Annotated in this window: 59 protein-coding genes and 1 tRNA gene (2 of these 60 cut by a window edge); 23 read left to right on the top strand and 37 right to left on the bottom strand. The window is 68.2% G+C overall.

The genetic code is table 11. The annotated features are described in order from the left end of the window. The 7 genes from V7Z82_RS02715 to V7Z82_RS02685 all read right to left on the bottom strand — a co-directional run. Window positions 1–1,210: the 5' portion of a YifB family Mg chelatase-like AAA ATPase gene (locus tag V7Z82_RS02715; RefSeq protein ID WP_334147748.1), read on the bottom strand. Its footprint begins 8 nt before the window's first position; the window shows 1,210 of its 1,218 coding nt (coding positions 1–1,210); it begins with the start codon at window positions 1,208–1,210; its stop codon lies beyond the left edge, outside the window. Then, on the bottom strand, window positions 1,207–1,569 hold the full coding sequence (locus tag V7Z82_RS02710) for a YraN family protein (protein WP_334147746.1): 363 nt from the start codon (window positions 1,567–1,569) through the stop codon (window positions 1,207–1,209). The genes V7Z82_RS02715 and V7Z82_RS02710 overlap by 4 nt, the downstream gene beginning before the upstream one ends. Before the next feature lie 130 nt (window positions 1,570–1,699). Beyond that, a complete protein-coding gene (locus tag V7Z82_RS02705) occupies window positions 1,700–2,026 on the bottom strand; it encodes a DUF2469 family protein (protein WP_045280377.1) in 327 nt (108 codons plus the stop codon). Between the two features lie 60 nt (window positions 2,027–2,086). Further along, complete coding sequence (locus V7Z82_RS02700) at window positions 2,087–2,746, bottom strand: ribonuclease HII (protein ID WP_334147744.1); 660 nt, start codon at window positions 2,744–2,746, stop codon at window positions 2,087–2,089. Continuing rightward, window positions 2,743–3,471 (bottom strand): signal peptidase I, encoded by a 729-nt coding sequence (gene lepB / locus V7Z82_RS02695; protein ID WP_334147741.1) that lies wholly within the window; start codon window positions 3,469–3,471, stop codon window positions 2,743–2,745. Before lepB ends, V7Z82_RS02700 begins: the two co-directional genes overlap by 4 nt. A 118-nt stretch (window positions 3,472–3,589) precedes the next feature. After that, entirely contained in the window at window positions 3,590–3,937 is a 348-nt protein-coding gene (gene rplS / locus V7Z82_RS02690) for a 50S ribosomal protein L19 (RefSeq protein ID WP_334147739.1), read from the bottom strand. A 172-nt stretch (window positions 3,938–4,109) separates the two neighbouring features. After that, window positions 4,110–4,598 (bottom strand): MFS transporter permease, encoded by a 489-nt coding sequence (locus tag V7Z82_RS02685; RefSeq protein WP_334147737.1) that lies wholly within the window; start codon window positions 4,596–4,598, stop codon window positions 4,110–4,112. A gap of 109 nt (window positions 4,599–4,707) precedes the next feature. Here V7Z82_RS02685 and map point away from each other — a divergent pair, with 109 nt between their 5' ends. After that, a complete protein-coding gene (gene map, locus V7Z82_RS02680) occupies window positions 4,708–5,490 on the top strand; it encodes a type I methionyl aminopeptidase (protein WP_334147735.1) in 783 nt (260 codons plus the stop codon). Window positions 5,491–5,526: 36 nt separating this feature from the next. Here map and V7Z82_RS02675 read toward each other — a convergent pair whose 3' ends face one another. Continuing rightward, window positions 5,527–6,264: a class I SAM-dependent methyltransferase gene (locus V7Z82_RS02675; protein WP_334147733.1), complete on the bottom strand. Its 738-nt coding sequence runs from the start codon at window positions 6,262–6,264 to the stop codon at window positions 5,527–5,529. Between the two features lie 63 nt (window positions 6,265–6,327). Here V7Z82_RS02675 and V7Z82_RS02670 point away from each other — a divergent pair, with 63 nt between their 5' ends. Next, window positions 6,328–6,921 carry a histidine phosphatase family protein gene (locus V7Z82_RS02670; protein ID WP_334147731.1) on the top strand — a complete coding sequence of 198 codons (594 nt, stop codon included), beginning with the start codon at window positions 6,328–6,330 and terminating at the stop codon, window positions 6,919–6,921. Window positions 6,922–6,981: 60 nt separating this feature from the next. Here the strand turns inward: V7Z82_RS02670 and trmD are convergent, their stop codons facing one another. The 4 genes from trmD to rpsP are packed head-to-tail and all read right to left on the bottom strand — an operon-like array spanning window position 6,982 to window position 8,970. Next, window positions 6,982–7,680 carry a tRNA (guanosine(37)-N1)-methyltransferase TrmD gene (gene trmD / locus V7Z82_RS02665; protein WP_334147729.1) on the bottom strand — a complete coding sequence of 233 codons (699 nt, stop codon included), beginning with the start codon at window positions 7,678–7,680 and terminating at the stop codon, window positions 6,982–6,984. A 19-nt stretch (window positions 7,681–7,699) separates the two neighbouring features. After that, on the bottom strand, window positions 7,700–8,299 hold the full coding sequence (gene rimM / locus V7Z82_RS02660; protein ID WP_334147727.1) for a ribosome maturation factor RimM: 600 nt from the start codon (window positions 8,297–8,299) through the stop codon (window positions 7,700–7,702). A gap of 2 nt (window positions 8,300–8,301) precedes the next feature. Beyond that, entirely contained in the window at window positions 8,302–8,532 is a 231-nt protein-coding gene (locus tag V7Z82_RS02655; protein WP_045280385.1) for an RNA-binding protein, read from the bottom strand. A gap of 6 nt (window positions 8,533–8,538) precedes the next feature. Continuing rightward, complete coding sequence (gene rpsP, locus V7Z82_RS02650) at window positions 8,539–8,970, bottom strand: 30S ribosomal protein S16 (RefSeq protein WP_045280386.1); 432 nt, start codon at window positions 8,968–8,970, stop codon at window positions 8,539–8,541. A gap of 206 nt (window positions 8,971–9,176) precedes the next feature. On the opposite strand from rpsP, the gene V7Z82_RS02645 reads away from it, so the two are divergent. Further along, window positions 9,177–10,328, top strand: a complete 1,152-nt coding sequence (locus tag V7Z82_RS02645; protein WP_334147724.1) for a glutamate--cysteine ligase — start codon at window positions 9,177–9,179, stop codon at window positions 10,326–10,328. Window positions 10,329–10,404: 76 nt separating this feature from the next. On the opposite strand, the gene V7Z82_RS02640 is transcribed toward V7Z82_RS02645, so the two are convergent. Continuing rightward, window positions 10,405–11,376, bottom strand: a complete 972-nt coding sequence (locus tag V7Z82_RS02640) for a sugar-binding transcriptional regulator (RefSeq protein WP_334147722.1) — start codon at window positions 11,374–11,376, stop codon at window positions 10,405–10,407. A 101-nt stretch (window positions 11,377–11,477) separates the two neighbouring features. On the opposite strand from V7Z82_RS02640, the gene V7Z82_RS02635 reads away from it, so the two are divergent. From V7Z82_RS02635 to glpK, 3 genes are all read left to right on the top strand, one after another. Continuing rightward, entirely contained in the window at window positions 11,478–13,187 is a 1,710-nt protein-coding gene (locus tag V7Z82_RS02635; protein ID WP_334147721.1) for a glycerol-3-phosphate dehydrogenase/oxidase, read from the top strand. Window positions 13,188–13,279: 92 nt separating this feature from the next. Continuing rightward, complete coding sequence (locus V7Z82_RS02630) at window positions 13,280–14,032, top strand: MIP/aquaporin family protein (RefSeq protein ID WP_334147719.1); 753 nt, start codon at window positions 13,280–13,282, stop codon at window positions 14,030–14,032. 26 nt (window positions 14,033–14,058) lie between these two features. Further along, window positions 14,059–15,573 (top strand): glycerol kinase GlpK, encoded by a 1,515-nt coding sequence (gene glpK, locus V7Z82_RS02625; protein ID WP_334147717.1) that lies wholly within the window; start codon window positions 14,059–14,061, stop codon window positions 15,571–15,573. A 65-nt stretch (window positions 15,574–15,638) separates the two neighbouring features. On the opposite strand, the gene V7Z82_RS02620 is transcribed toward glpK, so the two are convergent. Continuing rightward, entirely contained in the window at window positions 15,639–16,520 is an 882-nt protein-coding gene (locus V7Z82_RS02620; RefSeq protein ID WP_334147715.1) for a LysR family transcriptional regulator, read from the bottom strand. Window positions 16,521–16,598: 78 nt separating this feature from the next. On the opposite strand from V7Z82_RS02620, the gene V7Z82_RS02615 reads away from it, so the two are divergent. Then, a complete protein-coding gene (locus tag V7Z82_RS02615) occupies window positions 16,599–17,501 on the top strand; it encodes an EamA family transporter (RefSeq protein WP_334147712.1) in 903 nt (300 codons plus the stop codon). A gap of 9 nt (window positions 17,502–17,510) precedes the next feature. Here the strand turns inward: V7Z82_RS02615 and ffh are convergent, their stop codons facing one another. Further along, a complete protein-coding gene (gene ffh / locus V7Z82_RS02610; protein ID WP_334147710.1) occupies window positions 17,511–19,070 on the bottom strand; it encodes a signal recognition particle protein in 1,560 nt (519 codons plus the stop codon). A 59-nt stretch (window positions 19,071–19,129) separates the two neighbouring features. Continuing rightward, window positions 19,130–19,714 carry a TetR/AcrR family transcriptional regulator gene (locus V7Z82_RS02605; protein ID WP_334147708.1) on the bottom strand — a complete coding sequence of 195 codons (585 nt, stop codon included), beginning with the start codon at window positions 19,712–19,714 and terminating at the stop codon, window positions 19,130–19,132. Window positions 19,715–19,825: 111 nt separating this feature from the next. Between V7Z82_RS02605 and lipB the strand changes: the two genes are divergently transcribed. Both lipB and lipA read left to right on the top strand, forming a co-directional pair. Continuing rightward, window positions 19,826–20,464 (top strand): lipoyl(octanoyl) transferase LipB, encoded by a 639-nt coding sequence (gene lipB / locus V7Z82_RS02600; RefSeq protein ID WP_334147707.1) that lies wholly within the window; start codon window positions 19,826–19,828, stop codon window positions 20,462–20,464. Next, entirely contained in the window at window positions 20,461–21,450 is a 990-nt protein-coding gene (gene lipA, locus V7Z82_RS02595; RefSeq protein ID WP_334147705.1) for a lipoyl synthase, read from the top strand. The genes lipB and lipA overlap by 4 nt, the downstream gene beginning before the upstream one ends. Window positions 21,451–21,457: 7 nt before the next feature. Here lipA and V7Z82_RS02590 read toward each other — a convergent pair whose 3' ends face one another. From V7Z82_RS02590 to smc, 3 genes are read right to left on the bottom strand one after another with little or no spacing between them, the layout of a single operon-like run. Continuing rightward, window positions 21,458–21,958: a DUF2004 domain-containing protein gene (locus tag V7Z82_RS02590; RefSeq protein WP_230113542.1), complete on the bottom strand. Its 501-nt coding sequence runs from the start codon at window positions 21,956–21,958 to the stop codon at window positions 21,458–21,460. A gap of 44 nt (window positions 21,959–22,002) precedes the next feature. Continuing rightward, window positions 22,003–22,875 carry a signal recognition particle-docking protein FtsY gene (gene ftsY, locus V7Z82_RS02585; RefSeq protein WP_045280399.1) on the bottom strand — a complete coding sequence of 291 codons (873 nt, stop codon included), beginning with the start codon at window positions 22,873–22,875 and terminating at the stop codon, window positions 22,003–22,005. A 48-nt stretch (window positions 22,876–22,923) separates the two neighbouring features. Beyond that, complete coding sequence (gene smc / locus V7Z82_RS02580) at window positions 22,924–26,472, bottom strand: chromosome segregation protein SMC (RefSeq protein ID WP_334147701.1); 3,549 nt, start codon at window positions 26,470–26,472, stop codon at window positions 22,924–22,926. 521 nt (window positions 26,473–26,993) lie between these two features. On the opposite strand from smc, the gene V7Z82_RS02575 reads away from it, so the two are divergent. The 5 genes from V7Z82_RS02575 to V7Z82_RS02555 all read left to right on the top strand — a co-directional run bounded on the left by V7Z82_RS02575 (window position 26,994) and on the right by V7Z82_RS02555 (window position 31,550). Further along, on the top strand, window positions 26,994–27,266 hold the full coding sequence (locus tag V7Z82_RS02575) for a hypothetical protein (RefSeq protein WP_334147699.1): 273 nt from the start codon (window positions 26,994–26,996) through the stop codon (window positions 27,264–27,266). Window positions 27,267–27,278: 12 nt separating this feature from the next. Continuing rightward, window positions 27,279–28,367, top strand: a complete 1,089-nt coding sequence (locus V7Z82_RS02570) for a GNAT family N-acetyltransferase (protein ID WP_334147697.1) — start codon at window positions 27,279–27,281, stop codon at window positions 28,365–28,367. Continuing rightward, a complete protein-coding gene (locus V7Z82_RS02565) occupies window positions 28,364–29,443 on the top strand; it encodes a GNAT family N-acetyltransferase (protein WP_334147695.1) in 1,080 nt (359 codons plus the stop codon). Before V7Z82_RS02570 ends, V7Z82_RS02565 begins: the two co-directional genes overlap by 4 nt. A gap of 101 nt (window positions 29,444–29,544) precedes the next feature. Next, on the top strand, window positions 29,545–30,240 hold the full coding sequence (locus V7Z82_RS02560; protein ID WP_334147693.1) for an ABC transporter ATP-binding protein: 696 nt from the start codon (window positions 29,545–29,547) through the stop codon (window positions 30,238–30,240). Then, window positions 30,237–31,550 carry an FtsX-like permease family protein gene (locus tag V7Z82_RS02555; protein WP_334147689.1) on the top strand — a complete coding sequence of 438 codons (1,314 nt, stop codon included), beginning with the start codon at window positions 30,237–30,239 and terminating at the stop codon, window positions 31,548–31,550. Before V7Z82_RS02560 ends, V7Z82_RS02555 begins: the two co-directional genes overlap by 4 nt. A gap of 71 nt (window positions 31,551–31,621) precedes the next feature. Here V7Z82_RS02555 and mutM read toward each other — a convergent pair whose 3' ends face one another. The 6 genes from mutM to V7Z82_RS02525 all read right to left on the bottom strand — a co-directional run bounded on the left by mutM (window position 31,622) and on the right by V7Z82_RS02525 (window position 36,744). Next, window positions 31,622–32,488 carry a bifunctional DNA-formamidopyrimidine glycosylase/DNA-(apurinic or apyrimidinic site) lyase gene (gene mutM / locus V7Z82_RS02550; RefSeq protein ID WP_334147687.1) on the bottom strand — a complete coding sequence of 289 codons (867 nt, stop codon included), beginning with the start codon at window positions 32,486–32,488 and terminating at the stop codon, window positions 31,622–31,624. Next, on the bottom strand, window positions 32,481–33,173 hold the full coding sequence (gene rnc / locus V7Z82_RS02545) for a ribonuclease III (RefSeq protein WP_334147686.1): 693 nt from the start codon (window positions 33,171–33,173) through the stop codon (window positions 32,481–32,483). Before rnc ends, mutM begins: the two co-directional genes overlap by 8 nt. A gap of 16 nt (window positions 33,174–33,189) precedes the next feature. Further along, window positions 33,190–33,399, bottom strand: coding sequence for a 50S ribosomal protein L32 (gene rpmF, locus V7Z82_RS02540; RefSeq protein WP_017830754.1), 210 nt, complete (start codon window positions 33,397–33,399; stop codon window positions 33,190–33,192). Between the two features lie 2 nt (window positions 33,400–33,401). After that, on the bottom strand, window positions 33,402–33,950 hold the full coding sequence (locus tag V7Z82_RS02535) for a YceD family protein (RefSeq protein ID WP_334148323.1): 549 nt from the start codon (window positions 33,948–33,950) through the stop codon (window positions 33,402–33,404). Between the two features lie 62 nt (window positions 33,951–34,012). Then, the gene (gene coaD, locus V7Z82_RS02530; protein WP_334147661.1) at window positions 34,013–34,510 is read right to left on the bottom strand and encodes a pantetheine-phosphate adenylyltransferase; all 498 of its coding nucleotides are present in this window, start codon (window positions 34,508–34,510) and stop codon (window positions 34,013–34,015) included. A gap of 53 nt (window positions 34,511–34,563) precedes the next feature. Continuing rightward, complete coding sequence (locus V7Z82_RS02525; protein WP_334147659.1) at window positions 34,564–36,744, bottom strand: ATP-dependent DNA helicase RecG; 2,181 nt, start codon at window positions 36,742–36,744, stop codon at window positions 34,564–34,566. Between the two features lie 61 nt (window positions 36,745–36,805). On the opposite strand from V7Z82_RS02525, the gene rsmD reads away from it, so the two are divergent. Continuing rightward, complete coding sequence (rsmD, locus tag V7Z82_RS02520; protein ID WP_334147657.1) at window positions 36,806–37,429, top strand: 16S rRNA (guanine(966)-N(2))-methyltransferase RsmD; 624 nt, start codon at window positions 36,806–36,808, stop codon at window positions 37,427–37,429. On the opposite strand, the gene thiL is transcribed toward rsmD, so the two are convergent. Next, window positions 37,399–38,394 carry a thiamine-phosphate kinase gene (gene thiL / locus V7Z82_RS02515; protein ID WP_334147655.1) on the bottom strand — a complete coding sequence of 332 codons (996 nt, stop codon included), beginning with the start codon at window positions 38,392–38,394 and terminating at the stop codon, window positions 37,399–37,401. The two genes, rsmD and thiL, sit on opposite strands and share 31 nt — an antisense overlap. Window positions 38,395–38,417: 23 nt before the next feature. Here thiL and V7Z82_RS02510 point away from each other — a divergent pair, with 23 nt between their 5' ends. Continuing rightward, window positions 38,418–38,900, top strand: a complete 483-nt coding sequence (locus tag V7Z82_RS02510) for a DUF3515 domain-containing protein (RefSeq protein ID WP_334147653.1) — start codon at window positions 38,418–38,420, stop codon at window positions 38,898–38,900. Between the two features lie 29 nt (window positions 38,901–38,929). Here V7Z82_RS02510 and V7Z82_RS02505 read toward each other — a convergent pair whose 3' ends face one another. From V7Z82_RS02505 to leuC, 6 genes are all read right to left on the bottom strand, one after another. Further along, window positions 38,930–40,012, bottom strand: coding sequence for a D-alanine--D-alanine ligase family protein (locus V7Z82_RS02505; protein ID WP_334147651.1), 1,083 nt, complete (start codon window positions 40,010–40,012; stop codon window positions 38,930–38,932). Next, entirely contained in the window at window positions 39,918–41,051 is a 1,134-nt protein-coding gene (locus V7Z82_RS02500; RefSeq protein ID WP_334147649.1) for an NAD(P)H-dependent glycerol-3-phosphate dehydrogenase, read from the bottom strand. The genes V7Z82_RS02505 and V7Z82_RS02500 overlap by 95 nt, the downstream gene beginning before the upstream one ends. Then, window positions 41,041–41,796 (bottom strand): lysophospholipid acyltransferase family protein, encoded by a 756-nt coding sequence (locus V7Z82_RS02495; protein WP_442927560.1) that lies wholly within the window; start codon window positions 41,794–41,796, stop codon window positions 41,041–41,043. The genes V7Z82_RS02500 and V7Z82_RS02495 overlap by 11 nt, the downstream gene beginning before the upstream one ends. A 5-nt stretch (window positions 41,797–41,801) precedes the next feature. Beyond that, a complete protein-coding gene (gene murA / locus V7Z82_RS02490; protein WP_334147645.1) occupies window positions 41,802–43,169 on the bottom strand; it encodes a UDP-N-acetylglucosamine 1-carboxyvinyltransferase in 1,368 nt (455 codons plus the stop codon). A gap of 63 nt (window positions 43,170–43,232) precedes the next feature. Continuing rightward, the gene (leuD, locus tag V7Z82_RS02485; protein WP_334147643.1) at window positions 43,233–43,832 is read right to left on the bottom strand and encodes a 3-isopropylmalate dehydratase small subunit; all 600 of its coding nucleotides are present in this window, start codon (window positions 43,830–43,832) and stop codon (window positions 43,233–43,235) included. Window positions 43,833–43,834: 2 nt separating this feature from the next. Continuing rightward, window positions 43,835–45,286, bottom strand: coding sequence for a 3-isopropylmalate dehydratase large subunit (gene leuC / locus V7Z82_RS02480; RefSeq protein WP_334147641.1), 1,452 nt, complete (start codon window positions 45,284–45,286; stop codon window positions 43,835–43,837). Between the two features lie 187 nt (window positions 45,287–45,473). Between leuC and V7Z82_RS02475 the strand changes: the two genes are divergently transcribed. Together V7Z82_RS02475 and V7Z82_RS02470 are read left to right on the top strand one after the other, a co-directional pair. Then, complete coding sequence (locus tag V7Z82_RS02475) at window positions 45,474–46,769, top strand: O-acetylhomoserine aminocarboxypropyltransferase/cysteine synthase family protein (protein ID WP_334147639.1); 1,296 nt, start codon at window positions 45,474–45,476, stop codon at window positions 46,767–46,769. Continuing rightward, a complete protein-coding gene (locus V7Z82_RS02470) occupies window positions 46,766–48,079 on the top strand; it encodes an LLM class flavin-dependent oxidoreductase (RefSeq protein WP_334147638.1) in 1,314 nt (437 codons plus the stop codon). Before V7Z82_RS02475 ends, V7Z82_RS02470 begins: the two co-directional genes overlap by 4 nt. 21 nt (window positions 48,080–48,100) lie before the next feature. Here V7Z82_RS02470 and V7Z82_RS02465 read toward each other — a convergent pair whose 3' ends face one another. Beyond that, window positions 48,101–48,598 (bottom strand): DUF427 domain-containing protein, encoded by a 498-nt coding sequence (locus V7Z82_RS02465; RefSeq protein WP_334147636.1) that lies wholly within the window; start codon window positions 48,596–48,598, stop codon window positions 48,101–48,103. A gap of 36 nt (window positions 48,599–48,634) precedes the next feature. On the opposite strand from V7Z82_RS02465, the gene V7Z82_RS02460 reads away from it, so the two are divergent. Further along, window positions 48,635–49,231, top strand: coding sequence for an LON peptidase substrate-binding domain-containing protein (locus V7Z82_RS02460; RefSeq protein WP_334147634.1), 597 nt, complete (start codon window positions 48,635–48,637; stop codon window positions 49,229–49,231). On the opposite strand, the gene V7Z82_RS02455 is transcribed toward V7Z82_RS02460, so the two are convergent. Together V7Z82_RS02455 and V7Z82_RS02450 are read right to left on the bottom strand one after the other, a co-directional pair. Continuing rightward, window positions 49,194–49,544, bottom strand: coding sequence for a DUF2834 domain-containing protein (locus V7Z82_RS02455; protein WP_334147632.1), 351 nt, complete (start codon window positions 49,542–49,544; stop codon window positions 49,194–49,196). The genes V7Z82_RS02460 and V7Z82_RS02455 overlap by 38 nt on opposite strands. Before the next feature lie 12 nt (window positions 49,545–49,556). Next, the gene (locus V7Z82_RS02450; RefSeq protein ID WP_334147630.1) at window positions 49,557–50,561 is read right to left on the bottom strand and encodes a TerC/Alx family metal homeostasis membrane protein; all 1,005 of its coding nucleotides are present in this window, start codon (window positions 50,559–50,561) and stop codon (window positions 49,557–49,559) included. Window positions 50,562–50,805: 244 nt separating this feature from the next. Here V7Z82_RS02450 and V7Z82_RS02445 point away from each other — a divergent pair, with 244 nt between their 5' ends. Next, window positions 50,806–51,363: an RNA polymerase sigma factor gene (locus tag V7Z82_RS02445; RefSeq protein WP_334147628.1), complete on the top strand. Its 558-nt coding sequence runs from the start codon at window positions 50,806–50,808 to the stop codon at window positions 51,361–51,363. Next, window positions 51,360–52,478, top strand: a complete 1,119-nt coding sequence (locus tag V7Z82_RS02440; RefSeq protein ID WP_334147626.1) for a DUF4349 domain-containing protein — start codon at window positions 51,360–51,362, stop codon at window positions 52,476–52,478. Before V7Z82_RS02445 ends, V7Z82_RS02440 begins: the two co-directional genes overlap by 4 nt. 133 nt (window positions 52,479–52,611) lie before the next feature. Here the strand turns inward: V7Z82_RS02440 and V7Z82_RS02435 are convergent. Continuing rightward, window positions 52,612–52,684: transfer RNA gene (locus V7Z82_RS02435), tRNA-Glu, on the bottom strand. 151 nt (window positions 52,685–52,835) lie between these two features. On the opposite strand from V7Z82_RS02435, the gene V7Z82_RS02430 reads away from it, so the two are divergent. Then, window positions 52,836–53,474 (top strand): MBL fold metallo-hydrolase, encoded by a 639-nt coding sequence (locus V7Z82_RS02430; RefSeq protein WP_334147624.1) that lies wholly within the window; start codon window positions 52,836–52,838, stop codon window positions 53,472–53,474. Further along, window positions 53,474–54,010 carry a GNAT family N-acetyltransferase gene (locus V7Z82_RS02425; protein ID WP_334147622.1) on the top strand — a complete coding sequence of 179 codons (537 nt, stop codon included), beginning with the start codon at window positions 53,474–53,476 and terminating at the stop codon, window positions 54,008–54,010. The genes V7Z82_RS02430 and V7Z82_RS02425 overlap by 1 nt, the downstream gene beginning before the upstream one ends. Before the next feature lie 23 nt (window positions 54,011–54,033). On the opposite strand, the gene pepN is transcribed toward V7Z82_RS02425, so the two are convergent. Then, window positions 54,034–54,687, bottom strand: partial view of an aminopeptidase N gene (gene pepN / locus V7Z82_RS02420; protein WP_334147620.1) — the final stretch only. It continues 1,836 nt past the right edge of the window; 654 of the gene's 2,490 nt are visible here — the last part of the coding sequence; the start codon falls outside the window, past its right edge; it ends in the stop codon at window positions 54,034–54,036.

Genomic DNA, 54,687 nt, shown 5'->3' with positions numbered 1-54,687 from the left:
CCGGACGCGCCTCATCCGACGCGCTTCGTGAGATTCCGATACTCCCGTGAGACAGTCCGACAGCTTTCGTGAGACTGCGACACTCTCCGTGAGATCGGACTAGTCGCCTCTCAAGGACGCATGCGGCTCCCGACCCTGCCCTCTGGACAGTGTTTAGACGTACACAAGTAGCTACCAGCTGGAACCGCGCGGGGAACCGTGCGGTGAACCCGGCCCGATTCACCTCGATCGCGCCGGACTCCAGCGGCTGTCGCAGCGCATCGAGCGCAACGCGCGAGAACTCGGCGGCCTCATCGAGGAAGAGCACACCCCGGTGCGCCCTGGCGATCGCGCCGGGGCGTGCGGTCCGCGAGCCGCCGCCGACGAGCGCCGCGACCGATGCACTGTGATGCGGCGCCTCCAACGGCGGCCCCGTATCCAGACGCACGGGCGCTCCCCCGCTCAAGGACCGGATCGAGGCGACTTCGAGCGCTTCCTCCTCCGACAGGCGAGGAAGGATCCCGGGAAGCCGTCGCGCGAGCATCGTCTTCCCCGCCCCCGGCGGACCGCTCAGCAGCAGGTGGTGGCCTCCGGACGCAGCCGCGATGAGCGCCTCCAGCGCTTCGTCCTGCCCGACCACGTCCACGAGATCGAGAATCTCCTCATCCACCTGCTCGACCGCGGTCACACCGACGGACTCGACCTCCGGCACCTCCACATCCGCGCCGTGCCAGACCGCGACCTCAGCCAACGAGCCGGCCGCCTTCACCTCGACACCCGGCACCAGCCGCGCTTCCTCCTCGTTCGCCTTCGGGACGACGACACGTTCGAAGCCGGCGCGCGCGGCCGCGAAGACCGCAGGCAGCACGCCTGGCACCGGGCGCACCCTGCCATCGAGACCGAGCTCTCCGATGTGCACGGTCTGGGCGATCGAGCGCGCGCTGATCGAACCGCCTGCAGCCAAGGTCGACACGGCGATGCTGAGGTCGAAGCCCGAGCCCTGCTTCGGCAGACTCGCCGGAGACAGGTTCACCGTCAGACGTCGGCGTGGGAGATCCAACCCGGTGTTCTTGCAGGCGTTGTGCACGCGTTGCACGGCCTCGCCGAGCGACTTGTCCGGCAGGCCGATGATCCGGAACTCGGGCGTCTGATTCGAGAGGTCGGCTTCGACTTCGACGAGGTGCCCGTCGACGCCCGTCAGCGCCACTGCCCAGGTGCGGGCGGTGCTCACGCGATGTCCTCGAGGTGCTCGACCTCAGCCGACGCCGGGTTCGAACCGATGATGCCGATCGCCTCGAGGCGAACCGTGCGTCCGCCGACCTGTTCGCGATGCGCATCGCACCAGGCGTGGGCGAGCTGCCACAGCCGTCGCCGCTTCCGCTGGTCGATCGCCTCGAAGGGGTGGCCGAACGCGGACGACCGGCGAGTCTTCACCTCCACGATCGAGAGGATGTCGTCACGGGTCGCGACGATGTCGATCTCGCCTTGCGCGCACCGCCAGTTGCGATCGATCACTGTGTAGCCGTGAGCTGTCAGGTACCGTGCTGCACGTTCTTCGCCCGCACGACCGAGGATGTCTTTCGCTGCCATGTCGACAGCTTCGCCGCGTCCGCCCTCACGGCGCGGTGATCGTCAGCGAAGCAACCGGCGCGCGGTCAGAACCCGAAAAGACGTCCGCCTGTGCAGAACGAGATCCTGGCAGACCGGAGCACGCGGAGTCTCACTCGCCGTCGAGCGAGAGCTCCTGCGGGATCTCGAACTCGCGGCGCTGCAGCTCCTCCACGTTCACGTCCTTGAACGTCAGCACGCGCACGGCCTTGACGAAGCGATCGGCGCGGTAGATGTCCCACACCCAGACGTCGCTCATCGAGATCTCGAAGTAGAAGTCGTGCTCCGTGTCCCGGCGGACGACGTTGACCTCGTTCGCGAGGTAGAAGCGACGTTCGGTCTCGACGACGTACTGGAACTGCGACACGACATCCCGGTACTCCCGGAACAGCGCCAGCTCGAGTTCGCGGTCGTAGTCGTCGAAGGCTTCCTCATCCATGATCTCTCCATCCTAGAGTCGGGACGACCCCGAGCAGCACCCGGAGACCGGATGCAGCACTCAGAAGAGGGTCGGCGCCGCCGCGATGGCCCAGGAAGCCCGATGGAACGGCGAGAGACCGCGCTCGCGGATCGCGTCCTGGTGCTCCGCACTGGCATAGCCCTTGTTCCGGTTCCACTGGTACGCGGGGTGATCGAGGTGCAGCTCGGCCATGTGCGTGTCGCGCGCGACCTTGGCGATCACCGAGGCGGCCGAGACCGATGCGCAGTCACGGTCCGCCTTGATCACCGGGCGAACGCGGAGCGGGCCGGGATGCACAGCTGACACGTAGTCATGGTTGCCGTCGAGCAGCACCAGCGCGTCGTCCGTCGACACGCCCTGCGCGGCGACGGCGAGCACGGCGCGCGACGCCGCAAGGCCGAGGGCGCGCATGATCCCGACGTCATCGACCTCGGCTGCGGTCGCCCATCCGACGGCCGATGCCTGCACCCACGCTGCCGCGCGCGCCGCGACGTCCGGACGCCGCTTCTCCGTGACGAGCTTCGAATCGCGCAGACCCTCCGGCACACGACGCCGAGCGCCCGCGGCATCCATCACCGCAGCGCCGACCGCGACCGGTCCTGCGAGTGCACCGCGCCCGACCTCATCGAGCGAGATGATCAGCCCGCACTCCCCCAGCAGCTGACGCTCGAGGGTGAGCTTCGGTGCGACGACGGTCATTCCGGATCCGGAACGCCGTTGAACGTCTGGTGGTGACCGTCGATCGAGCCCATGCGATCCAGCGGCCACGTCGTGAGGAAGGCCTTGCCGACGATGTTGCTCAGCGGCACGAATCCACCGCTGGGGAGATCCTGATGCGCGCGCGCGTCCCGCGAACGGTCGCGGTTGTCGCCGAGCAGCCAGACCGACCCCTCGGGGACGACGACGTCGAAGGGCTCGTTGGATGCCTGTGTGTCGCCGTCCGGAAGGTTCAGATAGCTGAGCTCGTCGATCGGGGCGCCGTTGATGGTGATCTGCCCGAGCGCGTTGCAGCAGATCACATGATCGCCGGGCAGTCCGATGACCCGCTTGACGAGGTGATCCTGAGAATCGGATGCCGAGATGCCGACGAAGTTCAGCACCCAGTCGAACGCCTCCACCAGTGGTGGACCCGCGGGGGTCTGCGGCATCGCGTCCAGCCATCCGCCTGGATCCTTGAACACGACGACATCACCTCGCTCGTAGCCGGTCCACCGCGGCGTGAGCTCGTCGACCAGGATGCGGTCGTTGACCAGCAGCGTCCGCTCCATCGATGCGGACGGGATGTAGAACGAGCGGACGACGAAGGTCTTCACGACGAAGGAGACGACTGCAGCGATCAGCACGATCACCAGCACGTCACGGAGGAAGACGAGGAATCCGCGGCGCCGCCTGCGTGTGGTGGCCGCCGGAGTGTCAGTCGTCATCAGGTTCCTTCGAGAATCATGCACCGCGTGCCGGCGGCAGTAACAAGGTTCGCACACCCCGGGGAAAACACAGCACCCCGGGACATCGTGTCCCGGGGTGCTGTGGAAAAGCTGCGACTCAGCGGTCGCGCTTCTCCTTGATCTTCGCCTTCTTGCCACGGAGCTGGCGGAGGTAGTAGAGCTTCGCGCGACGCACGTCACCGCGGGTGACGACCTCGATGTGGTCGATCACCGGGGAGTGCACCGGGAAGGTACGCTCGACGCCGACCTGGAAGCTGATCTTGCGGACGCAGAACGTCTCGCGAACGCTGTCGCCCTGGCGTCCGATGACGACACCCTGGAAGACCTGGATACGAGAGCGGGTGCCCTCGGTGATGTTGACGTGCACCTTGACGGTGTCGCCCGGGGAGAAGTCGGGGATGTCCGACCGGAGGGAAGCCGCGTCAACGGCGTCGAGGATCTGCATGATCGTCTCTCTCTGCACTCGCCACAGGTCGCATGCATGATGATGGAAGGAACAAGAAAGTGTGTGTGCCGTACGGCGCTGATGCGTCCGCGGGCTCCCCTGTGGCAGAGCCGGTCACGGCACAAAGATCTATTCTGCCATGGATGCGACTGCCGGACAAAACGTCCGGGGATCAGTCCCTGGTGTCGGCCTCTCGCACGACGATGACCTCGTGCGCTCGCGTCGGCGGCACCTGCTCCTCAGCAGTGGGGATCGTCTGCCAGGTGATCGTCTCGCGCAGGCGTGCGCCGCTCCCCTTCGCCTCGTTCCACAGCTGCCACAGCTGCAGCCAGAAGAGACCGAGCCCGGCGACGATCGCCGCGGTCAGCAGCCACCCGAAGGCACCGTCGATGAAGCATCCGACTGCGATCGTGAGTCCGTGCCAGAGCGTGAAACCGGCGACGTCCCACCACGAGACTGCGCGCTCGGCACGCACCGATGGCCGCGAACGGGTGAGCAGCGTGAGCAGGAGCTGACCGACCAGCACAGACGGGATCGCGATGAACAGCACCCAGAGGATCGCCCAACCGCCCTGGAACACGCCCCAGCCGACCAGGAGCCAGAGCGGCAGCAGGAACGCCGCCGGGAGAAGCCAGCGGAAGAACGCCTGTCGCAGCCACATGCTGAAATCGTACGACGCCGTGCTGTGGTCCGCCCCGGTGTTCGCTGTGAGCGCGCGGCGGCCGAGGTCCCGCATATCGGGGAGAATGGTCACGACGAGAGGACACCCGATGATCGAACTGCGCACCCCCGCCGAGATCGAAGAGATGCGCGCTGCCGGACGCTTCGTCGCCGAGACCCTGGCGACGCTTCGCGCCGAGACGAAGGTGGGCACGAACCTGCTGTCGATCGATCGGCACGCGCACGATCTGATCCGCAAGGCCGGCGCCGAGTCCTGCTACATCGACTATCACCCGTCGTTCGGCGCGAGTCCGTTCGGCAAGGTCATCTGCACCTCGGTGAACGATGCCGTGCTGCACGGTCTCCCCCACGATTACACGCTGCGCGACGGTGACCTGGTCTCACTGGACTTCGCTGTCTCGGTCGACGGCTGGGTCGCCGACTCCGCCGTCTCCTTCGTCGTCGGGACGCCGCGGGACGAGGACCTGCGCATCATCGACACCACCGAGCGCGCGCTCGACGCGGCGATCGCTGCGGCGGTCGTCGGCAACAAGATCGGCGACATCTCGGCATCGATCGCCGAGATCGCACACGCAGAGGGCTACTCCATCAACACCGACTTCGGCGGACACGGCGTCGGGCGCACCATGCACGGCGACCCGCACGTCGCGAACGACGGCCGTGCGGGCCGCGGCTTCCCCCTGCGCGCCGGCCTCGTCCTCGCACTGGAGCCGTGGTTCCTGGCGACGACCGACGAGCTCGTCACCGATCCGGACGGCTGGACACTCCGCAGCGTCGACGGCTCCCGCGGCGCGCACTCCGAGCACACCGTCGCGATCACGGCCGACGGTCCGATCATCCTGACGGATCGGTCGTTCCTCGGCGTGGACTGAGCCGGAGGCCCCTGCCATCAGGAGGCGTCGACGCGGTCAGAGCCGTCGATACACGAAGACGTCCGTGACCTGCGGCAGGTCGAGCTCGGTGCACCCTCGGGTGTCGTCGGACGCATCGAGCACGGTTTCCACGGCGTGGAGCATCTCCGCACGACGCTCGTCATCCGCGACCAGGAAGCTGCTGACGGTCCCCCACCGGCGGACGTACGTCGTCCTGGTGATCCGCTCCCGCCATCGCACCGTCTCCTGACGGACGAACTCGAAGCCCGGAAGCTCAGCGGCCGCGCTCGATGTCGTGGCATCCGACTCGCCGACGGCGGGGTGCGCGATGCGATGACACGCCCGGTCCCAGGAGCATGACGGATCCGAGTGGTTCCAGAGCAGGCCGAGCACGCCGCCCGGCGCGAGCACCCGCGCGATCTCCCGGCACGCCGCATCACGGTCGAACCAGTGGAACGCCTGCGCGACGGTCACAGCGTCGATCGAGCCGTCCATCACGGGAATGCGCTCCGCGGATCCGAGCACTGCCTCGACCGTCGACAGATTCCTGCGGAGCACATCGAGCATCGCTTCGGACGGCTCGACCGCGACGACACGTGCAGCGCGAGCGGTCAGCAGTCCGGTGAACTTGCCGGTACCTGCCCCGAGGTCGAGCACCGTGTCGACCGCGGCGGGCAGGATGATCTCCGCAGCGCGATCCGGGAAGCCCGGACGATAGCGGTCATAGTCCGCGCCGATCGACTCGAAGGAGCGTGCGAGCGCGTCATCCACCATGCTTCGACCGTAGCAGCGCACGAAACCGGGGCCCGCGAACGTCCGCTGTGCCATCCTGGGCACATGATTCCGCAGGATCGTCATGTACCGGAGCGTGTGTTCCTGGTGCGTCACGGGCAGACGACCTGGAATCTCGAGCACCGCCTGCAGGGGCAGCTGGACTCTCCGTTGACTGCGGACGGTATCGCGCAGGCGTCGTCGATGGCCGATCGCCTCGCAGGACTCGGCATCCGCACCGTGTGCTCGAGCCCGCTGGGCAGGGCACTCCGGACCTCGGTGATCATCGCCGAACGGCTCGGCGCCGATCTCATCGAGGTGCCGGAGCTCGCCGAGGTGCATCATGGCGTGCTCGCCGGGATGACCTGGGAGGAGATCGATGCGGCCTATCCCGGCATCCGCGAGGAACGGGCGTCGAACCGATATGGCTGGGCCTTCCCCGGCGGAGAGAGCTATGCGCAGGCACGGGCACGCGCGCGGCGAGCACTGTCGAGCTGTGGCTGGGCAGCAACGGGCCTGCCGCTGCTCGTCAGTCACGAGATGATCGGTCGGATGCTGCGCGCGGAACTGCGCGGGTTGGACGCGCCGGGTGCGCTGGCGCTCCGGCATCCGCACCAGGTCGTGTTCGAGATCGACCATGGCATCGAGACGATGCGCTAATTCGAGCCGATGCGCGCGGCACACGACCCGCGGGACGTCGGTCGTCCCCCGGCCATCCGGCTAGACCGCCTCGTTCTCCGGTGGGAGGAGGTCGGGACGACGGCGACGCGTGCGCTCGATCTGCTGCTCGCGGCGCCAGGAGGCGATCACGGCGTGGTTGCCGCTGAGCAGCACGTCCGGCACTGCATGATCGCGCCAGATCGAGGGCTTGGTGTATGAGGGGTACTCGAGCAGTCCGTCCTCATGCGATTCCTCGACGAGGCTCTCCGGGTTGCCGACAACGCCGGGGATCAGACGACCGATCGCCTCGATCATCGCCATCGTGGCGACCTCGCCGCCGTTGAGCACATAGTCGCCGAGGCTGATGAGTCGAACCTCGCCGAGCGTCGACGCGTAGTCGAACACACGCTCGTCGATGCCCTCGTACCGGCCACAGCCGAACACGAGATGCTCGCGCGTGGACAGATCGCGGGCCGTCGCCTGCGAGAAGACCTCTCCCGCCGGAGACGGGAAGATGATGGTCGGGCGGGAGTCAGCGCTCACCTCATCGAGCGCGAGACCCCAGGGCTCGGGCTTCATGACCATGCCGGCTCCGCCGCCATAGGGCGTGTCGTCGACGGTGCGGTGACGATCGCCGGTCCACTCGCGGAGATCGCGGACGCGCAGATCGATGAGACCTGTGTGCTGCGCCTTCCCCAGCAGGGAGAGCGTCAGACCGTCGAAGTACGACGGGAAGATGGAGAGGACGTCGATGCGCACGAGGGAACCGTACCAGCGGTCACTCGGATGCTGCGGCGTCGGAGGATGCTGCATCCTCGTCGTCCGTCGCGTCCGGCAGCTCCTCGAAGAGTCCGGCCGGCGGGGTCACGATGACCTGGCCGAGTGCGACGTCGACCTTGGGGACGATGGCCTCGACGAACGGGACCATCACCTCGTGCTCGCCGGACTTCACGATGAGCAGATCCTGCGCCGGGAAGTGATCGACGCGGACCACACGACCGATGACGGTTCCGTCACGGACCACGTCGAGGCCGACCAGCTGGTGGTCGAACCACGCGTTGTCCTCGACCTCGTCGTCGTCCTGATCGATCCAGAGGATCGCCCGGACGAGGCTCTCGGCGGCTTCGCGGTCGTCGACGTCGTCGAAGAAGACGACGGGATTGCCGTTCATCACGCGGTACTCGCGCACCGTGACATCCTTGCCGTGCCACGGAGACGCCTCAGGCACCTGCAACGTGAACTCGGCCCCGGTGTGGAAACGCCGCTCGGGGTTGTCGGTGTACAGCTCCAGCTTGAGCGCGCCCTTCAGGCCGTGAGCCTTGACGAGGCGTCCGACACGCAGCTGGTTCTTGCCGTTGGTGCTGTCCTTCTGCACCACGGTCAGTCGTCCGCGACGTCGACGCGGACGCGACGTCCATCGGCGAGGGCCGTGACGAGCGTCCGCAGCGCCTTCGCGGTGCGGCCGCCGCGCCCGATCACACGTCCACGATCATCGGGGTGCACACGCACCTCGAGGAGGTCGCCTCGCGGCGACGTGGATTCGTTGATGCTGACATCCTCAGGGTGATCGACGATCCCCTTGACGATGTGTTCGAGCGCGGCGGCGAGCACGACGGATTACTCCGAGTCGGCGGCGGGAGCCTCAGCGGCCTCCGCGTCAGCGGCGGGAGCCTCCTCAGCGGGGGCCTCCACCTTCTTCTCGACCTTGGGCTTCACGACGGACTTCTTGGAGCCGTCGATCTCGAAGGGAGCCTTGGGCTCCTTGACCTTGAGCGTGGACTTCGCGTCAGCGTCACCCTTGAACTTGCCCCAGTCGCCCGTGATCTTGAGGATCGCGGCGACCTGCTCGGTCGGCTGCGCGCCGACGGAGAGCCAGTACTGCGCCCGCTCGGAGTCGACCTCGATGAACGAGGGCTCCTCGGTCGGGTGGTACTTGCCGATCTCCTCGATGACGCGGCCATCGCGCTTGGTCTTCGAGTCGGCGACGACGATGCGGTAGTACGGCGCGCGGATCTTGCCCAGGCGCTTGAGACGAATCTTTACAGCCACGATTCTCCTGAATTGTGTGGAAGGAAGGAACTGGTCGCCTGGAGCGTGGGGTGCACACCCGGCGGAAGCTCAAAGGGAGGACAACTGCTGGATAGAGGGTCGAGCAGGTCGTCCGACCTTCTATTCTGCCAGATCGGAGGGCCAGGCGCGAAACGTGGCGACACGGCGGTTGCCGCGCGACCGGAGCTGCGTGCCAGACTGTGCTCGTGACGCTCGACTTCGCTCCGTCTGCCCGCTCGACCGTCGGTCTCGAGTGGGAGATCATGCTCGCCGATCCCGTGAGCGGTGACCTGGTCGGTCGCGCGCCGGAACTGCTCGCCGCGCTCGAGGCAGAGAGCGAGAGCGAACGGCACACCGTGACCGGTGAGCTGCTCACGAACACCATCGAGGTGACCAGCGGCGTCGGCGACTCCGTGGCGCACGCGGTCGACGACATCGCGCAGGCGATCACCGCGGTGCGCGCGGCGACAGACCCGGCCGGCATCGAACTGCTCTCCGCCGGCAGTCATCCCTTCGCGCAGTGGTACGAGCAGCAGGTCACCGACAAGACCCGCTATCACACACTCATCGAGCGAACGCAGTGGTGGGGCCGCAACATGATGATCTGGGGCATCCACGTGCACGTCGGGGTCGAGGATGCGACCAAGGTCTTCCCGATCATCAACGCCCTGACGGGCTACCTCCCCCACCTGCAGGCGATCGCCGCCTCGAGCCCCTTCTGGGCCGGTGAGAAGACGGGCTATGCCTCGAACCGCGCGCTGGTGTTCCAGCAGCTGCCGACGGCCGGGCTCCCCTGGCCGCTGCAGGACTGGCCCCAGTTCGAGAGCTACCTCGCCGACATGGTGCGCACCGGAGTCATGGCCGATGCCACCGAAGTGCGCTGGGACATCCGTCCGGCTCCGCGCTGGGGCACCATCGAGGTCCGAGCATGCGACGGCGTCTCGACGCTCCCCGAGCTCGCCGCCATCGCCGCACTCGTGCAGGTGCTGGTCGAGCACTTCTCGCGCGAGCTCGATGCGGGGCGCACCCTGCCGCAGATGCCTGCGTGGTTCCATCGCGAGAACAAATGGCGTGCCGCGCGCTACGGCCTGGATGCCCGCGTGATCGTCGACGACGGCGGTTCCCAGCGTGAGGTGCGCGAGCACCTCGCGCAGACGATCGACGATCTCGCGCCGATCGCGGTCGAGCTCGGGTGCGCCAGGGAACTCGGCAGCATCCACACAACGCTCACGGATGGTGCGAGCTACGCGCGCCAACTGGCCGTCGCCGATGCGACCGGCGGTGACCTGCGCGCCGTCGTGCACCACCTGATCAGGGAGTTCCGCTCAGGTCCGGAGGCGTCGACCGACGAGCCCTGACGCTCAGCTCACCAGCGGGTGTGAGTTCTCGGACCGCACTCGCTTCCTCGAACGGCACCGCGTCCTCCAGCGGCGCTCAGTCCTCGAGCAGCTGCCGCGCGAGGCCCTCGTCGAGCACCACATCCGTGATGAGGTCGGCGGCGATCGCCGCGCGCAGGCTGACGAGCTTCGGGATGCCCGACACGACGCACACCCGACGCGGCACGCGGCGCAGCCGATCCAGCCCCGGCCCGGTGGCTCTCGCGTTCACCCGGATGTCCCGCCAGGATCCGTCCGAGCGGAAGAACACGGTCGCCACGTCTCCGATCGCGTGATCCTCCCGGAGGGAGCGGTAGTCGTCACGACCCAGGTACCCACCGACGTACACACGGCTGGGCACCTCTGCTGCGGGCGACCCGAGGCTGAACACGGCGATGTCCATCTTGGACTGCAGGTCGAGCACGCGTCGCGTGCTGCGCTCCCGCCACATCGCCTCACGGGTCGCCGGGTCGTCGAAGAACGCCGGCACAGGGAACTGCTGCACCTGCGCACCGAACGCGCTGCCGAAGCGCTGCAGGATGTCGCTCGAGTACTCCACCCCACTGGTCTGCGTGTTGCCGGCACCGTTGAGCTGCACGAACGTCGTGTTGTGCGTCTCCTTCTGCGTGAGCCCACGGCTCACCGCACTGATCGTCGACCCCCAGGCGACACCGACGATCATGTTCGAGTCGACGAACTGCGACAGCAGCCTGCCGGCGGTCAGCGCCACGCGTTCGAGGCGTTCGACCTCGCTGACGATCTCGGACATCGGCACGACGTGCGCTGCGACGCGATGGCGATCCCTGATGCGCTGCTCGAGGATGCCGAGTCGCTCGAGGGGCGAATTGATCCGGATGTCGACCAGCCCGCTCTCGCGCGCGTAGCTCAGCAGTCGCGACACCGAGGAGCGCGAGGTGCCGAGCTCCTGGGCGATGACCTCCATGGTCTTGTCCTGCATGTAGTAGAGCTGCGCAGCGGTGAGCGCCGCGATCAGCTTGGCGTCGCGGGATTGCGCACTCACTCCAGCCATGATGACCTCCTCGTTCTCGATCCTTGCACATATGTGCAGTCGACTTGCGCGCAACCAGAGACAGGTCGATGCTGAGGGCAAGCAATGAAAAGAGGTCGAGGATGATCGAGTCGACGCACTCATCACCCGAACGCGCCGCAGTCGGCGCGCTTCGTGAATCCGGACGCACGAGCGTCCTTCTCATCGGCGGCGGGATCAACGGCATCTCGGCGTTCCGTGACCTGGCTCTGCAGGGAGTCGATATCGTCCTCGTCGAACGCGGCGACTTCGCATCCGGCGCTTCCTCGGCATCGAGCCACATGATCCACGGCGGCATCCGCTACCTGGAGAACGGCGAGTTCCGTCTCGTGCGCGAGTCCGTCGAAGAGCGCAACGGTCTGCTGAAGATCGCGCCCCACTACGTGAAGCCGCTGCAGACGACGATCCCGATCTACTCCACGTTCTCGGGCATCCTCTCCGCTCCCCTTCGCTTCCTGACGCACAAGAGCGGGAAGCCCCAGGAGCGAGGCGCCTTCCTGATCAAGGTCGGTCTGACGATCTACGACACGTTCTCGCGCGACGGCGGCTCGGTCCCGCGTCACCGCTTCCTCGGACGCAAGCGCGCGCTCGCAGAGCTGCCGGCACTCGACCCGAACATCAAGTACACGGCGACGTACTACGACGCATCGATGCATGACCCTGAGCGCCTCGCGCTCGACGTGCTGCAGGACGGACTCGCCGCGCACCCCGGCGCCAAGGCCTTGAACTACGTCGAGGCGATCGGTCGTGACGGCGACACCGTGCTGCTGCGCGACCGCGAGAGCGGCACCGAGTTCTCGATCGCCGCCGACGTGGTCGTGAACACCTCGGGCCCATGGACCGACCTGACGAACGACGCCCTCGGCGCCGACACCAGCTTCATGGGCGGGACGAAGGGGTCGCACATCGTGCTCGACCACCCCGAGCTGCTCGAGGCCACCCGTGGACGCGAGATCTTCTTCGAGCACTCCGACGGACGCATCGTCCTGATCTACCCGCTCAAGGGCCGCGTGCTCGTCGGCACCACCGACATCGACGCAGACCCGCGCGAGGTCGCAGTGTGCACCGAGGAGGAGGTCGACTACTTCTTCGATCTCATCCACCACGTGTTCCCGCAGATCGATGTCGACCGCGAGCAGATCGTGTACCGCTTCTCCGGCATCCGTCCGCTGCCCCGTCATGAGGACACCGCCCCCGGGTTCGTGTCGCGCGACTACCGCATCGAGGTCGACCAGAAGGGCGCTGTCCCGCTCGTCAGCCTCGTCGGTGGCAAGTGGACCACGTTCCGAGCGCTCGGCGAGTCGCTGTCCGACATCGTGCTCGGTCTCATCGACCGCACCCGGACCGTCTCGACCGCAGGCCGCGCCATCGGCGGTGGCCGCGACTTCCCCCGCACCGAGAAGGCCAAGCGCATCTGGATCCAGGAGTACCTGCCGGGTGCCGGCGATCGCGCCGAGAAGCTGCTCACCCGCTACGGCACTCGTGCCGCGCAGGTCTGGGAGTACATCGAGCATGGCGACGACGCCCCGCTGGCCGGCGGCGACCTCTCGACGCGGGAGCTCGCGTGGATGGTCGAGAACGAGATGGTCGCGCGCCTGCAGGATGTCATCCTCCGCCGCACGAGCATCGCCTTCATCGGAAACGCCGACGAGCACGTGATCGAGGAGATCGCGGATGCACTGGCGCCGCTGCTCGGCTGGGATCGTGCTCGTCACGATGCCGAGCTCGACCAGACGCGAGAGCTTCTGAACGATCGGCATGGACTTCACCTCTCGTCCCGCGCACGCGGCTGACGAGGGATCCGACCGTCGCCCTCCTTGCGACGCACTCCCAATAATGGGTCAGGGCTGAGGGGCCCTGACCCGCAAGAAAGGTCAATGAAGACATGGCTGATGTCAATCTCGGTCTCTACTTCCTCTCGGAGTTGGTAGGAACGGCGATGCTCGTGCTGCTCGGTTGCGGTGTCGTGGCGAACGTCGCGCTCGCCAAGAACAAGGGCTTCGGTGGCGGCTTCCTGATGGTCAACTGGGGCTGGGGCCTCGCGGTGTTCGCCGGTGTCCTGGTGTCCGCGTACTCCGGTGCCATCCTCAACCCCGCCGTCGGTATCGGTCTGCTGATCTCGGGCACGATCGACTTCCCGATGTTCCTGGTCGCCACCGCCGCTGAGCTGGTCGGTGCCATCATCGGTGCGATCGTCGTCTGGCTCGCGTACAAGCAGCACTTCGATGAGGAGCCGGAGGCCGCCAACAAGCTCGGCGTCTTCTCGACCGGCCCGTCCATCCGCTCCTACGGCTGGAACCTCGTCACGGAGATCATCGGCACCTTCGTGCTGGTCTTCGTGATCGTCGCGTTCGCCGACTACGGCGACATCGAGGTCGGCACCCCCGGAGGCCTCGGACCGCTCACGGCGCTCCCGGTCGCACTGCTCGTTGTCGCGATCGGCGCCTCGCTCGGTGGACCGACGGGCTACGCGATCAACCCTGCACGTGACCTCGGACCGCGTATCGCTCACGCGATCCTGCCGATCAAGGGCAAGGGCTCCAGCGACTGGTCCTACTCGTGGGTCCCCGTGGTCGGTCCGCTCATCGGTGGTGCGATCGCTGCCGCTGCAGCGCCCGTCCTGCTGCACCTCGCCTGAACGACCTGATTTCAAAGGAGAACACTATGGCTGACTACATCCTCGCCATCGACCAGGGAACGACCTCGAGCCGCGCGATCATCTTCGACAAGAAGGGCAGCATCATCGCGACGGGCCAGAAGGAGCACGAGCAGATCCTGCCGAAGGCCGGCTGGGTCGAGCACGACGCCTCCGAGATCTGGCGCAACGTGCAGGAGGTCATCGGTCTGGCGCTGAGCCGCGCCGACCTGACGCGTCACGACATCGCGGCGGTGGGAATCACCAATCAGCGAGAGACTGCTGTCGTCTGGGACAAGACCACCGGCAAGCCCGCCTACAACGCCATCGTCTGGCAGGACACGCGCACGCAGGACATCGTGGATCGTCTGGCTGCTGACGGCGGCGTCGAGCGGTTCAAGCCGGTCGTCGGCCTGCCGCTCGCGACGTACTTCTCCGGCACGAAGATCGCCTGGATCCTCGAGAACGTCGACGGTGCACGCGAGAAGGCCGAAGCCGGTGACCTGATCTTCGGCACCACCGACAGCTGGGTCCTCTGGAACCTGACCGGCGGCGTCGACGGCGGCGTGCACGTCACGGACGTGACCAACGCGTCGCGCACGATGTTCATGGACCTCGAGACGCTCGAGTGGCGCGACGACATCCTCGAGGCGTTCGGCGTGCCGCGCTCGATGATGCCGGAGATCCGCTCCTCCTCCGAGGTCTACGGTGCGGCCGAGGACTCCTCGCTGCTTCGCGAGACGCCGATCGCCGGCATCCTCGGCGACCAGCAGGCGGCAACGTTCGGTCAGGCGGCGTTCCAGAAGGGCGAGAGCAAGAACACCTACGGCACCGGCTGCTTCCTGATCTTCAACACGGGCGAAGAGATCGTCCACTCGAAGAACGGGTTGCTCACGACCGTCGGCTACAAGCTCGGCGACCAGCCGACGCACTACGCGCTCGAGGGTTCCATCGCCGTCACCGGATCGCTGATCCAGTGGCTGCGCGACCAGCTCGGCATCATCTCCTCCGCCCCTGAGGTCGAGGAGCTGGCCGACAAGGTCGAGGACAACGGCGGCGTCTACATCGTGCCCGCATTCTCCGGTCTGTTCGCGCCGTACTGGCGTCCGGACGCCCGCGGTGCGATCGTCGGACTCACCCGGTACGCGAACAAGAACCACATCGCTCGCGCGGCGCTGGAGGCAGTCGCCTTCCAGACGCGCGACGTGCTCGACGCCGTGAACGCGGATGCAGGTGTGGATCTGACCGAGCTCAAGGTCGACGGCGGCATGGTCGCCAACGACGCCCTCATGCAGTTCCAGGCGGATGTCCTCGGTGTGCCGGTCGTGCGACCCGTCGTCGCGGAGACCACCGCACTCGGCGCCGCATACGCAGCGGGCCTCTCGGTCGGGTTCTGGAACGGTCTCGACGACCTGTCCGCGAACTGGCAGGAGGACAAGCGCTGGGAGCCCTCGATGGAGGACGGCGAGCGTGACCGCCAGCTGCGCCTGTGGCGCAAGGCCGTCACCAAGTCGATGGACTGGGTCGACGAAGACGTGAACTGACGTCATCGCAGTGATGAAGGGCGGGTCCGGGAACTTCCCCGGGCCCGCCTTTCGTCGTCTTCGGGTCAGCGTTCGGTGCCGACCTCGAGCAGATCGAGGAATGCGCGCGCGACGTTCCGTGGAGCATGCTCGTGCCAGGCCACGTACTCGATTCGATGCGGGCCGTCCTCGACTGTCGCGGTGACCACGTCTTCGGCAGATGTCGGGACGACGCCGGGGGCAAGCAGCGTGATCGCGAGCCCGGCTGAGACCAGGCCGAGGATGAGCGCGGCGGAGTCCGCCTCGAACGCGACGTCGCGCGCGATCCCGGCAGCGGTGAACGCGACATCGCTCTGCTCGCGACCCGATGTGCCGGTCGGGAAGTCGGCGAAGGTCTCCCCCGCAGCGTCTGCGAGCGCGAGTGCCCGGCGTTCGGCGAGCCGATGCGTCTTCGGCAAGACCAGGACGAGCGCGTCACGGGACAGCACTCGAGACTGCACTCCGCTCGGCGTGCTGCCATCTCGAAGACCCAGCAGGGCGACATCGATCTCGCCTCGTCGCAGCCCTGCGACGAGGTCGTCACTGTTCCCTCCCTGCAGTTCGACCCTGACCTCAGGGTGCGCGGCGCGGAAGCGCGCCAACGCCTTCGGCACGTCGACCGCCGTCACGGTCGGGATGACGCCGAGCCGCAACGTGCCGACCACCCGAGCGTCGGCCGCCGCCGCATCCTCCGCCGCGCGGTCAGCAGCCGCGACCGCGATCCGGGCCTGGATGAGGAACGCCTCGCCAGCCTCGGTGAGCTGCACCCGCCGGCTCGACCGCAGGAAGAGTCGCTGACCGATCTCACGTTCGAGGGCGGCGATCTGGTGACTCAGCGCCGACTGCGTCACGAAGCATCGCTCCGCCGCGCGGGTGAAGCTCGACGTCGAAGCCACCTCGACCACGTAGCGGAGCTGCTGAAGGTCCATCCATCCATGATTGCTGTTCATGGCTGGGATGACAATAATGCGTTGGACTCATGCGCTGAGCGCACTGAAGCTGGAGTCATGAATCCGCTCGCCACCCTGCTTCTCACAGCGCTTGCTCCGATCAGCTGGGGCACGACGTATCTCGTCACCACCGAGCTGCTGCCGCCCGGCCACCCGCTGTTCGCTGGATTGATGCGCGCGCTGCCAGCGGGTCTGCTCGCGATCGCGATCGGTCGCCGCCTTCCGAGCGGCGGGTGGTGGCTGAAGGCTGCAGTCCTCGGCATCCTCAACATCGGCGCATTCTTCCCGTTGCTGTTCCTCGCGGCCGAGCGCCTGCCCGGCGGGGTCGCAGCCGCCGTCGCGGGCGCGCAGCCGCTCATCATCCTCGGGCTCGGAGCACTGGTCCTGCACGATCGGATCCGTCCGCTCACGGCAGCCATCGCCGCCGCCGGCGCCGGTGGGGTCGCACTCGTGGTGCTCTCCCCTGCCGCCGGGATCGACGCCCTCGGGATCATCGCCGCCCTCGGCGGGGTCACCGCCACAGCCGCCGGAATGGTCCTGACCAAGCGGTGGGGCCGCCCTGCAGGCGTCGGCGCCGTCGCATATGCAGGCTGGCAGCTCACCGCCGGCGGACTGTTCCTGCTGCCGCTGACGGCGCTCTGGGAGGGCGTGCCCGCGGAGATCGACCCCGGCGCGGCCCTCGGCTACCTCTGGCTCGGCACGGTCGGCGGCCTGCTCGCCTACACGCTCTGGTTCCGCGGCATTCAGGAGCTGCCGGTCATCGCACCGGGTCTCCTGGCACTGCTCTCACCGGTGGTCGCGACCGTCCTGGGGGCGACGATCGGGGGCGAAACCTTCACCGTGATCCAGCTGATCGGCATCGCCGTCGTGCTGGCAGCGCTGGTCGCGGGACAGATCGTGACCCGCCGGGCCACGCAGGCTCGAACGCACGCGCCGCTCGAGGTTCCGCTGCCGCGCTGAGCGCCCCGGTCAGCTCTTCCCGAAGAGCTTCTGGATCTCGGCGAGTTCCTCTGCGCTCGGGGCAGCCTTGGCACCGCCGCCGAGGCCGAAGCCGGACCCGGTGGGCGTGGTGCTCGCCGCGATACCGGCATTCTCCGCCGCGCGCTTCGCGGGGTTGCCCGAGCGCGAACCTCCCGACGACTTGCCCTTCTTGCCGCGCTTGGACGACGCGCCGGGCCGCCCCATGCCGGGCACGGGGCCCATGCCGGGGATGTTCGGCGTGCCGCCGCGGGCGACCGTCTTCATCATCTTCGCGGCCTGCTCGAAGCGCTGCACAAGCGCGTTGACGTCGGTCACGGTCATGCCGGAACCGCGCGCGATGCGAAGTCGGCGCGAGCCGTTGAGCACCTTGGGATTGCGGCGTTCGCCAGGCGTCATCGAACGGATGATCGCCTCGGTGCGATCGATCTCGCGCTCGTCGAAGTCCTCGAGCTGCTGCTTCATCTGGCCCATGCCGGGGAGCATCCCCAGCATCTTCTTCATCGACCCCATCTTCTTCATCTGCTGAAGCTGGTCGAGGAAGTCCTCGAGCGTGAACTGCTCGGTCGCGAGCTTCTCGGCCATCTTGACGGCCTCTTCCTCATCGAAGGCCTGCTGGGCCTGTTCGATGAGGGTGAGGATGTCTCCGAGGTCGAGGATGCGACTCGCCATGCGGTCGGGGTGGAAGGGCTCGAGGTCCTCGAGGCGCTCACCCGTCGAGGCGAAGATGATCGGGCGGCCGGTGACGGATGCCACGGAGAGCGCCGCACCACCGCGAGCGTCACCGTCGAGCTTCGACAGCACCACACCCGTGAAGTCGACGCCCTCCTGGAACGCCTTGGCGGTGTTCACCGCGTCCTGACCGATCATCGCGTCGATGACGAACAGCACCTCGTCGGGGTCGACTGCCTTGCGGATGTCGGATGCCTGCTTCATCAGCTCGGCGTCCACACCGAGGCGGCCTGCGGTGTCGATGATGACCACGTCGTGCTGCTGACGGCGGGCGTGCTCGACGCCGTCGCGAGAGACCTTGACGGGGTCGCCGACGCCGTTCCCGGGCTCGGGTGCGTAGACCGTGGCACCGGCCTGCTCGGCGACGACCTGGAGCTGGTTCACGGCGTTCGGGCGCTGCAGGTCGGCGGCGACCAGGAGCGGCGTGTGACCCTCGCCCTCGAGCTGCTTGGCGAGCTTGCCGGCGAAGGTCGTCTTTCCCGAACCCTGGAGGCCGGCGAGCATGATCACGGTCGGCGCGGTCTTGGCGAAGCGCAAACGACGCTGCTCGCCGCCGAGGATCTGGACGAGCTCTTCGTTCACGATCTGGACGACCTGCTGGGCGGGGTTCAGGGCCTTGTTGACCTCGTCGCCGAGTGCGCGCTCACGGACCTTGGCAGTGAACTCCTTGACCACGACGAGCGCGACGTCGGCGTCGAGCAGTGCACGACGGATCTCGCGGACTGTGCCGTCGACATCGGCCGCGGTGAGCTTTCCCTTCGTGCGCAGATTGCGGAAGGTCTCGGTGAGCCGGTCGGAGAGCGTGCCAAAGGTAGCCATGGTGCATCGATTCTACGCGAGACGGCGAGCGGGAACCGCGCACACGAGGTGCCAGTCGCTCAGGCCCAGGGAAGATCGTGGATCGCGCCGAACGCGCTGAGCAGCACGCCATCCGGACTGCCGAGGCCGGCACCGTGCTCCGCCCACACGCGCAGCGAGGTCATGACGGCCGCTGCGTTGGCGGCGCCGAGGATGTCGGCGCGCACGATGTCGACGCCGGAGGCGACTGCGGCCCGGGAGATCGCAGCGGCGAGCCGAGCATGGCGCAGGCCGGTGTCGCGGACGAGTTCGTCCTGCAACCCCATCGCCGCCGCATTCCGCAGCGCGAGCGCGAGCGGGTCTGGAGCGAAGTCCCGCACGATGACGTGCAGGATGCCGCGCACTCCCGGCCCGTCCGCCGTGCCCCCGAGTGCCTCGAGCGCGGAGATCGCCGCGGCGATGCGCTCGTCGACGCCCGACCACAGCACGTCGCTCTTCGAGGTGAAGTAGTTGAAGAAGCTCGAGCGACTGACGCCAGCGCGCTGGGTGATGTCGGCGACCGAGGTCGACTCGTAGCCGCGCTCGAGGAACAGCTCGCATGCGGCCTCGGCCAGGGTCTCGCGGGATGACGCCTTGGGGCGCCCAGCACGGCCGGTCACAGTCATGCACTCACGGTACCGCGAGCCGTGACGCGTGCGCCCTCATCGCCAACCAGGCGTATTGTTGGACGCGATACAACTAGCCGTCGTAGGACACATCGATGCGGAGAGAAGCGCATGCTCGACATCCTCAGACCCGGACTCGCCCCTCAGTACGTGCCGTACACCGAAGGGTGGGAGCTGCAGCGACGAGTCCATGCAGACGTGGTCGACGGCACGCGCCCCGACACGCTGATCCTGCTCGAGCACGAAGCGGTGTACACGGCAGGCAAGCGCACGGAGCCGCAGGAGCGTCCGCAGGATGGCACCCCGGTGATCGATGTCGATCGGGGTGGGAAGATCACCTGGCACGGCCCTGGGCAGCTCGTCGGTTATCCGATCGTGCGGCTCCCGGAGCCGATGGACGTCGTCGCGCACGTCCGGCGCCTGGAGCGCCTGCTGATCGACATCCTCCGCCCGCTCGGCGTCGACGGCTATCAGGTCGACGGTCGCAGCGGCGTCTGGGTGCGCCGCCCCCTGTCCGAGGACAAGGTCGCCGCGATCGGCGTGCGAGTGCAGCAGGGCGTGACGATGCACGGCTTCGCACTCAACTGCGACAACACCCTCGCCGGCTTCCGCGGCATCATCCCGTGTGGGATCACCGATGCCGGAGTCACGACCGTGAGCGAGATCATCGGCGCCCACGTCTCCCCCACCGACATCGTCGATCGCGTCGCGATCGCCTTCACCGACGAGTACGCAGGAGTGACCGCATGACCGCCGCCCCCGAAGGACGCAAGCTGCTGCGTCTGGAGATCAGGAACGCCGAGACACCGATCGAGCGCAAGCCGGAATGGATCAAGACCAAGGCGAAGATGGGCCCCGAGTTCACGGCACTGCACTCCCTCGTGAAGAGCGAGGATCTGCACACCGTGTGCCAGGAGGCCGGGTGCCCGAACATCTTCGAGTGCTGGGAGGACCGCGAGGCGACGTTCCTGATCGGCGGTTCGCAGTGCACCCGCCGCTGCGACTTCTGCCAGATCGACACCGGCAAGCCTGACGCGTACGACACCGACGAGCCACGCCGCGTCGCGGAGAGCGTGCAGAAGATGGGACTCCGTTACGCCACCGTCACGAGCGTCGCCCGCGACGACCTGCCCGACACCGGAGCGTGGCTCAACGCCGAGACCGTCCGGAAGATCCACGAACTCAACCCGAACACCGGCGTCGAGCTGCTCGCGAACGAGCACAACGCCGATCCGGCCTTCCTCGGCCAGATCTTCGACGCCCGTCCTGAGGTCTTCGCGCACAACGTCGAGACGGTTCCGCGCATCTTCAAGCGCATTCGCCCTGCCTTCCGCTACGAGCGCTCGCTCGATGTGCTCACGCAGGGCAGGAACGCCGGTCTCATCACGAAGTCCAACCTGATCCTCGGCATGGGCGAGGAACCGGAGGAAGTCGTGCAGGCGCTGCAGGATCTGCACGACGCCGGCTGCGACATCATCACCATCACGCAGTACCTGCGCCCGACGCCGCGGCACCTGCCGGTGGCGCGCTGGGTGAAGCCCGCGGAGTTCATCGAGTTCAAGGAGGAGGCGGAGCGGATCGGATTCCTCGGAGTGCTCGCGGGGCCCCTGGTGCGCTCGTCCTACCGCGCGGGACGCCTCTGGGCGCAGTCGATGGTGTCGAAGGGCCGCGAGATCCCGCCGCACCTCGCGCACATCGCCGAGAGCGCAGATCTGGGGTTCGCTCAGGCGGTGTGATCCCGCGTCAGTCGGCGCTCATCACGGACTGCACGCCGCCGTCGGAGCCGAGGTTCACGAGCAGCACGTCATCCGTCGAATCGGCGTCGAGCGCATACTCGAGCACGGCGAAGGGCTCCGACCCGCCGTGCTCGTCGGCGAGGATCGTCATGCTCATGAGCCGCAGCGAGCGGATGATGTCGACGGCCGGGTCGCCGGAGACGTCGACCAGCACATCGACGAGTTCATCGCCATAGGCCTCCTGCTGCTGCAGGATGTACTCGGTCACCTCGCTGGTGCGGTCGTCGACCTCGGCGAGCATGCCGCGGCGGGCGGTGTCGTCGACGCTCTCGAGTCCGGCGATGAGCGATGCGGCGATGTCCAGCGCTTCGGACGACACGTCGTCCTGGTCGGGCGCGGTCAGATCCACGGTGACGCTCTGGTCGCCGAGCTCGACGGTCTCCGACCAGAAGATCGAGCCGTCGGGACCGGAGGAGAGCAGTCCGAAGTAGTCGTGTTCGATCGCCATATTGCTATGAAACCAGCCCTGTGCTCACGGCGGTAGTCCCGTCGTCAACCGACAAGGGACTGCACGAACACGTGAGGGGTGAAACCGGTCAGATCGTCGATGCCCTCGCCCTGTCCGAGCAGCTTGACGGGGATGCCGGTGCGCTCCTGGACGGCGAGCACGAACCCGCCCTTCGCCGAGCCGTCGAGCTTGGTGATCACCAGTCCGGTGACCCCGGCGTGCTCGAGGAAGGACTCGGCCTGCAGCACGCCGTTCTGTCCCGTCGTGGCATCCAGCACGAGCAGCACCTCGCTGATCGGTGCCTGCTTCTCGACGACGCGGCGGATCTTGCCGAGCTCGTCCATCAGGCCGCCCTTGGTGTGCAGCCGACCGGCGGTGTCGATGATGGCGATCTCGATGCCTTCGCGCTTGGCGTACTCGATCGTCTGGAAGGCGACGGATGCCGGATCCTGTCCCTCCTGCTGCGGACGCACGATCGCGGCGCCGCCACGCTGCGCCCAGGTGGCGAGCTGATCGACGGCAGCCGCACGGAACGTGTCTGCAGCACCGACCACGACGCTGCGCTGGAACCCACGCAGGAACTTCGTGAACTTGCCGATCGTCGTGGTCTTGCCGACGCCGTTCACGCCGACGACCAGGACAACGGCTGGGCGCTCGGTGAGCTTGAGCGTCGTGTCGAACTTCGCGAAGTGCTCTTCCAGCGTCTCCCGCAGCATGCGCTGCAGGTCCTTCGGATCAGTCGTGCGGTAGCGCTCGACCTTCTCGCGCAGCTCCTCGACGATCCGCTCGCTGATGTCGGGGCCGAAATCGGCGGTGATGAGCGCTGTCTCGAGGTCTTCCCACGTCGTCTCATCGATGGTGGGCTTGACGAACATGCCGCGCAGTGCGCGACCGAGGGACCAGGACTTTTCCGCCATGACTCCAGACTACGGCGTGGCCGAGTCGCAACAGCGCAGCCTGCGCGCTCAGCTCGCCGCGGCGGCGGCCCGGTCGCCCACGCGCTGACCGACCACGGCCGAGACGCCGTCCTGGCGCATCGAGACGCCGTAGAGGGCATCCGCGATCTCCATGGTGCGCTTCTGGTGCGTGATGACCAGCAGCTGCGAACTCTCTCGCAGCTGCTCGAACACGGTCAACAGTCGACCGAGGTTCGCGTCGTCGAGCGCTGCCTCCACCTCGTCGAGGATGTAGAACGGGCTGGGCCGTGCCTTGAAGATCGCGACCAGCAGGGCGACAGCGGCCAGCGAACGCTCACCGCCCGACAGCAACGAGAGCCGCTCGATCTTCTTGCCGACGGGCCGGACCGACACCTCGATGCCGGTCGTGAGCATGTTCTCTGGGTCGGTGAGCGAGATGCTCCCCGTCCCCCCGGGGAAGAGCAGCGGGAAGACCTCTCCGAATGCCTGCTTGGTGTCCTCGAACGCGCTCGCGAAGATGGTCTGCATCCGCTCATCGAGGTCGCCGATGATCGTCAGCAGATCCTGGCGGGTCTGCGTGAGGTCTGCCAGTTGCTCGGTGAGGAACGCGTGCCGCTGCTCGAGTGCCGCGAACTCCTCGAGCGCGAGCGGGTTGACTCGACCGAGTTGCGCGAGCTTCCGCTCCGCCTCGGTGAGACGGCGCTGCTGGATGCGGCGATCGAACGGGATCGCGGTGTCGTCCACCAGCTCGCCGTCGGCCGGCTCCGCGCCGGGATCCCTCGGAACCAGCTGGTCCGGACCGTATTCCGCAATAAGAATATCTTCATCGAGTGCGAGTTCCGAAGCGACCCGTTCCAGCAGGCTGTTCAGATGCAGCTTCTTCTCGTGGATCTGCAGTTCGAGTCCGTGCACGCTCTCGGTCAGCCCGGCAAGCCGCTCTCGCAGAGACGCCTCCTGCGCCCGGAACGCGGTGAGTTCTTCGTTCTGCGCGGATCGTGCGGCCTCAGCCTCGCCGAGCGCGATCCGCGCCTCGGCGACCGACCGGTCGAGCGAATCCAGGATGCGGGGCAGCTCGGAAGCGACGCCGGATGCCGACTCGCGCTGAGCCCGCCGGATCACCGCGCGCCGGGCCGCCTCAGCAGCAGCGTCGCGCTCCTGCTCGCGCTGACGTTCGAGGCCGGCGACCCGCGCCTGGCCCGCTCGCACGCGCTCGCGCAGCGTCTCGATGTCGAGTCGCGCCCTGACTTCAGCCTCGCGCGCCGCCTCGAGCGCTTCGAGCAGTCCGTCTCGCGCCGAGGCGTCGAGCACCGGCCTCGGTGCCGCCACTGCCGCGTCGACCGCGTCGCGTGTCGCCTTGGCCTTGGCCTCGGCATCGGCCACCGCCGCCTGCGCTTGTGCGAGCCCGGCTTCCAGGCGCTCGCACTCGGCGACAGCCGCTTCGTGCTGCACCGTGATCCGGTTCACCTGCTCGGCGTGGGTGGCGAGTGCCGCGTCGTGCTCGCGCAGTGCGCGCAGCGAGTCCTTCGCATGCCGTCGGGTCGTCTCGACGGCCTCGTTCGCGTCCTCCCGTGCCTCACGCAGCGAGTCGACGACGATCTGGATCTCGACGAGGCGCTCCATCGCGGCATCACGCTCTGCCGCGAGTTCGAGACGAGAGCGCTCACCGCCCGACCCGGTCCGCAGCGTCTGCGCCGTGACCACGTCACCCGTGACCGTCACGATGGTGGTCGTGGTGTCCCCGGCGGCGTCGAGGACCGCGCGGGCGTCGCGTGCAGAGTCGAGGCTGTCGGCGATCAGGACGTGGGCGAGCACACCGAGCACACCGTCGGGCGCCGTGACGGTATCGACCGCCGGCGTCACGCCGTCGATCACGGGGAGTTCGATCGAGGGACGGGCCGCGTCGGCCACGACGAAGTCGACGATCCCCCTGCGTGCGTCGGCCGACTCCCTGGCGAGCGTGAACGCATCAGCGGCCGTGTCGACGAGCACGCCTTCAGTGAGCGGACCGAGCACCGCAGCCACGGCGGCCTCGAAGCCTGCGCGCACCTGCACGGCGTCGCCCACGAGTCCGCGGACACCGGGTCCCCCGGTCTGCACGACCTCGGCGGCTCCGCCCGACAGCGCGAGCGCGCTGCTGAGCGCCGCAGACTTCGCGGTGAGCGAGTCGACCTCGCGCTCTGCGGCATGCAGGCGCTCACGCAGAGACTCTCGTTCGGCCTCGGCGGCGGTCGCAGCCCGCTGGGCAGCGTCGTACGCGGCGGAGTGCTCGGCCGCGGATCCCTCCGGCGCCTCGGCGTCGTCGATCGACTCGAGTGCTTCGGCGGCATCGCGTCGGCGCGCATCGGCGGCCTCCAACGCGTTCTCCTGTCGAAGCACCGCACCCCGGACCGCGGCGAGAGCCGAGGCCGCGGCATCCGCCGTTCCCCGAAGCGACGTGACCCGCATGTCGTACTGCGAGACCAGCGCACTCTGCTCGGCGATGTCGACATCGAGCGTGTCGAGCTCGGCGCGAGCATGCATGACCTCGCGGCTCGCCGATGCCGCAGCATCCTGCGCATCGCCCAGTCCCGCGGAGATCTCGGTGATCTCGTCCTTGGCCTCGTCGATCGTGGCCTGCGTGACGGTGATGGCGGTGACCGCCGCGTCGTCCTCCTCCGAGCCGAGCAGCGCGAGCCGCTGGTTCGCGAGCGTGTACAGCCCGCGCATGCGCTCCTGCACCTGCTCGAGACCGAAGGTCACTCCCCTGGCCTGGTCGACGGCGACCGAGTTCTGGTCCTGCTCGAGTCGCGCGATCCCGGCGCGCACGGCATCGGCCTGATCCGAGAGCACCAGACGCTCGGTGTGGCGTTCATGCTCGGTACGGGTGTGATCGGCGAGAGCCGTGCGCAGGGCGACGACATCATCCGCGAAGATGCGTGCCTTCGCGTCGCGCACGACCGCGGCGATCGTCTGAGCCTCACGGGCGATCTCCGCCTGGCGGCCGAGCGGCTTCAGCTGCCGCCGGATCTCGCCGGCGAGGTCGCTGAGGCGGGTGAGGTTGGTCTCCATCGCGTCGAGCTTGCGGAGGGTCTTCTCCTTGCGCCGTCGATGCTTGAGGATGCCGGCGGCCTCTTCGATGAACCCACGGCGATCTTCGGGCGATGCCTGCAGCACGGTGTCGAGCCGGCCCTGTCCGACGATCACGTGCATCTCACGCCCGAGGCCGGAGTCGCTCAGGAGCTCCTGCACGTCGAGCAGACGGCAGTTCTCGCCATTGATCGCGTACTCGCTGGATCCATTGCGGAACAGCGTGCGACTGATCGTCACCTCGGCGTAGTCGATCGGCAGGGCGCCGTCGCTGTTGTCGATGGTCAGCTGCACCTCGGCGCGGCCGAGCGGACCACGAGTGGACGTGCCGGCGAAGATGACGTCCTCCATCTTGCCGCCGCGAAGGGTCTTCGCACCCTGCTCGCCCATCACCCAGGCCAGTCCGTCGACCACGTTCGACTTGCCTGATCCGTTCGGACCGACGATGCAGGTCACTCCCGGTTCGAAGACGAAACTGGTCGGCTGCGCGAACGACTTGAAGCCTTTGAGCGTCAAGCTCTTCAGATGCATGCGGGCGCCGTTCGTCCGGGGAGATTCACGCCCATACGCTATCGGTATCCCGCGCCACCGCTGGCATCCCGCGCGGGCGGATGACGATCCCATGCCGTGTGCGACACGCCGAGCGGAGACCCGAATGCTTGACGTTCGCCGTAAGCGTTCGCTACGGTAGGCCACCGGATCGCCACACGAAAGGAGGTTACCGATGATCACTCAGCTCAACGCACAGGCCACAGGCCTCGCCGCGCCAGCGCACTCCGCGCCGCGCCTTGCGCCCTCGGTAGCCACCGGCATCCGTCTCAGCGCACGCGGATAGCACCGCAGTCCGAGCCCTCATCCCATCGGGAGAGGACTCTGCGATACATCCGCTGCCTCGACCACTCGATCGTCTGATCATGGTCCTCGCCGCATCGACTTCCGTCGATCACCCGGCCAGGGGAATGACGCCATCCGGGCGCAACTCCCGTCTCGACCCCGCCCGCACAGGGCGACGTGTCGCCATGCTTCGCATCTTCTGCTTCAAAGGAATCATCGTGAATACCACGCTGCCTCTCAGCGCCGTCCGCCCTCCCGATACCGAGGACCGTCAGGTCCTCCAGATCCCCGCTCCCGAGGAGCTGCGTGAACTCGCGTTCTCGGATCGTCTCTCGTTCCGCATCGGCCTCTGGCTGATGGAACGGGCGCAGCGTCCGCACGGTCGACGTGCACGACGCGTCGCCGATCCGCTGCTCCTGCGCGAACACACCCTGTCACCGCGTGAGTCCATGGCCCTGCTCACCTTCGATCTGCAGCGACAGCTGCGCTGATCGGAGCGACGCATGACCATCGACCTCATCGCCGGTGCGACGCTGCATCCGCTCGTGCTTCCGGCACAGGCGGATGCAGCGGATGCGGGCGAGTTCCGTGAACTCGCCCGCATCCGCAACCTCATCTACCGGGAGCTCACCGGACGGGACGAGCAGGATCTGTCCCCCGCCGAACTCCTGCCACTCCTCCGCTCCCGTCGTGAGCGCAGCACGTCTGTCTGGACGGTGCGGCTCGATGACGAGGTCGTCGGCCGGGCCGTCGTCGATATCCCGCACGACGAGGGTTCGCGGATCGTCCACGCCGCGATCGAGCTGCTGCCCCGTGTCTGGGGCCGCGGCATCGGCACCGCCGTGTTGCCGCACATCGAAGCCGTCGCGCGCGAGCACGGGCGCAGCGTGATCCAGAGTTGGGTCGAGCAGCAGGCCGGCGACGGTCCGCGCCTCGAAGCGCCGACCGGCTTCGGCAGCGTGCCGCAGGACCACGTCGCGCGATTTCTGCAGACCAACCGGTTCACGCTCGAGCAGGTGTACCGGGTGAGCCGGCTCGACCTCACCGACGAGACCCGCGCGCACGTGCAGCGGCTACTCGACGAAGCGCAGGCTGCAGCGTCCGGGTACCGAGTCGTGCAGTGGACGATGCCGGCACCGGCCGACCGCCTCGAGGGGTACGCCTGGCTCAAGTCCCGCATGTCGACGGATGCGCCGGCGGCGGGTCTGGAGGTCGACGAGGAGACGTGGGATGCTCAGCGCGTGACCGAGATGGAGCAGCGCGTCGCTCAGATGGGGCGGACGATCCTGGTGGTGGCCGCTGAGCACATCGAGACGGGCCAGCTCAGCGCGTTCACCGAGCTGGGCATCGGATCCGATCGGACCGGCGTGACCCACCAGGAGGACACGCTGGTGCTCTCGACGCACCGCGGTCATCGACTCGGGATGCTCGTGAAATGCGCCGCCCTCCTCGCCTGGGCACGCATCGCACCCGAGTCACCCCACGTCATCACGTACAACGCCGAGGAGAACCGGCCGATGCTCTCCATCAACGAAGCCATGGGCTTCCACGCAATCGCGTACGAAGGCGTCTGGAAGAAGGAACTGAAATGACGATCGCAGATCTGACGATCACCCCGCTCACCGTCCCCCGGTCGCTCGACGCGCCGGACGCGGCGGACTTCATCGCGTTCGGCGAGCTCAACAGGCTCGTCTGCGACGAGGAGGTCGGACTGCCCGATCTCGCGCCGTCCGCCGCGCAGATGCTGGCGTCCTGGCAGGACGACTCCGACTCGCTGCACGTCGGGTTCGTCGCCAGGCGCGACGGCGAGATCGTCGGCATGGTCTCGCTCGTCTACGCGCAGGAGGAGCACGCACGAGCAGCCGAGTTCGATCTGCTCGTGCCCGCCGCCTACGCGGAGGACCACATCGCCGAGTCGCTGCTCGCCTTCGCTGAGGAGGACGCGCGACGCCGTGGGCGCGACGTACTGCAGACGTGGACGCTGCACCGCCCGGCCGGCACGGGCGAGTCACTGACTCCGAAGACCGGATGGGGACGCATCCCGGCGACGGCGCTGTCGGCGCTGCTCCAGGCGCACGGCTACGGACTGGAACAGGTGGAGCGCAACAGCGAGCTCGAGCTGCGCGCTGACCCGTCGACGCTGCAGCACGCGCTCGATGATGCGCTGGCGGCCGCCGGCCCGGACTACCGGGAACTCGGCTGGCAGCTGCCGACGCCGCCGGAGCTGCGCGACGGCTACGCATCAGTGCTCGCGCGGCTCGTGACCGACGCACCGAGCGGCGACATGGAGTTCGACGAGGAGACCTGGGACGCCGAACGTGTCGTTCGCCGTGACGGCCGATTGACCAGCGCAGGACAGCTGGTCTCGGTCTCCGCGATCGAGCACGTGCCGACCGGTGAGATCGTCGCGTACAACGAACTGCTGATCGGAGAAGATCGCGCCGGAGTGACGCACCAGTTCGGCACGCTCGTCGCGACCGAGCACCGCGGTCACCGCCTCGGCACGATCGTGAAGTGCGCGAACCTGCTGCGCTGGCGCGAGCTGGTGCCGCTGTCGACACGGGTCTCCACGTTCAATGCCGAGGAGAACCGGCCCATGCTCGATATCAACGAGGCACTCGGATTCGCGCCGGTGTCCTTTGCGGGCGCCTGGCAGAAGAAGCTCTGAGCTCGTGCGGCGCCGAACTCATCCTCCCGGATGACGTCGGCGCCGCACCTTCATCCGCCTGGCCGACGCTTCCCGCCCGACCTCCGGCGAGGCTGGAAGGCATGAACAGTCCCGTCATCGAAGCCCATGCGCTCACCAAGACCTTCGGCCCGACCCGCGCCCTCGCCGGCGTCGACCTCGCGATCGCGCGAGGCGAATCCGTGGCGATCATGGGCGCCTCCGGTTCCGGCAAGACGACGCTGCTCCATGTGCTCGCAGGTATCACCACCCCTGACACGGGGTCGGTGGTGTTCCACCCTGCACAGGGGGCGGCGATCCAGGTGGCTGCGCTCCCGGAGACGGGGCGCTCCCGGCTTCGTCGCGAGCGCTTCGGCTTCGTGTTCCAGCAGGGGCTGTTGATCCCGGAGCTCACCGCGGTCGAGAATGTCGCGCTCGCGTCGATGATCAACGGCGTGCCACGGAAGGATGCCGTCCAGCACGCAGCGTCCTGGCTCGCGGCCCTGGGGTTGGCCGGCATGGAGGATCGGCGGATCGGCGAACTCTCCGGCGGTCAGGCGCAACGCGTCGCGATCGCACGAGCGCAGGCGACCGGCGCCGAGCTCGTGTTCGCCGACGAGCCCACCGGTGCGCTCGACTCGCAGACCTCCGCGGAGGTGATGGATGCACTGCTGTGGTCGACGACCGGGCAGGGGCGAACGCTCATCGTCGTGACGCATGACGCGGATGTCGCGGCTCGCTGCTCCCGCACGATCGCCGTCAGCGACGGTCGGATCGTCTCGTCGGCGGTGGCCGCATGAACCGCCACGTGCTCGCCCTCCTGCTCCGCCCCGATTCCGGGGAGCGGAGCCTGATCGCGTTGCCGCTCATCGCCTTCGGCATCGTGACGACGCTCGTGCTCACCGTGATCGGCGGCGCGCAGTCATTCTGGACGTGGACCGGCGAGATGGCGCCCATCTATCAGGCGCTCGCTGCAATCGCGCTCGTGCTCCTCGTCGTCCCGCTGCTGTCGCTCGGCGGCGCAGCGGCGCGCCTGTCAGCGCGGCGCCGCGATGAGCGCTTGTCGACGTTGCGACTGCTCGGCGTCTCCCCCGCAGGCGTCACGGCGGCGACCGTCATCGAGTCGGTACTGCTCGCGGGAGTCGGCGCTGCTGCCGGAGTCCTGACGTATCTCGCGGCGAGTCCGCTGATCGCGCTCATCCCGTTCCGCGGCGAAGCGCTCGGTCTCCCCGGCGTCCTACTCCCACCCGGCCAGGTGGCGATGGTCGTCGCAGGCGTTCTGCTGCTTGCCGCGGTGAGCGCGGTGATCGGCCTGCGCAAGGTCGTGATCTCCCCGCTCGGCGTGCGCATGCGCAGCACGGTCTCGACGGTGCACTGGATCCGCGCGGTCATCGCGGTCGGTGTGCTCGCGATCGCCTATGCACTGATCTCGGTGTTCCCCTCGGTCGCCGGCTTCGTCACCACCATCGTGGTGCTCGCCGGACTCTTCGCCGCTGCGATCGCCGTGCTGAATCTCATCGGCCCCTGGATCCTTCGGGTCACCGCGACCGCGCAGCTTCGACGAGCAGAGCGTCCCGATCGGCTGCTCGCCGCCCGCATCGTGCTCGACTCGCCCAAGGCTGCATGGCGTCAGATCGGTGGCATCGCGATGGCGAGTTTCATCGCCGTCTTCGCCGGCACCGGCGTCTCCCTCATGAACGTGATGGGTGCGGCCCAGGCAGAGGCCGAGCTCGCAGCCGACATGCGCACCGGGCTGATCATCACGCTCATCGGGTCGTTCCTGATGGTCGCCGCGTCGGTCGGCGTGAACCAGGCGTCCGATGTGCTGGACCAGCGTGAGCTGCACCGGAGCCTGCACCACCTCGGGATGCCGCTCGACACGGTCGACCGCGCCCGACGCCGCGCGATCATGTCGCCGTTGCTCATCACCGCGATCGGATCGGCGGTGTGCGCCGGGGTGCTGGTGTTCCCGCTGATGGGACTCGCCTTGATCACCGCGCCGGAGTCGCTCCTGACGATCGTCGCGGTGGTGACCGCCGGAATCGGCATCGTCTGGCTCACGACGAGGGCCACGCGTCCGCTGCTGACCCGATCGTTCGCCACGGTGTGAGCGGAGTTCTCGGGGGCGCCGGCGTCTCTGCCACCGTCCGGTCGTCGCCGTGCCCGACGCGCGCTACCGCGTCAGCGCAGTCGGCGCTGGCAGCGCGGGCAGTAGTGGCTGGACCTGTTCATGAACGCCTCTCGGCGGATCGGGCCACCGCACCGAGGACACGGCTGACCGCCACGTCCGTAGGCGTTCAGCGAGTGGGCGAAGTAGCCGGCCTGTCCGTTGACGTTGACGTACTGGGCATCGAAGCTCGTGCCGCCCTCGGCGAGTGCCTTCGCGAGCACGGACCGCACTTCGGCGAGGAGCCGATGGACCGCACGCGTCGACAGCAGATCGGCAGGTGATTCCGGATGGATGCGGGAGGCCCAGAGCGACTCGTCGGCGTAGATGTTGCCGATGCCGCTCACGACGCCCTGATCGAGGAGCACGCGCTTGATCGCACTCGACCGGTGCGCGAGTGCGGTTCGGAATCCGGCGTCGTCGAACAGCGCGTCGAGCGGATCACGCGCGATATGGCGCACCTGAGACGGGATCGCCGTCGGCCCGTCGGCCACCAGCGAGTCCACCGCCAGCGAGCCGAAGGTGCGCTGGTCGGCGAAGACGATCGCGAGCTCTCCATGGGTCGGATGCTCGAGGCTGATCCGCACCCGTTCGTGACGCTCCGGTGCCGCCTCCGGTGCACGCAGCAGCATCTGACCGCTCATCCCGAGATGGGCGATCAGTGCCGATTCCGGCGAATCCAGCGGCAGCCACAGGAACTTCCCGCGCCGAGACGCTCCGGTGAACGTGCGGCCCTCGAGGCGCGCGACGAAATCCGCCGAGCCGGCAGCATGTCGGGTGAGCGCACGCTCGTCGAACACGCTGACGGCGGTGATCACCGAGCCGACGGCGGCCGGCGCGAGTCCGGCGCGGACGACCTCGACCTCGGGGAGTTCAGGCACGCTCGCTGAGCGTCCGCCACGCGCTGAGCGCCGCCGCCATCTCCGCCGTCTTCTTGCTGCTGCCGACGCCTCGCATGCTGACATCGCCCACGATCACCGTCGCCGTGAACCGGCGGTCGTGATCGGGTCCGCTCGCCTCGATGAGGTACTCGGGCGGGGTGGCTCCCACACGGGCAGCGAGCTCCTGCAGGCTCGTCTTCGGATCCATCGCCGCGCCGTAGCGCTCGGGATCCGCAAGCAGCGGAGCCGTGAGTCTGAGGACCAGTTCCGTCGCGGCATCCGGGCCGGCCGACAGATACGTGGCGCCGATCACGGCCTCCATCGTGTCTGCCAGGATCGAGTCCTTGTCGCGACCGCCGGTCTGCTCTTCGCCACGGCCGAGCAGCAGGTGGCTGCCGAGGTCGATCCCCCGCGCCACCTCTGCCAGAGCGATGGTGGAGACGACGCTCGCGCGCCGCTTCGCCAGCTGTCCCTCGGAAAGGTCCGGGTGCGTGGTGAACAGCATCACCGTGACCGCCTGACCGAGCACCGAGTCACCGAGGAATTCCAGGCGCTCGTTGTGCGGAATACCGCCGTGCTCGTAGGCGTAGGAGCGGTGGGTCAGGGCCAACTCCAGAAGCTCCGCGTCGATATCGACGCGGAGCTTAGCTGGGAGAGGTCTCGTCCCCCCGGGGACCTCGGTCACGATTGGTGGTCGTGATTCAGACGTCGGCGACCTTGCGGCCCTTGTACTCCAGGAACAGCTCAGTGCCCTGCGAGTCGGTGACGACCTTGGCCTGGTGAGGACGGCTGTACACGACCTGGCCGTTCTCGATGGTCTTGACGAGGGCGACGGGGGCCGCCTTCCACTGCGCGCGGCGCGAGCGGGTGTTCGAACGGGAGACCTTACGCTTCGGGGGGTTACCAGCCATGACTAGCTCTCTTCTTTCTCGGCGGCACGAGATTCATCCGCGCCGTCTTGGTCTGTGATCTGCTGGAGCGCGCTCCACCGAGGATCGATGGGAGCCGCCTGCTCCGTTCCGGTGCTCACGGCCAGTCGTTCACCCGTTCTCGGGTCGAGACCCGGGCAATCCGGCTGACACACCGGCTGAAAAGGAAGCGACAATACGGCCGCATCCCTGACGAGAGTTTCAAGATCCACGTGGTCGTCTTGAACCTCGAAGTCAGTTTCTTCCTCACCAGGATACGCGAAAAGCTCCTGGAACTCGACTTCGACGGGCCGAGTGATGTCGATCAGGCATCTTCCGCACACGCCGACGTACTCCGCTTCGGCATTTCCGGACACGAGAATGCCCTCGTGGACCGACTCCAGACGCACATCGAGATCGATGTCGCTGCCTGCTTCGATCGCGACGATGCCCTCGCCCCACGCTTCTTTCAGGGCCACGGAGAATTCGTGTTCGCGCATCTCACCCGGACGTCGGACGATGTCGCGGACGGGAAGAATGAAAGGGCCGTTCAGTCGGGAGCGCACCTCTCCATGCTACCGGCTCACCCTGGACAGGGCCTCAGGAGTGTCTGCGGTCAGATGCCGCGTGCACCGGTGTCGAGGAAGGCAGCCACTGCCGGAGGAACGAACGGAGACACGTCTCCGCCGAGGGAGGCGACCTGTCGGACGAGCGAGCTCGACACCATCGCGTGGGATGGGTCCGGCAGCAGGAACACGGTCTCGATGCCGGCGAGGTGTCGGTTCACGATCGCCATCGGCGACTCGTAGGCCACATCGATCTGCGAACGGATGCCCTTCACGAGGACCCCGGCGTTCACATCGCGCGCGTAGTCGACGAGCAGTCCCATGCTCCACGATCCGATCACGATGTTCCCGGTCATCCCGTCGTCTTCGATCGAGCGCTCCAGCAGCTCGAGACGATGCGCGATCGGCAGCATCGCTTCCTTGCCGGGGTTGTGCACCACCAGCACGTGCAACTCGTCGAAGAGACTGGCTGCTCGTCGGATCACATCGAGATGACCCAACGTCGGCGGATCGAAGGAACCCGGGACGACGGCGATCCGGCTGCTCATGCCACCAGCCTAGGGCACGCCCGATATCCGGACGCCGAGTCCGTCACGGAGCGTCAGTTCTTCGCGAGTGCAGCACGATCCTCGTCGCTGACGCGGCGGCGGATGACCTCTCGGAGACCGTCGTGCTGGGCGAGCTCCGGATCGTCGTCGAGAATCCCCTCGGCGATGTCCCGGGCGGCGGCGATCAGTCCAGCATCCTTCACGACCCGCAGCAGCTTGAGCGAGGAGCGCACGCCGGCCTGCGCAGCACCGAGCACGTCGCCCTCACCACGGAGTTCGAGGTCGACCTCGGCCAGCGCGAAGCCGTCGAGCGTGGCGGCGACCGCCTCCACGCGATCCCTGGCGAGCGAGTCGACTTCCGCTTCGGTGACCAGCAGGCAGAGCCCGGGCACACCGCCGCGGCCGACGCGACCGCGCAGCTGATGGAGTTGGGAGACGCCGAAGCGATCGGCATCGAGCACGATCATCGTGGAGGCGTTCGGCACATCGACGCCGACCTCGATCACGGTCGTCGCGACCAGCAGGTCGATCTCACCACGCGCGAAGGCCTGCATCACGGCGTCCTTCTCGTCCGATGGCATGCGTCCGTGCAGCACGGCTCTGCGAACACCACCGAGCGTCGGATGCGTCGCGAGCACCTCATCGAGCTGCACGACCCCCCACCGCGGTCCGCTGGCACCCTCAGGGGCGACCACCGGCACCGCCGGCTCGGCCTGCTCCCCGGGCTTCTTGGTCGTGTCGATCGCAGCGCACACCGCGAACACCTGTCGCCCCTGCGCGATCTCCTCGGCCGCACGCTCCCACACGCGATTGAACCACCCGGGGTGCTCCGCCAGCGGCGCCACGAACGACTCGATCCCGGCGCGTCCGGCAGGCATGGTGCGGATCACCGACGTGTCGAGATCGCCGAAGACGGTCATCGCGACGGTTCGAGGGATCGGCGTGGCTGTCAGGACCAGGGCGTGCGGACTCGACCCCTTCGCGCGCAGCGCCTCACGCTGCTCGACGCCGAACCGATGCTGCTCGTCGACGACGACCAGGCCGAGGTCGGCGAACGTGGTCTTCTCTCCCAGCAGCGCGTGCGTGCCGACGACGATCAGCGCCTGCCCAGAGGCTACACGCAGTGCCGCCTTGCGACGCTCAGCGGCCGGCATCTGACCGGTGAGCAGCGTCGGCATCACCAGCGGCGCCAGCTGCGGGCCCAGCATCTTCGCGATCGAGCGCAGGTGCTGCCCGGCGAGCACCTCGGTCGGCGCGATGAGCGCCGCCTGTCCCCCGCTCTCGGCGACCTGCAGCATGGCCCGCAGTGCGACGAGTGTCTTCCCGGAACCGACCTCGCCCTGCACCAGCCGGTTCATCGGCCACGTGCCGACGAGGTCTTCCGCGATCTGTGCGCCGACCGTCTGCTGGTCGGGCGTGAGCGTGTACGGCAGCGTCGCGTCGAAGCGCTCCAGCAGCCCACCAGGCGCCGCGCTGCGTGCGGTGGCCGACAGCGCGCGCACGGCAGCCCGCTGCTGCAGCAGGGCGGTCTGCAGGGTGAGCGCTTCGTGCATGCGGAGCGTGCGCACGGCCGGATCGATGTCGTTCTTCGTCCGAGGGCGGTGGATCAGCTCCAGCGCCTCCGGCGCGGTCAGCAGTTCCTCCCGCACCCGCACGGACTCGGGCACCGGGTCGGGGACGTCCGCGAGATCGTCGAGCACTCGGCCGATGAGTCGGGCGATCTGCCAGGTCTGCAGCGTGGAGGTGGCCGGATAGATCGGGATCGGCACGGCAGCACGGGCATCGGCGCGGCGCCGCGCTGCGTCCTCATCGTCGAACAGCTCGTACTCGGGATGCGAGAACTGCGTGGTGTTGTTGAACATGCCGACCTTGCCCGAGAACACACCTCGGCGACCGACCGCGAGGTCCTTCGCTCGCCACTCGGCCGCACCGACGTTCTTCGCGAAGAACGTCAGCGACATCCGACCGATGCCGTCTCCGATGATCACCTCGACCATCGCACCTGGCCGGTTGCGCATGCGCCGGAAGCTCGATGAGAGCACCTCGGCGACGATCGTGACCGTCTCGCCGATCGGCAGATCGCGGATCGGCGTGAGCTCGCCCGGATCGGCGTACCGACGGGGATAGTGGCTCAGCAGATCGCCGACGGAACTCATGCCGAACGCACGATCGAGGGTCTTGGCGGGGGCCACGCCGAGGGCCTCCTCCAGCGACGAATCGAGCGTGAGCGACATGCTCCGAGTCTAAAGAACGCCGCGGACACCCCGACCCGCGTGCGGTCGGTATCGTGTTCGGGTGACCAGGATCATCTCCGGCAGCGCCGGCGGCGCCAGACTCGACGTCCCGAACGCCGGCACCAGGCCCACCAGCGACCGTGTGCGCGAATCCCTGTTCGGCGCGCTGGACTCCGCGGATGCCATCGAGGGTGCGCGAGTGCTCGATCTCTACGCGGGCTCGGGAGCCCTCGGACTCGAGTCGCTCAGCCGGGGCGCATCGAGCGTCGAACTCGTCGAGAGCGGGCGCGCTGCCGCCGCGGTGATCCGCCGGAATGCCGCGACCGTCGCGCGAGCAGGGAACCTGCCGACCGCGCGAGTGCATGAGAGCGCGGTGCGCCCGTACCTGCAACGCGCGAGCGGCCCGTTCGATCTCGTCTTCACCGATCCGCCGTACGACCTCGACGACGCAGCGATGGACGGCGATCTGCAGCTGCTCGCACCCCTGCTCGCACCCGACGCGCTCGTCGTGGTGGAACGCGCGAAACGGTCGACCGCACCCGACCTGGCATCGGCCGGCCTCGAACTGATCCGAGAGAAGTCCTACGGCGACACCACGCTGTGGTGGGCGACGCCGGTGGACATGGACGACTCGGCTCAGCCGGACGCCTCGGCTCAGCCGGACGCCGAGTCCCAGTCCCGGTAGGGATCCCAGCCGCTCACATCGACCTGCTCGTCGTCGCAGAGCAGCGCTTCAGGTCCTTGTTCGCGCACCTCGCCGATCACGCGGAAGCCCGGGGGCAGAATCCCCTCCGGGAATGTGGCGAGCAACGCGTGGTCCTCGCCACCGGCCAGCGCACCGGCCGGGTCGGCGCCCAGTGAGGCGCTGTCCAGAGCGATCGTGATCCGCGAAGCCGCTGCCATGCGGCGGGCGTCGAGTGCCAGCCCGTCGGAGACGTCCATCATCGCGGTCGCACCGGCTGTCGATGCGACCGGGCCGAGACCGATCGGGGGCGACGGCCGCAGCTGCGCATCCACTGCGCCGCGCTCTCCTGGTGCGAGCTTCGACGCGTCGACCGCCACCGGCACGCCGTGTTCGGTGAATCGGCCGAACAGGATGCCGAGTCCGCGCGCGGCATGCCCGAGCTCACCCGCCACCGCGACCACATCACCGGGACGCGCGCCGGCGCGGGTCACCGCACGTCGTCCGCCCAGATCGCCCAGCGCCGTCACGGCGACCGTGAGCACGTCGGACGTGGTCAGATCGCCGCCGACCACCGCGCACCCCGGCGCGAGCGCATCGCAGGCATCGCGAAAGCCGTCGGCCAGCCGCTCGACGAACGACAGACGCAGATCGCGCGGGATCGCGAGGGCGACCAGCAGCGCGGTCGGTGTCGCACCCATCGCTGCGACGTCGGCGAGGTTCACCGCGGCCGCCTTCCAGCCGAGGTCGTAGCCGTTCGTCCATGCGAGTCGGAAATCAGGGCCGTGCACGAGGGTGTCCGTCGTCGCGACGACCGTGCCGGATGGCGCCGCGATCACGGCCGCATCGTCGCCGGGGCCGATCAGCGTGTGCGTCGCCGGCGCGGTCCGAGACAGGATCGCGTGCAGGATGGCGCCTTCGGAGAGGTCGCCGAGGCGCGGATCATCGGCTTCGGGTCGGGAGGACATGCTGTCAAAGGTAGCCTGGAAGCATGTCCCGTCTTCACCGTCTCGCAGCCGCCGGTGCTGCGCTGACCGCGGTCGCGTTCCTCTCCGGCTGCTCGACCACGGTGCATCTCGAACCAGCGGTCGACGCGAACAATCCGGTGTGCGCCGCGGTCTCCGTGCTGCTCCCCGAGAACGTCGGCGGCTTCGACCGCGTATGGACCGATGCCCAGGCGACAGGCGCATGGGGCGACCCCACGATCGTGCTCCGATGCGGCGTCGAACCGCCTGCACCGTCCGCGCTCGTCTGCACCACGCTCGGTGGCATCGACTGGCTCGTACTCGACCAGGAGGACACCAGGCAGCGTCTCGTGACCTACGGTCGCGACCCCGCAGTCGAGGTCAACATCAAGCGCGGCGAGGAGATCGACTTCGGGACGATCGTCGACAAGCTCTCCAAGAGCATCCAGTCCGGGCTCTCCCCAGCGACTGCGAAGTGCACGGATCGCGTCGAGTTCCCCGTCGGCTGAACACCGCGGGGAATCTCGACGGCTGATCCTCAGCGCCGGAGACCGGCCTCGATCAGCTCCGAGATCAGGTCGCCGTAGCTGAGCCCCGACGCGACCCAGCACTTCGGGAACATCGAGATCGGCGTGAACCCGGGCATCGTGTTCAGTTCGTTCACGACGAGACCGCCGTCCGACGTCAGGAACATGTCGACCCGCGCGAGGCCGCGTCCGTCGACCGCGTCGAAGGCTCGGATACCTGCATCCTGGATCGCGGCGAGCTCCTCCTCGCTGACCTCAGCGGGGCAGACGACGTCGACGCCGTCACCGCCGAGGTACTTGCCCTCGAAGTCGTAGAACCCACGCGCGGTCAGCACGATCTCTCCGGGGAGCGAGGCACGGGTGCCGTCGGCGCTCTCGAGGATCGCGACCTCGATCTCACGACCGGTCACACCGGTCTCGATCAGCACCTTCTCGTCCTCCGCGAAGGCGATGGCGAGTGCCGCGTCCAGTTCGTCGAGCGCGTCGACCTTCGAGACGCCGACGCTCGAGCCGGCGCGAGCCGGCTTGACGAACAGCGGGAGACCGAGCTCGGCCACGGAATCCCGAATGGCCGCGGCATCCGCATCCCACTGCCGACGTCGAACCGTCACCCAGGGGGCGACCGCCAGGCCGGCGGCCTGCAGCGCGATCTTCATGAAGTGCTTGTCCATGCAGAGTGCGGAGTCGAGCACGCCGCCACCGGCGTACGGCACCTCGAGCGTGTCGAAGTAGCCCTGGATCGTGCCGTCCTCGCCGTGGGTCCCGTGCAGGATCGGCAGCACGACGTCGATCTCGCCGAGGTCGTCGATCGAACCGTCGGTGCGCACGACGCGCAGTGTGCGGTCGCCGCCGGGCTCCGGCCAGCGCACCCGGCTGCCGTTGTCGACGACCTCCGGCAGATGCTCGGCATCCAATGGGAACTTCGCCGGGTCGTCGTCCTCGAGGACGAACGCCCCTTCACGGGTGATCCCGACCGGGATCACGGCGTAGCGGTCGCGGTCAATCGCGCCCAGCACGCCCCCCGCCGTTGCGGAACTGATCGAATGCTCGCTGGAGCGCCCTCCGAAGAGCACCACCACCGTCTGCTTGTCCATGGTTGGTCCTCTCCCCTTGCGGGGTGTCGTCGTCCGTCGTCAGGTGGGGGGCGATGTCACGGGGATCCATCTTGCCATCGAGCACCATCTTCACCTGCTCGACGATCGGCATGTCCACTTCGGACTCGCGCGCGAGCTGCAGCACCGGTGCGACGGACGCGAGGCCCTCCGCGGTCTGCTGCATCTGCTTCACGACGTCCTGGAAGCTGTAGCCCTGTCCGAGCAGCCGCCCTGCGGTGTTGTTCCTGCTCAGCGGCGACTGGCAGGTCGCGATCAGGTCGCCGAGCCCGGCCAGCCCCTGGAGCGTCTCCGGGTGCGCGCCGTTCGCGACCGCGAAATCGGTCATCTCCACGAGGCCTCGCGTGATGATCGATGCCTTCGTGTTCTCGCCGTAGCCGACGCCGTCCACGATGCCGATCGCGACCGCGATCAGGTTCTTCAGCACGCCGCCGAACTCCGTGCCGATGACGTCGGTGTTCACGAAGGTGCGGAAGTAGCTGTTCCGCGCCGCCCTGGCGACGATCTCTGCCGTCTCCTGGCTGCGCGAGGAGATCACGGCGGCCGTCGGCTGCTCGCGGGCGATCTCGAGTGCGAGGTTCGGACCCGATGCCACCGCGATGCGGTCGGGGTCGCAGCGGAGCTCCTGCTGGATCACCTGGCTCATGCGCAGTCCGGTGCCGCGCTCGACGCCCTTCATCAGGCTGACGATCTTCGCGTCACTGTCGGCGAGGAGCGGGCGGAGCGCCTTGAGGTTCTCGCGCAGCGACTGGCTCGGCACCGAGAGGTACACCTGCTCAGCGCCGTCGAGCGCCGTGGCGAGCTCGTGCGTCGCGGCCATCGACCGCGGCAGGTTGATGCCGGGCAGATAGCGGGAGTTGCGCTTGGCCTCGTCGATCTCGTGCGCGAGCTCGGCTCGACGGGCCCACATCGTGACCTGGGCGCCGCCGTCGGCGAGGATCTTGCCGAAGGTGGTGCCCCAGCTGCCGGAGCCGATGACGGTTGCTCTCGGACCCGTCTGCACGATCTTCTTAGGAGTCAAGGCGACCCGTCTCCTTCTGGCCGTGCGTCGTGGGGTTCCAGCGTTCGGCCGGCGCCTTCTCGTCGCGGAGCTGCTCGAGCAGCACCGTGATGGCGTTCATCAGACGGGTGGTCGCCTCAGTGAGCGCGGCCTGCTCTCCCGCGCGTCCGCGCAGGTCGGAGACGTCGATGGGGTCGCCGATCAGGACGCGGACCGGCTTGCGCAGCGGCCAGAGGCTCAGACCCTTCTGGTAGCGGCCCATGATCTCCTGCGTGCCCCACTGGGCCATCGGGACCAGCGGGATGCCGTCAGCGAGCGCAAGACGCACTGCACCGGACTTGCCGCGCATCGGCCACAGCTCGGGGTCGCGCGTCAGCGTGCCCTCCGGGTAGACGATGACGCCGCGGCCGTGCTCGACGAGCTCGGCCGACTGCTTCATGGTCTGCTTCGCCGCGGTGGCCGAGGAGGTGCGAGCCACCGGGATCATCCCGGTGCGACGCATGATCCATCCGAGCACCGGGATGCGGAACAGGCTCTCCTTCGCCATGAACCGCGGAGCGCGGCCGGCTCGCCACACGGCGACGGCCACGACCAGCGGATCGAACTCCGAGTAGTGGTTCGGCGCGAGGACGAAGGAGCCTTCCCCCGGCAGCTTCTCCGCGCCCACCACTCGGATCTTCGCGAGCAGCGACACCAGCGGGATCACCACCACCGCAACCGGCCAGAACAGGCTCGGTCGCGTGACCTCGGAGGACCGGGCACTCATGCGGGTCACCGGAGGACGTCGAAGTCGGCGCCGACCGCATCGAGCTTGGCGAGGAACTTCTCGTACCCGCGACTCAGGATGTCGACACCGGACACCTTCGATTCGCCGGATGCCGTCAGTGCGGCGATCACGTGGCTGTATCCGCCACGGAGATCGGGGACGACGATGTCTGCGCCGTGCAGCGGCGTCGGACCGGTGATCACGGCCGCCTGCTCGAGGTCGCGGCGCGGGACGCGGCGAGGACCGTCCTGCAGGCCGCGCGGGTGCACGACGATGTCGGCGCCCATCTTCACGAGGGCGTCGGTGAAGCCGAGCCGATTCTCGTAGACGGTCTCGTGCACGACCGAGCGTCCATTCGCCTGCGTCAGGGCGACGACGAGCGGCTGCTGCCAGTCGGTCATGAAGCCGGGGTGCACGTCGGTCTCGATCACGACGGGCTTGAGCTCGCCGTCGCGCCGGAAGAGGATGCCGTCCTCCTGGATGTCGAACCAGCCGCCGGCCTTGCGGAACACGTTCAGGAACGTGAGCATCTCCTGCTGCTTGGCGCCGCCGACGAAGATCTCACCGTCGGTGGCCAGCGCAGCGGATGCCCAGGACGCTGCCTCGTTGCGGTCGAAGATCGAACGGTGGTCGTACCCGCGGAGCTTCTCGACGCCCTCGATCACGATGACCCGGTTGGGCTCGTACGAGATGATGGCGCCCATCTTCTGCAGCACGGCGATGAGATCCATGATCTCGGGCTCGATGGCGGCGTTGCGCAGCTCGGTCACGCCCTCGGCGCGGACGGCCGTGAGCAGCACCTGCTCGGTGGCGCCGACACTCGGGTACGGCAGGTGGATGTTCGCGCCGTGCAGACGGGCGCCGCCCGTCGAGAGACGGATGCCGCTCGGGAGCTTCTCCACGACGGCGCCGAACTTGCGCAGCGCGTCGAGGTGGAAGTCGATCGGACGGTCGCCGATGCGGCATCCGCCGAGGTCGGGGATGAAGGCCTGACCGAGACGATGCAGCAGCGGGCCGCAGAACAGGATCGGGATGCGCGACGCGCCGGCATGGGCGTCGATCTCCTCGAAGTGGGCGGATTCGACATCACTCGGGTCGAACACCAGTGAACCCGGCTCGTCGCCCTCGGAGACGCGGACGCCGTGCACCTCGAGCAGCGAGCGCACCACGGCGACGTCACTGATCGCGGGGACATCCCGCAGGGTGCTCACCGTCTCGCCGAGCAACGAGGCCACCATCGCCTTGGTGGCGAGGTTCTTCGCACCCTTGACGTCGACACGTCCGCGCAGCGGGCGCCCTCCTCGGATGGCGAGGACGTCGCCGGTGAGAGCAGGGGCTCCGTCCGGAAGAGCATCGCGCACGGGTGTCGTCATTCGGAGCCTCACTTCATTCACTGATATCGGGGCGGTCGCCCCCTTGACCCCCCGACCTGCCCCCTAGTGCTGAATGGGGAGAGTGCGGGGCCGCCACGACTCGCGACGGGCCTCGAACTGCGCGATCTTGTCTTCGTTGCGCAGCGTGAGCCCGATGTCATCGAGCCCTTCGAGGAGCCGCCATCTAGTGTAATCGTCGATCCCGATGTCGGCCTGGACGTCGCCGATCGAGGCGGTGCGCGCCTCGAGATCGACCGTGATGCTCGTGCCGGGATTCGCGTCGATCTCGGCCCAGATCCGCTCGAGGTCCTCTTCCGAGATCGTCGCGGCCAGCAGGCCCTGCTTCCCCGAGTTCCCGCGGAAGATGTCAGCGAAACGGGGACTCAGGACCACCGAGAAACCGAAGTCGCGGAGCGCCCAGACGGCGTGCTCGCGGCTCGATCCCGTGCCGAAGTCGGGGCCGGCGACGAGCACCGACGCGCCGATGAACGGCGCCTGGTTCAGCACGAACTCCGGGTCCTGCCGCCAGCCGTAGAACAGCGCGTCGTCGAAGCCCGTCTTGGTGACGCGCTTCAGGAACACGGCGGGGATGATCTGGTCGGTGTCGACGTTGGAGCGCTTCAGCGGCGCTGCGATGCCGGTGTGGGTGACGAACTTCTCCATGATCAGACCTCTTCCTCGATCAGCAGATCACTGGGACTCGACAGCGTCCCGCGGATGGCGGTCGCTGCGGCGACGAGCGGCGAGACCAGGTGCGTCCGTCCGCCCTTGCCCTGGCGGCCTTCGAAGTTCCGGTTCGAGGTCGAGGCGCAGCGCTCCCCCGGCGCGAGCTGATCGGGATTCATGCCGAGACACATCGAGCAGCCGGCGAATCGCCACTCGGCGCCGAAGTCGGTGATGATCTTGTCGAGACCCTCCGCCTCTGCCTCGAGACGCACCCGCGCCGAGCCGGGAACGACCATGACACGCACGCCGTCCGCCTTCTGCTTGCCCTGGATGATGGATGCGAAGGCACGGAGATCCTCGATGCGACTGTTCGTGCACGAGCCCATGAAGACCGCGTCCACCGGCACCTCCTTGAGCGGGGTGCCTGGCGTGAGGTCCATGTACTCGAGCGCACGTTCGGCGGCGGCCCGCTCGTTCGGGTCCGCGATCTCGACCGGGTTCGGCACCGAAGACGACAGCGAGCTGCCCTGGCCGGGGTTCGTGCCCCAGGTGACGAACGGCTCGAGCTCGTCGGCGTCGATGAAGACCTCGGCATCGAACGTCGCGCCCTCGTCGGTGGGCAGCGTGCGCCAGTAGGCGACGGCGTCGTCCCAGTCCTGGCCCTTCGGCGCATGCGGGCGGCCCTGCAGGTACTCGAAGGTCGTCTCGTCCGGCGCGACCATGCCTGCGCGGGCGCCGGCCTCGATCGACATGTTGCAGATGGTCATGCGGCCCTCCATCGACAGCGCACGGATCGCGCTGCCGCGGAACTCCAGCACGTAGCCCTGTCCACCGCCGGTGGTGATCTTGGCGATGACGGCCAGGATGATGTCCTTCGCCGTGACACCGGGACGAAGCGTGCCGTCGACGGTGATCGCCATGGTCTTGAAGGGCTTCAGCGGCAGCGTCTGGGTCGCCATGACGTGCTCGACCTCGCTCGTGCCGATGCCGAAGGCCATGGCGCCGAATGCTCCGTGCGTCGAGGTGTGCGAGTCGCCGCACACCACCGTGATGCCGGGCATGGTGAGTCCGAGCTGCGGGCCGACGACATGCACGATGCCCTGCTCGGCGTCGCCCAGCGAGTGCAGTCGAACGCCGAACTCGGCGGCGTTGCGACGAAGCGTCTCGATCTGGGTGCGGCTGGTGAGGTCCGCGATCGGCTTGTGGATCTCGAGCGTCGGGGTGTTGTGATCCTCGGTCGCGATGGTCAGGTCCAGGCGACGCAGCGGACGGTTCTCGCTGCGGAGGCCGTCGAAGGCCTGCGGACTGGTCACCTCATGGACGAGGTGGAGGTCGATGTAGATGAGATCCGGCTCGCCGTTCTCGCCCTTCACGACGAGATGGTCGTCCCAGACCTTCTCGGCGAGCGTGCGGGGGCGAACGGAATCGGCACCGGGTGCGGGGGTGTTCATTGCGTGTCTCCTGAGGATGGCGGTTCGGCCCACGATGGACTCCGCGACGAGGAGGGGCTCAGAACGAGATCTCGTCGCGGCCGCTAAGAAGGAGCACGATCCGCATGTCGTCAGATTACCACCGCTTCGGCGGGCGATGACGCGACGTGACACTCTACTGTTCACCCGATCGATCGAGAGGCACCGCATGACCGTCGACTCCACGCGCTTCGTCACCCGGGCCGTCCACGCCGGGCGGGTCCGCGAGACGGCCGCAGCGCGCGCCACCCCGATCTATCTGACCGCCGGGTTCGAGTTCGAGGACTTCGACCATGCCGCCGATCACTTCGGCACCGGCACCGGCTTCGGGTACACGCGCACCGGCAACCCCACCGTCCGCGCTGTCGAGCGGCAGCTCGCCGCGCTCGAGTCGGGCGCGGACGCGGTGCTGGTGGCGAGCGGACAGGCCGCGGTCGTGACCGCATTCCTCACGGTCGCCGGTGCCGGCGATCACATCGTCAGCTCGACGCACATCTACGAGGGCACGCGCGGACTCCTGCTCGACAACCTGGCACGACTCGGCATCGAGGCGACGTTCGTCGACGACATCGCAGACCCCGAGGCGTGGCGAGCGGAGATCCGTCCCAACACCCGTGCGCTGTTCGGTGAGTCGATCGCGAACGCCCGCAACGACATCTTCGACATCGCTGCGATCAGTGCCGTCGCCGACGAGGCGGCGATCCCGCTGATCGTCGACAACACGCTCGCCACGCCCTATCTCGTCCGCCCGATCGAGCACGGTGCGGCGATCGTCGTCCACTCTGCCTCGAAGTTCCTCGCCGGTCATGGGTCGGTGCTGGGCGGCGTGCTGATCGACGACGGGCGCTTCGACGCCGCGCGCGCCGGTCACAACGCCCCGCATCTGGTGCTCCCCGGCCGCGGCGGCCAGCCCAGCGTCGCATCGCGCCACGGCGGCAACGCCCGCATCGCCTACGCCCGCGAATCCGTCGCGCCGCGGTTCGGCGCGTCGCCGTCGCCGCTCAACGCCTTCCTGATCGGGCAGGGCACCGAGACGCTCGGCCTGCGCGTCGAGCGCCAGTCGCGCAACGCGCTCGAGATCGCACGCTGGCTGGAGAGCCAGGAAGCGGTCGAGAGCGTCGACTACGTCGGGCTGCCATCGCACCCGGATCATGCCAAGGCGCAGCACTACCTCGGCGGCGGCTCCGGATCGATCTTCACATTCACGCTGCGCGACGGGCTGCCCGCAGCGCGGCGCTTCGTCGAGGGGGTCCAGGTGTTCACGCACATGACGCACATCGGCGACGTGCGCTCGCTCGTGCTGCACCCCGGCACGACCAGCCACGCGCAGCGCACCGACGAGGAGCGCGAGGTCCTCGGCATCCGCCCCGGCACCCTCCGCCTGTCGATCGGCATCGAAGACGTCGACGATCTGATCGGCGACCTCGCCCAGGTGCTGCAGGCGGTCGAGGAGGTCGTCGCGTGAGTCGGCCGCAGCACTTCGGCTGGTTCCTCGCACGCGGCTTCGGCCCTCAGGGCTGGGGCTACCCGTCGCTCGACTGGGACTACGACTGGACCAGGCCCGAGATCTACCAGGAGGCTGCCCGCACGCTCGAGCAGGCCGGCTTCGATCTCGTCATCATCGAGGACAGCCCATCGCTCGGCTCGCCTGAGACGATCGACCTGCGAGTCCGGCATGCCTTCGGCGGCCCCAAGCACGACCCGCTGCTGCTCGCCCCGTATCTCTTCCAGGCGACGACGCACCTCGGCGTCGTACCGACCGTGAACCCGGCAGCATCGCTGCCGTTCACCTCGGCTCGCCAGTTCTCGACGCTGCAGCACCTGAGCGGGCACCGTCTCGGCCTCAACGTCGTGACCGACACCGGCAGCGCGCGGCACTTCTCCGATGCGCCGCCGCTCGGGCACGACGCCGCCTACGACCGCGCGGCCGAATGGCTCGACGGCATCCGCTCCCTCTGGCGCAGCTGGGACGACGGGGCGCTCGTGCTCGACCGAGACACGGATGTGTACGCCGACGGCTCGAAACTGCGCGCGGTGCGGCACCGCGGCGAGCACTACGCGTTCGAGGGCCCGCTCAATGCGCTGCCGTTCACCGACGGCGAGCCCGCGATCATCTCCCCCGGCGGCTCCGGACGCGGACTCGGCTTCGCCGGCGCGAACTCCGACGTGCAGCTCGCGCTCGCGCCGCTGCACGAGGCATCCGTTCGCGCGTACCGGGCAAAGATCCACGACGCCGCGATCGCAGCAGGGCGGCGCCCGGAGGACATCAAGATCCTCTTCGCGATCCAGCCGGTGATCACCGGCTCCGCCGAGGAGGCGGACCGGATCGTCGCGGCATCCGCCCACCCTGACGAGGCCGCCCTCGTGCAGATCGCGCGGAAGCAGTCCAGCGATCTCGAGACCGATCTCACGTCGCTCGACCTCGACGCGCCGCTCGATCTGTCGATCTTCGGCGAGCATGTCTCGCGCGGAAGCATCCAGCGTCTGATCGGCGACCGCGGCGAGGATGCACCACTGCGTGCGCACCTCGCGGCGCTCGTCCGCGCGGGTCGCATCAACGATCGCAGCGGCTTCGTCGGCACGGCGGAGGAGTTCGCCGACCTCATCGAGGAGCTGGGCGACTGGGGCAACGACGGTGTGCTGCTCTGGGGGGACTTCCACCCGGTGACGCTGCACCGCACGCTCGACGAGCTCGTGCCGGTCCTGCGGCGCCGTGGCATCCTCCGTCGCGAGTACGTCGACGGCGGGCTGCAGGCGAACCTGCGCGCGTTCTGACCGGCCGCTGCGGGCCGGGCGCTACCAGCCCATGGAGCCGGGCACGCCCTTGAACGGTCCGACGACGGACGACGTGACCCACCCGCCGTAGAAGCCGCCAGGCTGCGGAACGACCACTTCTCCGCCGACCGTGCACTCGTCCATGTGCTGCGCATACACGGCGACCCGGTCGGCGAGCGTCTCGAAGCCGGGAGACGGATCCGGATAGTTCCACGCCGCGCCCTCGCGCACGGTGCCACCGCTGCGCACATCGAAGTAGCGCGCGGCGCCCTTGAACTCGCAGAACGAGGTGCCTGGGGAATCCGCGAGCGCGCCATCGACGAAATCGGCGATCGGGACGTAGTAGACCGGAGGGTGGCTCGTCTCGAGCACCCGCACCGCGTTGCGGGTATCGGCGATCAGCGCGCCGCCGAGGCGGATGGTGACCCGCTCAGGCACCTGCTCGACCCGCGGGGGTCTCGGATAGTCCCACACGGATTCCTGACCTGGAGCGGGGGCGACTGGGGTCGGTCTGCGCATCTGTTCACTGTACGTCTCTCGGTGTTGACTGGGCTCATGATCGTGCTCCCGATGTTCCCGCTCGGCTCGGTGCTCCTGCCGCACACTCCGCTTCCGCTGCGCGTGTTCGAGCCGCGATACCTCACCATGATCGGGCGGCTGCTCGACGAGGACGATGCGGATTTCGGCGTCGTGCTCATCGAGCGCGGCCACGAGGTCGGTGGCGGCGACCGGCGCAGCAGCGTCGGCACGATGGCCCGCTTGATCAGCGTCGCCGCCGACGCCGAGGTGCTGCACGTCGTTGCGGTCGGTACCGAGCGCTTCACGGTCGAGCAGTGGCTGGACGATGATCCCTACGCCCGCGCCGAGGTCACTCCGCTGCCCGAACTCGAGTGGGACGACGCACTCTCCCCACTGCGCACCGAAGCGGAGGCGATCGTGCGGCGCACGCTCGCGCGCGCACCGGACGCGCGGTGGGATGCCGACACCGAGCTCTCCGACGCCCCGATCGCCGCGGCGTGGCAGCTCGCCGCGATCGCTCCGCTCGGCGAGTACGACAGGTACACCCTGCTGCGGTCGACCACGGCCGGCGGGCTGCTCCGTCAGGTGATCGATCTCACGCTCGAGGCGGAGCTGCTGTGGTCAGCCGAGTGAGATGCCGCTGACGCATCGCCAGGAACAGCGGAAACATGCACGCAAACGCCGTCACTCCCGCCAGCACCACGTAGAGCCAGCCGCGTCGCATCCCGAGCCGTCTCGCCTCGACGATGATGAACACGCTGCCGGCGATCGCCACGACCAGGAGATCGACCGTGATGGACGACACCGCGGGGCCACTGCCGAGCAGGTCGCCGATGAAGTCCGTCATCTGCGTGATCGCCAAGACGTTGAACGTCCACGTGCCGATGAGCCCGGCCACTGCCAGCACGAGGTAGACGAGAGCCAGGGGCGTCCAATGACGAGTCATGGCGCCATGATCTCACTCGGTGATCGAAACCTTCTTCGCCGCGCGCTTCTCCCGCGAGGACGCGATCAGGCTCGCGATCGTCGCACCCGCCATCGCGACCACGATCACGGTGAGGGAGAGCCAGATGGGGATGTCCGGCGCCCACTCGATGTGCTCGCCGCCGTTGATGAACGGCAGCTCGTTCTCGTGCATCGCGTGCAGGATCAGCTTGATGCCGATGAAGCCGAGAATGACGGCGATGCCGTAGTGCAGGTAACGGAGGCGGTCGAGCAGATCGCCCAGCAGGAAGTACAGCTGGCGGAGCCCCATCAACGCGAAGATGTTGGCCGTGAAGACCAGGAAGCTGTTCTGCGTGATGCTGAAGATCGCGGGGATCGAGTCGATCGCGAACATCAGGTCGGTCACGCCGATCGCGACGAAGACGATCACCATCGGGGTCCAGATGCGCTTGCCGTCGACCATCGTGCGGATCTTGTTGCCGTCGTACTCGTCGCTGATGTCGATGCGGCGGCGGAGCAGGCGGACGATGAAGTTCTCGCGCTGCACCTCGCCGTCGTGGTCGCCCTCCGGCATCGCCTGACGGATCGCGGTGTAGATCAGGAACGCGCCGAAGATGTAGAAGATCGGCGAGAAGTTCTCGATGATCGTGACGCCGAGCATGATGAACAGGCCGCGCAGCACCAGGGCGATGATGATGCCGACCATCAGCACCATCTGCTGCAGTCGTCGCGGCACCGCGAACTGCGCCATGATCAGCACGAAGACGAAGAGGTTGTCGATCGAGAGGCTGTACTCCAGCGCCCACCCGGTGAGGAATTCCCCCGCGAACCGTCCGCCAGCGAAGACCGCGAGCAACCCGGCGAAGACGAGCGCCAGGCCGACGTAGAACGCGACCCAGAGCGTCGACTCCTTGGTCGAGGGGATGTGCGGGCGCAGACGCACCAGCATCAGGTCGCCGATGAGGATGAGGACGAGGACGACGAGGGAGCCGACTTCGAACCAGACGGGGATGTTCACGCGCGCACTGCGCCTTTCGGGAGGGGTCGACGATTCCCGAGAGTCTCTCCCCCGCACACGATGTGCGTCGCGCGCCCGGAGCAGCGATGGCGGTGCTCGTGATGACGTTACGCGCGGATTCGGGATACTCCCCCTCGCGAGGACCATGCTAGCGCCTGCGAGGCGCACCGGATCGCAGATCGAGTCTGAGACGATGAGGCATCCATCGACACTTCCATGGTGAGAGACACCGAACGGAAACAGGATGCCAGCGCAGACGAGTGATCAGAAGTGGGCGGCACAGGCCGCGGCAGGCGACGAGAGCGCCTTCCGCGAGCTGTACCGCGCGCATGTCCGTCCGGTCTACTGGATCGCCAACGGCATCCTCGCGTCGCCCGCCGACGCCGAGGATGTGACCCAGGAGACCTTCGTGGTGGCGTGGCGCAAGCTTCCGGGCTTCGCGCTGCAGAGCGATTCGATCCTGCCGTGGCTGGCGACGATCTGCCGCTTCCAGGCGGCGAATCGACTCCGGCAGCGGCGACGCGACCAGGCGAACACCACCGACGCACTCGACGACCAGCTGCCCGACACGGTCAGCGTCGAGGAGCAGGTGATCACGGCTGCCCTCGCCGCACGTATCGCGGCAGAGGTCGGCACCCTGAGCGAGCTCGACCGGGAGATCTTCCGCCTGTGCGCGTCGGAGGGATACGCCTACCAGGCGGCCGCCGAAGAGCTCGGGGTCAGCCACGCGGTCGTCCGGAACCGTCTCTCACGAGTGCGCACCCAGTTGCGGGGCGCCGTCAAGGAAGTGAGAGACGCATGAACGACCAGCCCGAGTTCGACGAACTCCCCGCGCTGTCGGACGAGACCATCGCCCGCATCGAGAACGCGGTGTTCTCCGACATCGCCGAGGAACGCGCCCCGGTCGCCGTCGCGACGACCCGCTCCCGCGCCCGCCGTCGTCGGTGGTTGACCGGCGCTGGCATCGCTGCGGCCTTCGCGATCGGCGTCGTCGTGACGCCCCCGATCCTCGGCGCGGTCGGCGGCGGATCCGTCATGAGCACGGCCGACGGCAGCTCCTCGGCGACCTCCGGTGGATCGCTGCCGGAGTCGGTTGCTGATGCGCCGGACCGCAGCGCCGATGTCGCCCCAGGCGACGTCTCGAGCGACAGCAGCGGTCTCACTCTGGCCGGCGGAGAGGCAGCGGATGCCGGACGCGACATCATCGCGACGGCGAATGCGACGCTCCAGGTGAAGGACATCGTGAAAGCCGCCGACGCGATCACCGCGGTCGCCGAGCAGCACGGCGGCTACGTCGAGAGCACGGAGGTCGGCAAGGCGCTCGCGCTGGACGACACCTCGGCCCCGGCACCGACGGATTCCGGATACGGCTGGATCAGCATCCGGGTGCCGTCTGCCGATCTCCCCGACGTGATCGCCGAGCTCGCCGACTCCGGCGACGTGCTGTCGTCGTCGATCTCACGGCAGGACGTGACCTCCGTCGCCGTCGATCTGCGTGCTCGGGTCGACGCGACCAGGGCATCGGTCGATCGCCTGACCCAGCTGATGGCGCAGTCCGGCAGCGTCTCCGAGCTGATCGAGGCCGAGGTCGCGCTGACCGACCGCCAGGCCCAGCTCGAATCGTACGAGCAGCAGCTCGCGTCGATCGACGATCAGGTCGCGATGTCGTCGCTCTCGGTGCAGCTCACTCGCACTGACACGACCGTGACGGCCGACCCCGCCGGCTTCGGCGACGGTCTGCTCGCCGGATGGAACGGACTCGTCGTCTCGCTCAACGCACTGGTGATCGCGGTCGGGTTCGTCCTTCCGTGGGCCGGCATCGCAGCGATCGTGGTGCTGGTGGTCTGGCTGATCCGTCGCGGCATCCGTGCCCGTCGCGCACCCGCGAAGGAGCATGCCGCTGCCCCCGCCGACTGAGACCGTCGGCGCAGAAGGCCGCTCCCGTCAGCAGACGGGAGCGGCCTTCGCTGCGTTCGCCGCGCGGTGCGCTCGCGCAGACTCCCGGAGACGACGAAAGCCCCCGGAGAACCGGGGGCTTTCGTGTGTTGTGTGACCCCAGCGGGATTCGAACCCGCGTTACCGCCGTGAGAGGGCAGCGTACTAGGCCGCTATACGATGGGGCCGTCTGGCGGAACGTTTCCGTCCCGCGACAACCGTTCAAGTATGCCACGGGGATTCTTGCTGCGCCAAATCGAGGCCGCAGGTGCGCGGCGCCCGGGCGTGGCGCACCCGGAATGGTTTGCCGAGCGGGCCGAGAAGGAGTTGACTCGTCACATGCGCGTCACCAAGTTCGAACATGCCGCCCTCCGCATCGACGAGGGAAACGAGACCCTGCTGATCGACCCGGGGTCCTTCACGACTCCGCACGATGACCTCGGTGGGGTCGTCGGGGTCGTCCTCACGCACGAGCATCCCGATCACTGGACGCCCGAGCACCTCGATCGCATCCTGCGCGCCGCGCCGGGGACGCCGATCTTCGGTCCAGCCGGCGTGGCCAGCGCCGCATCCGGCTACGAGATCACCGTGGTCGCCCCTGGCGACACCGTGGAGGTCGGCGGCTTCACGCTCCGTTTCTTCGGCGGCACCCATGAGATCATCCACTCCTCGATCCCGACGATCGAGAATGTGGGCGTGCTCGTGAACGAGAAGCTCTACTACCCCGGCGATTCCTACGCTGTCCCGGAGGGCGTCGCGGTCGACACGCTCGCCGCGCCGCTCGGCGCTCCCTGGCTGAAGGTGGGTGACGCGATCGACTACGTGCTCGCGGTCGCACCGCGCCGGGCCTTCGGCACGCATGACATGACGCTCTCGGTCGCTGGCAAGACCATGCACCGTCAGCGGCTGCAGTGGGCGACCGAGCAGGGTGGCGGCGAGTTCTTCGTGCTCGAGCCCGGCGACGCGCTCGACGTCTGATGGTCGGGCCGCGCCGGCTGCTCCCCGAGTCGACGCCGCGCCTGCGGTTCCGCGAGATGACCCTCGACGATCTCGACGAGATGGCAGCGTTGCTCGGCGACCCGCAGGTGATGGCGTACTACCCCGCGCCGAAGACGCGGGACGAGAGCCTCGACTGGATCATGCGCATGCAGGCACGCTATGCCGAGCACGGCCACGGCCTGTGGGTCATCGAGACGCATGAGGGCGAGTTCGTCGGCGACTGCGGACTCACCTGGCAGTCGGTCAACGGCGTGCCGGTGCTCGAGGTCGGCTACCACGTCCGCGCAGGCCGGCAGCGTCAGGGGCTCGCGACCGAGGCGGCGATCGCCTGCCGTGAACTCGCACGCGCCGAGTTCGCCCCGACGCTGCTGACCGCGATCATCCACCCGGAGAACATCGCCTCCCGCACCGTCGCCGAACACCTCGGCATGACGCATATCGACGATGACCGCGCGCATCCGTGGATCGTGCGCACGGTCATGGGCATGCGGCTCGGACCCGCTGCAACGGCCTGAATCGGCCGCGCAGCTCCCAGCGCTCAGCTCCCTGCGTACCGTGCGCGCACCCTGAGCTCGCGCTCGAGGTGATCTCGCTGCTCGATCACGATGCGCCGCAGCGCGGCCGGAGCAGTCTCGTTCTCGGCCAGCCAGGCATCCACCAGCGCAGTCGAGTCGGTCGAGGGGAAGAGCCCGATCACGAGACGCTTCGCGAGCTCGATGCTTCGCGCGCCCCAGACCGTGCCGATCCGGTCGAAGTACTCGGCGTCGAAGCGCTCGATCAGATCGCGACGCCCACCGGCACGGAAGCCCGCGATCTCTGCATCCAGGTGATCGTTGCTCAGCGAGAGATCGGTCCAGGCTGCCTCCCACGCCGCGCGGCGGACGTCCGGCTGCGGCCGAGAGGCCAGTGCTCGCCGAGCCGCAGTGCGGCCGGTGCCGGTCTCGTCTCGAGCCAGTTCAGCGGCGATCTCGTCGGCGCCGGCGTGACCGGTCGTGACGAGCGCCGTCAGCAGTTGCCAGCGCAGATCGGGATCGACCGTCAGCCCCTCCGGAACCCGGCCATCCCACAGCGCTCGGACATCCGCCGCGCGCACATCATCGGCGGCCGACGCAGCTGCGAAGGAACGTGCCCACGACAGCTGGGCGTCGCTCCCGGCTTCCGCTCCCTGCAGGGCACTCCACGACGCCTCGGT

Source organism: Microbacterium sp., from assembly GCF_036823965.1.
In the GTDB taxonomy this organism is placed as follows: Bacteria; Actinomycetota; Actinomycetes; order Actinomycetales; family Microbacteriaceae; genus Microbacterium.
This window is presented reverse-complemented; position numbering and strand designations above follow the sequence as displayed.

Bases quoted from the DNA above. Each gene is read 5' to 3' on its own strand.
- V7Z82_RS02710 (WP_334147746.1), bottom strand. From the start codon at position 1,569: ATGGCAGCGAAAGACATCCTCGGTCGTGCGGGCGAAGAACGTGCAGCA.
- V7Z82_RS02705 (WP_045280377.1), bottom strand. From the start codon at position 2,026: ATGGATGAGGAAGCCTTCGACGACTACGACCGCGAACTCGAGCTGGCG.
- V7Z82_RS02700 (WP_334147744.1), bottom strand. From the start codon at position 2,746: ATGACCGTCGTCGCACCGAAGCTCACCCTCGAGCGTCAGCTGCTGGGG.
- lepB (WP_334147741.1), bottom strand. From the start codon at position 3,471: ATGACGACTGACACTCCGGCGGCCACCACACGCAGGCGGCGCCGCGGA.
- rplS (WP_334147739.1), bottom strand. From the start codon at position 3,937: ATGCAGATCCTCGACGCCGTTGACGCGGCTTCCCTCCGGTCGGACATC.
- V7Z82_RS02685 (WP_334147737.1), bottom strand. From the start codon at position 4,598: ATGTGGCTGCGACAGGCGTTCTTCCGCTGGCTTCTCCCGGCGGCGTTC.
- map (WP_334147735.1), top strand. From the start codon at position 4,708: ATGATCGAACTGCGCACCCCCGCCGAGATCGAAGAGATGCGCGCTGCC.
- V7Z82_RS02675 (WP_334147733.1), bottom strand. From the start codon at position 6,264: ATGGTGGATGACGCGCTCGCACGCTCCTTCGAGTCGATCGGCGCGGAC.
- V7Z82_RS02670 (WP_334147731.1), top strand. From the start codon at position 6,328: ATGATTCCGCAGGATCGTCATGTACCGGAGCGTGTGTTCCTGGTGCGT.
- V7Z82_RS02640 (WP_334147722.1), bottom strand. From the start codon at position 11,376: ATGGCTGGAGTGAGTGCGCAATCCCGCGACGCCAAGCTGATCGCGGCG.
- V7Z82_RS02635 (WP_334147721.1), top strand. From the start codon at position 11,478: ATGATCGAGTCGACGCACTCATCACCCGAACGCGCCGCAGTCGGCGCG.
- V7Z82_RS02630 (WP_334147719.1), top strand. From the start codon at position 13,280: ATGGCTGATGTCAATCTCGGTCTCTACTTCCTCTCGGAGTTGGTAGGA.
- glpK (WP_334147717.1), top strand. From the start codon at position 14,059: ATGGCTGACTACATCCTCGCCATCGACCAGGGAACGACCTCGAGCCGC.
- V7Z82_RS02620 (WP_334147715.1), bottom strand. From the start codon at position 16,520: ATGGACCTTCAGCAGCTCCGCTACGTGGTCGAGGTGGCTTCGACGTCG.
- V7Z82_RS02615 (WP_334147712.1), top strand. From the start codon at position 16,599: ATGAATCCGCTCGCCACCCTGCTTCTCACAGCGCTTGCTCCGATCAGC.
- ffh (WP_334147710.1), bottom strand. From the start codon at position 19,070: ATGGCTACCTTTGGCACGCTCTCCGACCGGCTCACCGAGACCTTCCGC.
- V7Z82_RS02605 (WP_334147708.1), bottom strand. From the start codon at position 19,714: ATGACTGTGACCGGCCGTGCTGGGCGCCCCAAGGCGTCATCCCGCGAG.
- lipB (WP_334147707.1), top strand. From the start codon at position 19,826: ATGCTCGACATCCTCAGACCCGGACTCGCCCCTCAGTACGTGCCGTAC.
- lipA (WP_334147705.1), top strand. From the start codon at position 20,461: ATGACCGCCGCCCCCGAAGGACGCAAGCTGCTGCGTCTGGAGATCAGG.
- V7Z82_RS02590 (WP_230113542.1), bottom strand. From the start codon at position 21,958: ATGGCGATCGAACACGACTACTTCGGACTGCTCTCCTCCGGTCCCGAC.
- ftsY (WP_045280399.1), bottom strand. From the start codon at position 22,875: ATGGCGGAAAAGTCCTGGTCCCTCGGTCGCGCACTGCGCGGCATGTTC.
- smc (WP_334147701.1), bottom strand. From the start codon at position 26,472: ATGCATCTGAAGAGCTTGACGCTCAAAGGCTTCAAGTCGTTCGCGCAG.
- V7Z82_RS02570 (WP_334147697.1), top strand. From the start codon at position 27,279: ATGACCATCGACCTCATCGCCGGTGCGACGCTGCATCCGCTCGTGCTT.
- V7Z82_RS02565 (WP_334147695.1), top strand. From the start codon at position 28,364: ATGACGATCGCAGATCTGACGATCACCCCGCTCACCGTCCCCCGGTCG.
- V7Z82_RS02560 (WP_334147693.1), top strand. From the start codon at position 29,545: ATGAACAGTCCCGTCATCGAAGCCCATGCGCTCACCAAGACCTTCGGC.
- V7Z82_RS02555 (WP_334147689.1), top strand. From the start codon at position 30,237: ATGAACCGCCACGTGCTCGCCCTCCTGCTCCGCCCCGATTCCGGGGAG.
- rpmF (WP_017830754.1), bottom strand. From the start codon at position 33,399: ATGGCTGGTAACCCCCCGAAGCGTAAGGTCTCCCGTTCGAACACCCGC.
- coaD (WP_334147661.1), bottom strand. From the start codon at position 34,510: ATGAGCAGCCGGATCGCCGTCGTCCCGGGTTCCTTCGATCCGCCGACG.
- V7Z82_RS02525 (WP_334147659.1), bottom strand. From the start codon at position 36,744: ATGTCGCTCACGCTCGATTCGTCGCTGGAGGAGGCCCTCGGCGTGGCC.
- thiL (WP_334147655.1), bottom strand. From the start codon at position 38,394: ATGTCCTCCCGACCCGAAGCCGATGATCCGCGCCTCGGCGACCTCTCC.
- V7Z82_RS02510 (WP_334147653.1), top strand. From the start codon at position 38,418: ATGTCCCGTCTTCACCGTCTCGCAGCCGCCGGTGCTGCGCTGACCGCG.
- V7Z82_RS02505 (WP_334147651.1), bottom strand. From the start codon at position 40,012: ATGGACAAGCAGACGGTGGTGGTGCTCTTCGGAGGGCGCTCCAGCGAG.
- V7Z82_RS02495 (WP_442927560.1), bottom strand. From the start codon at position 41,796: ATGAGTGCCCGGTCCTCCGAGGTCACGCGACCGAGCCTGTTCTGGCCG.
- murA (WP_334147645.1), bottom strand. From the start codon at position 43,169: ATGACGACACCCGTGCGCGATGCTCTTCCGGACGGAGCCCCTGCTCTC.
- leuD (WP_334147643.1), bottom strand. From the start codon at position 43,832: ATGGAGAAGTTCGTCACCCACACCGGCATCGCAGCGCCGCTGAAGCGC.
- leuC (WP_334147641.1), bottom strand. From the start codon at position 45,286: ATGAACACCCCCGCACCCGGTGCCGATTCCGTTCGCCCCCGCACGCTC.
- V7Z82_RS02475 (WP_334147639.1), top strand. From the start codon at position 45,474: ATGACCGTCGACTCCACGCGCTTCGTCACCCGGGCCGTCCACGCCGGG.
- V7Z82_RS02465 (WP_334147636.1), bottom strand. From the start codon at position 48,598: ATGCGCAGACCGACCCCAGTCGCCCCCGCTCCAGGTCAGGAATCCGTG.
- V7Z82_RS02460 (WP_334147634.1), top strand. From the start codon at position 48,635: ATGATCGTGCTCCCGATGTTCCCGCTCGGCTCGGTGCTCCTGCCGCAC.
- V7Z82_RS02455 (WP_334147632.1), bottom strand. From the start codon at position 49,544: ATGACTCGTCATTGGACGCCCCTGGCTCTCGTCTACCTCGTGCTGGCA.
- V7Z82_RS02445 (WP_334147628.1), top strand. From the start codon at position 50,806: ATGCCAGCGCAGACGAGTGATCAGAAGTGGGCGGCACAGGCCGCGGCA.
- V7Z82_RS02440 (WP_334147626.1), top strand. From the start codon at position 51,360: ATGAACGACCAGCCCGAGTTCGACGAACTCCCCGCGCTGTCGGACGAG.
- V7Z82_RS02430 (WP_334147624.1), top strand. From the start codon at position 52,836: ATGCGCGTCACCAAGTTCGAACATGCCGCCCTCCGCATCGACGAGGGA.
- V7Z82_RS02425 (WP_334147622.1), top strand. From the start codon at position 53,474: ATGGTCGGGCCGCGCCGGCTGCTCCCCGAGTCGACGCCGCGCCTGCGG.